The organism is Psychrobacillus sp. NPDC093200 (assembly GCF_050280345.1).
Lineage (GTDB): Bacteria > Bacillota > Bacilli > Bacillales_A > Planococcaceae > Psychrobacillus > Psychrobacillus faecigallinarum.
The window spans coordinates 1-56,994 of the sequence record NZ_JBNNVC010000004.1; the positions used below are offsets into that span (position 1 = coordinate 1).

At 36.5% G+C, this 56,994-nt stretch carries 63 protein-coding genes, 2 pseudogenes and 1 other annotated feature (1 of these 66 only partly in view); of the genes and pseudogenes, 41 read left to right on the forward strand and 24 right to left on the reverse strand.

Translation table 11 applies throughout. From position 1 onward, the window contains the following. The first annotated feature begins 263 nt into the window (after positions 1-263). The 3 genes from ACQKNZ_RS15280 to ACQKNZ_RS15290 all read left to right on the forward strand — a co-directional run bounded on the left by ACQKNZ_RS15280 (position 264) and on the right by ACQKNZ_RS15290 (position 1,972). Positions 264-569 carry a hypothetical protein gene (locus ACQKNZ_RS15280; RefSeq protein ID WP_427660534.1) on the forward strand — a complete coding sequence of 102 codons (306 nt, stop codon included), beginning with the start codon at positions 264-266 and terminating at the stop codon, positions 567-569. Between the two features lie 77 nt (positions 570-646). Next, a complete protein-coding gene (locus ACQKNZ_RS15285; protein ID WP_342577998.1) occupies positions 647-1,135 on the forward strand; it encodes a GNAT family N-acetyltransferase in 489 nt (162 codons plus the stop codon). A 468-nt stretch (positions 1,136-1,603) separates the two neighbouring features. After that, positions 1,604-1,972, forward strand: a complete 369-nt coding sequence (locus ACQKNZ_RS15290) for a PH domain-containing protein (protein ID WP_427660537.1) — start codon at positions 1,604-1,606, stop codon at positions 1,970-1,972. A gap of 475 nt (positions 1,973-2,447) precedes the next feature. Here ACQKNZ_RS15290 and ACQKNZ_RS15295 read toward each other — a convergent pair whose 3' ends face one another. Further along, complete coding sequence (locus tag ACQKNZ_RS15295) at positions 2,448-3,278, reverse strand: hypothetical protein (protein WP_427660541.1); 831 nt, start codon at positions 3,276-3,278, stop codon at positions 2,448-2,450. Positions 3,279-3,589: 311 nt separating this feature from the next. Between ACQKNZ_RS15295 and ACQKNZ_RS15300 the strand changes: the two genes are divergently transcribed. The 3 genes from ACQKNZ_RS15300 to ACQKNZ_RS15310 all read left to right on the forward strand — a co-directional run bounded on the left by ACQKNZ_RS15300 (position 3,590) and on the right by ACQKNZ_RS15310 (position 5,283). Further along, positions 3,590-4,063: a GyrI-like domain-containing protein gene (locus tag ACQKNZ_RS15300; RefSeq protein ID WP_144541132.1), complete on the forward strand. Its 474-nt coding sequence runs from the start codon at positions 3,590-3,592 to the stop codon at positions 4,061-4,063. A 30-nt stretch (positions 4,064-4,093) separates the two neighbouring features. Further along, positions 4,094-4,750: a uridine kinase family protein gene (locus tag ACQKNZ_RS15305; RefSeq protein WP_427660543.1), complete on the forward strand. Its 657-nt coding sequence runs from the start codon at positions 4,094-4,096 to the stop codon at positions 4,748-4,750. 134 nt (positions 4,751-4,884) lie between these two features. Further along, positions 4,885-5,283 (forward strand): cytidine deaminase, encoded by a 399-nt coding sequence (locus ACQKNZ_RS15310; RefSeq protein ID WP_427660545.1) that lies wholly within the window; start codon positions 4,885-4,887, stop codon positions 5,281-5,283. 286 nt (positions 5,284-5,569) lie between these two features. On the opposite strand, the gene ACQKNZ_RS15315 is transcribed toward ACQKNZ_RS15310, so the two are convergent. Then, positions 5,570-6,955 carry a DHA2 family efflux MFS transporter permease subunit gene (locus ACQKNZ_RS15315; protein ID WP_427660547.1) on the reverse strand — a complete coding sequence of 462 codons (1,386 nt, stop codon included), beginning with the start codon at positions 6,953-6,955 and terminating at the stop codon, positions 5,570-5,572. Between the two features lie 139 nt (positions 6,956-7,094). Here ACQKNZ_RS15315 and ACQKNZ_RS15320 point away from each other — a divergent pair, with 139 nt between their 5' ends. From ACQKNZ_RS15320 to ACQKNZ_RS15335, 4 genes are all read left to right on the forward strand, one after another. Beyond that, positions 7,095-7,634, forward strand: coding sequence for a TetR/AcrR family transcriptional regulator (locus tag ACQKNZ_RS15320; protein ID WP_427660549.1), 540 nt, complete (start codon positions 7,095-7,097; stop codon positions 7,632-7,634). 441 nt (positions 7,635-8,075) lie between these two features. Beyond that, positions 8,076-8,192 carry a YjcZ family sporulation protein gene (locus ACQKNZ_RS15325; protein WP_144541142.1) on the forward strand — a complete coding sequence of 39 codons (117 nt, stop codon included), beginning with the start codon at positions 8,076-8,078 and terminating at the stop codon, positions 8,190-8,192. A gap of 389 nt (positions 8,193-8,581) precedes the next feature. Then, positions 8,582-9,358, forward strand: coding sequence for a MerR family transcriptional regulator (locus ACQKNZ_RS15330; protein ID WP_427660552.1), 777 nt, complete (start codon positions 8,582-8,584; stop codon positions 9,356-9,358). Positions 9,359-9,379: 21 nt separating this feature from the next. Further along, on the forward strand, positions 9,380-10,384 hold the full coding sequence (locus ACQKNZ_RS15335; RefSeq protein WP_427660554.1) for a C45 family autoproteolytic acyltransferase/hydolase: 1,005 nt from the start codon (positions 9,380-9,382) through the stop codon (positions 10,382-10,384). A gap of 164 nt (positions 10,385-10,548) precedes the next feature. Here ACQKNZ_RS15335 and ACQKNZ_RS15340 read toward each other — a convergent pair whose 3' ends face one another. Then, the gene (locus ACQKNZ_RS15340; protein ID WP_427660556.1) at positions 10,549-10,899 is read right to left on the reverse strand and encodes a hypothetical protein; all 351 of its coding nucleotides are present in this window, start codon (positions 10,897-10,899) and stop codon (positions 10,549-10,551) included. Positions 10,900-11,228: 329 nt separating this feature from the next. Between ACQKNZ_RS15340 and ACQKNZ_RS15345 the strand changes: the two genes are divergently transcribed. From ACQKNZ_RS15345 to ACQKNZ_RS15380, 8 genes and pseudogenes are all read left to right on the forward strand, one after another. Further along, on the forward strand, positions 11,229-11,729 hold the full coding sequence (locus tag ACQKNZ_RS15345) for a hypothetical protein (RefSeq protein WP_154312094.1): 501 nt from the start codon (positions 11,229-11,231) through the stop codon (positions 11,727-11,729). 389 nt (positions 11,730-12,118) lie between these two features. Beyond that, positions 12,119-13,309: a YhgE/Pip domain-containing protein gene (locus ACQKNZ_RS15350; RefSeq protein ID WP_427660558.1), complete on the forward strand. Its 1,191-nt coding sequence runs from the start codon at positions 12,119-12,121 to the stop codon at positions 13,307-13,309. 44 nt (positions 13,310-13,353) lie between these two features. Further along, on the forward strand, positions 13,354-13,893 hold the full coding sequence (locus ACQKNZ_RS15355; protein WP_151112185.1) for a PadR family transcriptional regulator: 540 nt from the start codon (positions 13,354-13,356) through the stop codon (positions 13,891-13,893). 71 nt (positions 13,894-13,964) lie between these two features. Then, positions 13,965-14,171: pseudogene (locus ACQKNZ_RS15360) on the forward strand (GntR family transcriptional regulator); the annotation flags it as partial. A gap of 258 nt (positions 14,172-14,429) precedes the next feature. Then, the gene (locus tag ACQKNZ_RS15365; RefSeq protein ID WP_427660560.1) at positions 14,430-14,900 is read left to right on the forward strand and encodes a YjdJ family protein; all 471 of its coding nucleotides are present in this window, start codon (positions 14,430-14,432) and stop codon (positions 14,898-14,900) included. 15 nt (positions 14,901-14,915) lie between these two features. Continuing rightward, positions 14,916-15,272 (forward strand): peptide ABC transporter permease, encoded by a 357-nt coding sequence (locus ACQKNZ_RS15370; RefSeq protein ID WP_154312096.1) that lies wholly within the window; start codon positions 14,916-14,918, stop codon positions 15,270-15,272. 264 nt (positions 15,273-15,536) lie between these two features. Continuing rightward, a complete protein-coding gene (locus tag ACQKNZ_RS15375; RefSeq protein ID WP_427660562.1) occupies positions 15,537-16,484 on the forward strand; it encodes a cation diffusion facilitator family transporter in 948 nt (315 codons plus the stop codon). 21 nt (positions 16,485-16,505) lie between these two features. Continuing rightward, a complete protein-coding gene (locus tag ACQKNZ_RS15380; RefSeq protein WP_144541161.1) occupies positions 16,506-16,811 on the forward strand; it encodes an ArsR/SmtB family transcription factor in 306 nt (101 codons plus the stop codon). A 50-nt stretch (positions 16,812-16,861) separates the two neighbouring features. On the opposite strand, the gene ACQKNZ_RS15385 is transcribed toward ACQKNZ_RS15380, so the two are convergent. The 7 genes from ACQKNZ_RS15385 to ACQKNZ_RS15415 form a co-directional block, all read right to left on the reverse strand. Further along, positions 16,862-17,470, reverse strand: a complete 609-nt coding sequence (locus ACQKNZ_RS15385) for a hypothetical protein (protein WP_186318259.1) — start codon at positions 17,468-17,470, stop codon at positions 16,862-16,864. Positions 17,471-17,719: 249 nt separating this feature from the next. Continuing rightward, complete coding sequence (locus ACQKNZ_RS15390) at positions 17,720-19,165, reverse strand: right-handed parallel beta-helix repeat-containing protein (RefSeq protein WP_427660565.1); 1,446 nt, start codon at positions 19,163-19,165, stop codon at positions 17,720-17,722. A gap of 235 nt (positions 19,166-19,400) precedes the next feature. After that, positions 19,401-19,595 (reverse strand): alpha/beta-type small acid-soluble spore protein, encoded by a 195-nt coding sequence (locus ACQKNZ_RS15395; protein WP_144541167.1) that lies wholly within the window; start codon positions 19,593-19,595, stop codon positions 19,401-19,403. A 136-nt stretch (positions 19,596-19,731) separates the two neighbouring features. Next, complete coding sequence (locus ACQKNZ_RS15400) at positions 19,732-20,016, reverse strand: hypothetical protein (RefSeq protein ID WP_144541169.1); 285 nt, start codon at positions 20,014-20,016, stop codon at positions 19,732-19,734. A 224-nt stretch (positions 20,017-20,240) separates the two neighbouring features. Continuing rightward, positions 20,241-21,644: a DHA2 family efflux MFS transporter permease subunit gene (locus ACQKNZ_RS15405; protein WP_144541171.1), complete on the reverse strand. Its 1,404-nt coding sequence runs from the start codon at positions 21,642-21,644 to the stop codon at positions 20,241-20,243. 618 nt (positions 21,645-22,262) lie between these two features. Continuing rightward, complete coding sequence (locus ACQKNZ_RS15410; protein WP_427660568.1) at positions 22,263-23,279, reverse strand: HAAS signaling domain-containing protein; 1,017 nt, start codon at positions 23,277-23,279, stop codon at positions 22,263-22,265. Then, positions 23,257-23,604 (reverse strand): PadR family transcriptional regulator, encoded by a 348-nt coding sequence (locus ACQKNZ_RS15415; protein ID WP_144541174.1) that lies wholly within the window; start codon positions 23,602-23,604, stop codon positions 23,257-23,259. Before ACQKNZ_RS15415 ends, ACQKNZ_RS15410 begins: the two co-directional genes overlap by 23 nt. Before the next feature lie 280 nt (positions 23,605-23,884). Between ACQKNZ_RS15415 and ACQKNZ_RS15420 the strand changes: the two genes are divergently transcribed. From ACQKNZ_RS15420 to ACQKNZ_RS15430, 3 genes are all read left to right on the forward strand, one after another. Beyond that, complete coding sequence (locus tag ACQKNZ_RS15420) at positions 23,885-24,646, forward strand: glucose 1-dehydrogenase (protein ID WP_427660570.1); 762 nt, start codon at positions 23,885-23,887, stop codon at positions 24,644-24,646. 143 nt (positions 24,647-24,789) lie between these two features. After that, on the forward strand, positions 24,790-25,599 hold the full coding sequence (locus ACQKNZ_RS15425; protein WP_144541178.1) for an undecaprenyl-diphosphate phosphatase: 810 nt from the start codon (positions 24,790-24,792) through the stop codon (positions 25,597-25,599). 190 nt (positions 25,600-25,789) lie between these two features. Continuing rightward, positions 25,790-26,176 (forward strand): Hsp20/alpha crystallin family protein, encoded by a 387-nt coding sequence (locus ACQKNZ_RS15430; protein WP_427660573.1) that lies wholly within the window; start codon positions 25,790-25,792, stop codon positions 26,174-26,176. Between the two features lie 94 nt (positions 26,177-26,270). Here the strand turns inward: ACQKNZ_RS15430 and ACQKNZ_RS15435 are convergent, their stop codons facing one another. After that, positions 26,271-26,837, reverse strand: coding sequence for an NADPH-dependent FMN reductase (locus tag ACQKNZ_RS15435; RefSeq protein WP_427660575.1), 567 nt, complete (start codon positions 26,835-26,837; stop codon positions 26,271-26,273). Between the two features lie 12 nt (positions 26,838-26,849). Beyond that, positions 26,850-27,905, reverse strand: a complete 1,056-nt coding sequence (locus tag ACQKNZ_RS15440) for an LLM class flavin-dependent oxidoreductase (RefSeq protein WP_154312104.1) — start codon at positions 27,903-27,905, stop codon at positions 26,850-26,852. Positions 27,906-28,058: 153 nt separating this feature from the next. Here ACQKNZ_RS15440 and ACQKNZ_RS15445 point away from each other — a divergent pair, with 153 nt between their 5' ends. After that, a complete protein-coding gene (locus ACQKNZ_RS15445; RefSeq protein ID WP_144541184.1) occupies positions 28,059-28,409 on the forward strand; it encodes a winged helix-turn-helix transcriptional regulator in 351 nt (116 codons plus the stop codon). A gap of 72 nt (positions 28,410-28,481) precedes the next feature. On the opposite strand, the pseudogene ACQKNZ_RS15450 reads toward ACQKNZ_RS15445, so the two are convergent. Beyond that, positions 28,482-28,600 (reverse strand): annotated as a pseudogene (locus tag ACQKNZ_RS15450) (transposase); the annotation flags it as partial. A 664-nt stretch (positions 28,601-29,264) separates the two neighbouring features. Between ACQKNZ_RS15450 and ACQKNZ_RS15455 the strand changes: the two are divergent. Continuing rightward, the gene (locus ACQKNZ_RS15455) at positions 29,265-30,461 is read left to right on the forward strand and encodes a hypothetical protein (RefSeq protein ID WP_154312105.1); all 1,197 of its coding nucleotides are present in this window, start codon (positions 29,265-29,267) and stop codon (positions 30,459-30,461) included. A 104-nt stretch (positions 30,462-30,565) separates the two neighbouring features. Here the strand turns inward: ACQKNZ_RS15455 and ACQKNZ_RS15460 are convergent, their stop codons facing one another. Continuing rightward, complete coding sequence (locus tag ACQKNZ_RS15460) at positions 30,566-31,294, reverse strand: DsbA family oxidoreductase (protein ID WP_144539188.1); 729 nt, start codon at positions 31,292-31,294, stop codon at positions 30,566-30,568. A gap of 208 nt (positions 31,295-31,502) precedes the next feature. On the opposite strand from ACQKNZ_RS15460, the gene ACQKNZ_RS15465 reads away from it, so the two are divergent. Further along, complete coding sequence (locus ACQKNZ_RS15465) at positions 31,503-33,110, forward strand: thiamine pyrophosphate-binding protein (RefSeq protein WP_427660578.1); 1,608 nt, start codon at positions 31,503-31,505, stop codon at positions 33,108-33,110. 220 nt (positions 33,111-33,330) lie between these two features. On the opposite strand, the gene ACQKNZ_RS15470 is transcribed toward ACQKNZ_RS15465, so the two are convergent. After that, positions 33,331-33,480 (reverse strand): hypothetical protein, encoded by a 150-nt coding sequence (locus ACQKNZ_RS15470; RefSeq protein ID WP_186318196.1) that lies wholly within the window; start codon positions 33,478-33,480, stop codon positions 33,331-33,333. A gap of 158 nt (positions 33,481-33,638) precedes the next feature. On the opposite strand from ACQKNZ_RS15470, the gene ACQKNZ_RS15475 reads away from it, so the two are divergent. The 3 genes from ACQKNZ_RS15475 (at position 33,639) to ACQKNZ_RS15485 (ending at position 36,732) form a co-directional block, all read left to right on the forward strand. Then, entirely contained in the window at positions 33,639-33,983 is a 345-nt protein-coding gene (locus tag ACQKNZ_RS15475) for a zinc ribbon domain-containing protein YjdM (protein WP_191697554.1), read from the forward strand. 171 nt (positions 33,984-34,154) lie between these two features. Beyond that, on the forward strand, positions 34,155-35,846 hold the full coding sequence (locus ACQKNZ_RS15480) for a glycoside hydrolase family 13 protein (RefSeq protein WP_191697553.1): 1,692 nt from the start codon (positions 34,155-34,157) through the stop codon (positions 35,844-35,846). 1 nt (position 35,847) lies between these two features. Next, positions 35,848-36,732 (forward strand): ROK family protein, encoded by an 885-nt coding sequence (locus ACQKNZ_RS15485; protein ID WP_151112225.1) that lies wholly within the window; start codon positions 35,848-35,850, stop codon positions 36,730-36,732. Positions 36,733-36,877: 145 nt separating this feature from the next. On the opposite strand, the gene ACQKNZ_RS15490 is transcribed toward ACQKNZ_RS15485, so the two are convergent. Further along, positions 36,878-38,158, reverse strand: coding sequence for a glucose-6-phosphate isomerase (locus tag ACQKNZ_RS15490; RefSeq protein ID WP_427660582.1), 1,281 nt, complete (start codon positions 38,156-38,158; stop codon positions 36,878-36,880). A gap of 181 nt (positions 38,159-38,339) precedes the next feature. On the opposite strand from ACQKNZ_RS15490, the gene ACQKNZ_RS15495 reads away from it, so the two are divergent. Further along, positions 38,340-38,999, forward strand: coding sequence for a hypothetical protein (locus ACQKNZ_RS15495; protein ID WP_427660584.1), 660 nt, complete (start codon positions 38,340-38,342; stop codon positions 38,997-38,999). 289 nt (positions 39,000-39,288) lie between these two features. Beyond that, a complete protein-coding gene (locus tag ACQKNZ_RS15500) occupies positions 39,289-40,035 on the forward strand; it encodes a creatininase family protein (protein ID WP_191697552.1) in 747 nt (248 codons plus the stop codon). A gap of 97 nt (positions 40,036-40,132) precedes the next feature. On the opposite strand, the gene ACQKNZ_RS15505 is transcribed toward ACQKNZ_RS15500, so the two are convergent. From ACQKNZ_RS15505 to ACQKNZ_RS15530, 6 genes are all read right to left on the reverse strand, one after another. Continuing rightward, a complete protein-coding gene (locus tag ACQKNZ_RS15505) occupies positions 40,133-41,158 on the reverse strand; it encodes a PTS transporter subunit IIC (protein ID WP_144539199.1) in 1,026 nt (341 codons plus the stop codon). A gap of 237 nt (positions 41,159-41,395) precedes the next feature. After that, positions 41,396-42,226: an energy-coupling factor transporter transmembrane component T family protein gene (locus ACQKNZ_RS15510; RefSeq protein ID WP_144539201.1), complete on the reverse strand. Its 831-nt coding sequence runs from the start codon at positions 42,224-42,226 to the stop codon at positions 41,396-41,398. After that, positions 42,198-43,931: an ABC transporter ATP-binding protein gene (locus ACQKNZ_RS15515; RefSeq protein ID WP_144539203.1), complete on the reverse strand. Its 1,734-nt coding sequence runs from the start codon at positions 43,929-43,931 to the stop codon at positions 42,198-42,200. Before ACQKNZ_RS15515 ends, ACQKNZ_RS15510 begins: the two co-directional genes overlap by 29 nt. A gap of 18 nt (positions 43,932-43,949) precedes the next feature. Beyond that, complete coding sequence (locus ACQKNZ_RS15520; RefSeq protein WP_144539205.1) at positions 43,950-44,507, reverse strand: ECF-type riboflavin transporter substrate-binding protein; 558 nt, start codon at positions 44,505-44,507, stop codon at positions 43,950-43,952. 45 nt (positions 44,508-44,552) lie between these two features. Further along, positions 44,553-45,410 carry an SAM hydrolase/SAM-dependent halogenase family protein gene (locus ACQKNZ_RS15525; RefSeq protein WP_154312108.1) on the reverse strand — a complete coding sequence of 286 codons (858 nt, stop codon included), beginning with the start codon at positions 45,408-45,410 and terminating at the stop codon, positions 44,553-44,555. A gap of 73 nt (positions 45,411-45,483) precedes the next feature. Then, positions 45,484-45,756: a binding site (T-box leader), on the reverse strand. Between the two features lie 66 nt (positions 45,757-45,822). Next, positions 45,823-46,371, reverse strand: a complete 549-nt coding sequence (locus tag ACQKNZ_RS15530; RefSeq protein WP_144539209.1) for a GNAT family N-acetyltransferase — start codon at positions 46,369-46,371, stop codon at positions 45,823-45,825. 753 nt (positions 46,372-47,124) lie between these two features. Here ACQKNZ_RS15530 and ACQKNZ_RS15535 point away from each other — a divergent pair. Beyond that, positions 47,125-47,574 carry a GNAT family N-acetyltransferase gene (locus ACQKNZ_RS15535; RefSeq protein WP_154312109.1) on the forward strand — a complete coding sequence of 150 codons (450 nt, stop codon included), beginning with the start codon at positions 47,125-47,127 and terminating at the stop codon, positions 47,572-47,574. A gap of 82 nt (positions 47,575-47,656) precedes the next feature. On the opposite strand, the gene ACQKNZ_RS15540 is transcribed toward ACQKNZ_RS15535, so the two are convergent. Next, the gene (locus tag ACQKNZ_RS15540; RefSeq protein ID WP_154312110.1) at positions 47,657-48,130 is read right to left on the reverse strand and encodes a nucleoside 2-deoxyribosyltransferase; all 474 of its coding nucleotides are present in this window, start codon (positions 48,128-48,130) and stop codon (positions 47,657-47,659) included. A 109-nt stretch (positions 48,131-48,239) separates the two neighbouring features. Here ACQKNZ_RS15540 and ACQKNZ_RS15545 point away from each other — a divergent pair, with 109 nt between their 5' ends. Then, positions 48,240-48,794 (forward strand): histidine phosphatase family protein, encoded by a 555-nt coding sequence (locus tag ACQKNZ_RS15545; protein ID WP_427660589.1) that lies wholly within the window; start codon positions 48,240-48,242, stop codon positions 48,792-48,794. A 28-nt stretch (positions 48,795-48,822) separates the two neighbouring features. Here the strand turns inward: ACQKNZ_RS15545 and ACQKNZ_RS15550 are convergent, their stop codons facing one another. Further along, positions 48,823-49,122, reverse strand: coding sequence for a YiaA/YiaB family inner membrane protein (locus ACQKNZ_RS15550; protein ID WP_144539219.1), 300 nt, complete (start codon positions 49,120-49,122; stop codon positions 48,823-48,825). 302 nt (positions 49,123-49,424) lie between these two features. Between ACQKNZ_RS15550 and ACQKNZ_RS15555 the strand changes: the two genes are divergently transcribed. The 10 genes from ACQKNZ_RS15555 to ACQKNZ_RS15600 all read left to right on the forward strand — a co-directional run. Next, positions 49,425-50,111, forward strand: a complete 687-nt coding sequence (locus tag ACQKNZ_RS15555) for a GNAT family N-acetyltransferase (protein WP_404814910.1) — start codon at positions 49,425-49,427, stop codon at positions 50,109-50,111. Between the two features lie 214 nt (positions 50,112-50,325). Further along, entirely contained in the window at positions 50,326-51,171 is an 846-nt protein-coding gene (locus ACQKNZ_RS15560) for an alpha/beta fold hydrolase (protein ID WP_191697548.1), read from the forward strand. After that, positions 51,164-51,778 (forward strand): kinase, encoded by a 615-nt coding sequence (locus ACQKNZ_RS15565; protein WP_144539225.1) that lies wholly within the window; start codon positions 51,164-51,166, stop codon positions 51,776-51,778. The genes ACQKNZ_RS15560 and ACQKNZ_RS15565 overlap by 8 nt, the downstream gene beginning before the upstream one ends. A 1-nt stretch (position 51,779) precedes the next feature. Then, positions 51,780-52,337, forward strand: a complete 558-nt coding sequence (locus tag ACQKNZ_RS15570) for a cysteine hydrolase family protein (RefSeq protein WP_191697547.1) — start codon at positions 51,780-51,782, stop codon at positions 52,335-52,337. 198 nt (positions 52,338-52,535) lie between these two features. Continuing rightward, on the forward strand, positions 52,536-53,048 hold the full coding sequence (locus ACQKNZ_RS15575) for a GNAT family N-acetyltransferase (protein ID WP_144539229.1): 513 nt from the start codon (positions 52,536-52,538) through the stop codon (positions 53,046-53,048). Positions 53,049-53,483: 435 nt separating this feature from the next. Beyond that, positions 53,484-53,912 (forward strand): hypothetical protein, encoded by a 429-nt coding sequence (locus ACQKNZ_RS15580; RefSeq protein ID WP_144539231.1) that lies wholly within the window; start codon positions 53,484-53,486, stop codon positions 53,910-53,912. 48 nt (positions 53,913-53,960) lie between these two features. Further along, positions 53,961-54,740 (forward strand): hypothetical protein, encoded by a 780-nt coding sequence (locus ACQKNZ_RS15585; RefSeq protein ID WP_154312115.1) that lies wholly within the window; start codon positions 53,961-53,963, stop codon positions 54,738-54,740. A gap of 68 nt (positions 54,741-54,808) precedes the next feature. Then, positions 54,809-55,582 carry a hypothetical protein gene (locus tag ACQKNZ_RS15590; protein ID WP_427660593.1) on the forward strand — a complete coding sequence of 258 codons (774 nt, stop codon included), beginning with the start codon at positions 54,809-54,811 and terminating at the stop codon, positions 55,580-55,582. Positions 55,583-55,642: 60 nt separating this feature from the next. After that, positions 55,643-56,602, forward strand: coding sequence for a hypothetical protein (locus ACQKNZ_RS15595; protein WP_427660595.1), 960 nt, complete (start codon positions 55,643-55,645; stop codon positions 56,600-56,602). Between the two features lie 154 nt (positions 56,603-56,756). Further along, positions 56,757-56,994, forward strand: the 5' portion of a protein-coding gene (locus ACQKNZ_RS15600; protein ID WP_427660597.1) for a hypothetical protein. The gene runs 800 nt beyond the window's last position; only the first 238 of its 1,038 coding nucleotides appear in the window; its start codon is at positions 56,757-56,759; its stop codon lies off the right edge, out of view.

Consider the following 56,994-nt stretch of genomic DNA (forward strand, 5'->3'; position numbering starts at 1 on the left):
AGGTTTTTGGAGGGCTATTTGTCATGCATAAAATAGTATATCATAAGATTAATAATAATTTTAGAGAAAAATATTGACATCCTATTAGCTGGTTTAGCAAAATATGGCCATCCTTTCGATGGTCTATTTTCATGTCCGAAACATTAAGTTGATCCCAGATATGCATTGTGAAATGTTACACTTTAGCTAACGGTGCAGTTTAGTTGAAGAAGAAATCAATATGATAAAGTTAAGTAATAGTTGTTTTAAGGGGGGAACTGCATTTGGGATTTGATGTTGTCTTATATAATCAAGAAGGTAGTGAGATTGGATTTTACGAAATGAGAGAAAGTCTTCATAATGAAATATTTAATTCTAAGAAACTGTGGCGTAGTTATTTGGAACTTAGAAGATTAAGCGATTTTTATCTTACTAATGAAACTTTTTCGGGAGAGAAAATTTCTAATCTAATAACAGACCTTAATAATTACAAAGTATTTATTTCGGTAAATAAATTAAACGAATTTGAAGAATTTATTAAACAATTGTCTAGTTCCAATTTAGACAAGGTCCATATTACTGGTGACTAAACCATATTTTATTGTTTGACTAACGGGGCAGTTTAGTTGAAGAAGAAATTCTGTTTTAAGGAGGGTTTTCATCGCTTATGAGTATCACTATTGAGCAAGTAGATTATGAGAGAAAATTTGTTTTAAGACATTTGATTGAATTGTACAATTATGATTTTAGTGAATTTACGAATGATGATGTAAATGAGATTGGTTTATATGATTATAAGTATTTAGATAATTATTGGAATGAGCCAAACAGATATCCATTTTTTATTAAAGTTAATAGTAAATATGCTGGATTTGCTTTAATAAGAAAGATTACGAATGATAGTAGCAATGATGTTTATAATTCGATGGCTGAATTTTTTGTTATGAAAAAGTATAGAAAAATGGGTGTAGGGAGAATAGCTGCTATAAATTTATTTGGGAAATATAAAGAAAAGTGGGAAGTATCTGTTATAAAAGAAAATAAAGATGCTCAAATATTTTGGAAAAAAGTAATATGTAAATATTCAAATAATAATTATATAGAAAACAAAAATGAAGATGGAGACACTATATTTTCATTCAAAACTACTGATTAGTATCTTCACCTAAAGGGTGCTTTAGTTAAATATTCGCTAGCCGAAATAATTAATAGTATTAATGCGTACTTTAAAGTTAAAACCATAACATTGAGTTACTAACTGTAATGTAAAAACCTTATGGTGCAATTAGATGGGTTACCAACTAAAATTAAATATTACGAAAATCCCGTATTTTGTTGCTGTTATTGAATTTTTGAGATACCAACTATAAAGTAACTGGACATCCAGTTAGATCATAGTTGGCAACTGATATTTAAATCACCTCTCTAGTTTACTGAGTGGTGTTTTTTTATTGGATAGTTATATTAAAATAGCAATTTGCAAAAATTTTCACTTGAACCAACGGAACAGTATGATGAAACCAAGTGGTTATTAAATCGTATGTATTATTAAAATATTTTGACATATTGAGCTTTAAAGATGTGTGGAGAAACGATTCTGACATTGTAAAGGAGGTGATAAAAGGTGAGTGTTCAAATTGAATTTGGTGATACTTCTTTAATATTGAATATATCAGGCAAGACAATGGTTACTACATTAAGAAAAAAGATAGAAATTCCTTACAATTCGGTTGAAGAAGTACAAATTAGTAATTTCAAGTTTCCTTTGACAGCTGTAAAAAGAACAGGTATTACTACAATTGGCTATAAAGCTGGGATTTTCATTATTGATAAAAAGAAATATTTCTTATCCTATCATGACGCAAATAAAGTAGCTATCCTTGGTTTGAAAGGATTTGAATTTGACAAAATAGTGGTTGAAAGCGAGGATCCAGAACAACTAGAGAAAAATATCTTGATGCGTTGCTCTCATATAATTGATCAAACGCCCTAATTATATAGGCTCTATCTTCAGGGTCTTATCGTATTTCCAGTGTGACAAATTGTGAAGCAGACTTCAAAGAGGATGCAGAATCCGTTTGGAATTACTATAACAGCTATAATGTTCCAGAATATTTAGCTGTTAAGGAAATAAATGTAATGGTTAGCCAAGGAAATCACAGCTTCCTTGGCTTTTTTAGTTGTTAGGTGAATATCGGCAATTCAGAAGGTGAAGCACTCTTCAGACATATTAAGAGAGAGAATATTGAATTTTGGAGTTAGCAACTATGTTGTAACTGAACAGGTTTTTTCTAATGAGTGGCTTGTCCTAAAAGAAGGATTAATATTGAGAAGAATGAGTTCTTTTTATTGATGAAAATCGTTGTAATCACTTTCTTCTTCCCCATATAACCCATGCCTTGTGGTGGATTCTAGTGTATTTATACCGAAAAAGTGAATCTTTCAACCAACTAGGATTTCTGTTGTATTTATTCAAAAGTTATAAGCCAATTAAGCGTGTTGTCACCAAAATTTGTTAGCGTATAGACAAATTTTTCTTTTTGCCATGTTGCAAGGCTACCTTGATCATTTGCATCAATATGCAGATGGCCATATTGCTCTGGAATTGGCATCATATGTGTTTCCAAAAATTCCACAGTTTCTTTTGCTATCGTTAAGCTTTCCTCTGATTTTTCTGTTGTTGAACGTGCAATAATGGCCCAGCGCCCTTCATTCCAACTTGTAAATATTGAGCCTGCTCCTGCATCTTGATACCCAGTTATACCATGCCCTAAATCAACAGCTTCCCCATCACTGAAAACCGTTTTATCTATTTCTTCACCTGCGGATTTTGCCGTGGCATGTTTAGTAATTACTAACTGCCCAACTAATTGCCCACTTTCTTTTATCTTCAGATCGTTCATCTCTAGTTGTTTGTCTGTTTGATAAAATTCAAAAGTTACAACATTCTGTTTTGAAGAAGCAATAGCCGTTAAATGTTTTCCTTTTGTCACAGGGAAATCTGTTGGTAACTGAATGTCCCAGTCACTCGGGATAATACTTTCGAAATTTGTATTTCTAGCATTACTATCACTTGTTACGTTTTCATTCGATTTAACAGGTTCTTTATATTCTGTTCCTAGCTCTTCTAGCTGACCATTATTTATTTCAACATCGTCTACTATTTGTTTAGGATCATCCTTTTGTAAAGCTTTATTATCTTCATTTCCACAAGCAGTCATCATTACAAAAATAAAAGGTAGTATTATTAGCTTTTTCAGCGTAATCCCTCTCTCTTCTTTTTTGTTTATCTTCTTCAATTGAATTTACCCTAAAAACCTCTTTCAAAAACTAATCTTAAACTAGGATAGCCGGTAGTATAACTTCAATAGACCTAAAAATATAACTCATAATGAGAACAACTTATAGTTGATAACCTATCCAATCATATTCATTTTGTTTAAGTTATTAGCAAAGATTAAGTTTATAAATTAATGTTTAAATATGGAAATGTTAAACTCGCTTGCTTATAATTCATTTAAGCGAACGATTTTTTTATATTGCCATGCCGTATTAAAACAGTAACAAACAAATAAAAGTAGAGAAAAATAGAAGAAAGGTGATGTGTACGATGGAACAAAATACTATAGACATGGAAGCACTTTGGACAATTCGTACGGAGCAATTCAAAAAAATATTTTTAATTGGACTACAAAAACAATTACCACAGTCTTATGAAGAAGAACAGGAACTCTTTGCAAGAGTTGAAGCGAGAAAAAACGAAATAATGGAACAAACATTGACTAGTAACACCTTTATGGTGATACATGACAATGGATCAAAAATGACTGTAGGATTAATGGTTAATAAAATCGAAGAAGTACCGGAAGGGATGGTATCTTTAAGCCTGTCCGCGGAAGAATATGTAGTTTTTAGATTTGAAGAAAAACATATTTGTTCTTTCTGGCGGTATTTTAGTTCCCAGGATAATCAAAAGAAATACGATCTCGATATAGGAAAAGCTAGGCTCGAAACATTTAATGATTCTTTACAGCCAAAAGGAATGACTGAGATTTACTTTCCTAAGGTGAGTAGATCGTTGTGAAATACAGCTCATTAATAAAAGGAGATAATGATGGATAAGCTATTACAAGAAATTATATATTGGGTTAGAATGACGGATGAACAAATTATTATTGGTGTTTCAGGACATGGTGCTGCGGGAAAAACAACGTTTGCCAATAGATTAGTAAGCCTACTAAATGAAAATGAAGTGAATTATATTAATACAGATCCATATATTATTACCTCAAACATTCGAAAGCATGCCATTATCGACTATACATACCAAAACGAAAATCATCGTTATAAAATGACGGCATGCCATCCATCAGCTCATCATTTAATTTCTTTAGAAAGAGATATTCAAATGGTTAGAGATGGTTTAGATTTATATACGATTGATACAGATTATATGAAAAGCGAGCTAATATCTTCGAAAAACAAAATTACGATTGTAGAAGGAATGAGTGTAGGATTTATTAATCCAGATTTATTTGATTTAAAAATTTACTTCTATACAGATGGTGAAACAGAATTAATGAGAAGGTCGGGCCGTGATATTGTTGAAAGGGGTGCCAATCTGAATTACTTAACACAATCTCATGATGAAAGAAGAATTCAGTACGAAGTGTTTATGCATCCGTACAGTAAGCATTTTGATATCATTATCAAAAATTCTAATGACACAGTTTATATAGAAAAAAATACATTTAAATTTCCAGTTTCATAGATATATGATTACTATAATAACTAACGACATTGACAAAAACATTGTAGAAATATTATATTAGAAGTCCTGCCAACAAACGTTGGCGTAAAGGGGACTGTGAAAAGTTCATTCTTATTTGAAAGAGGATGGATAAAATGGATAAAGAAATGTTAATGGAAAGTGCACGTAACATGAAAGTAAAAGCATATGTACCGTATTCCAAATTCCCGGTTGGAGTAGCATTATTATTAAAAGATGGTACTTTAATTAATGGAGTAAACGTGGAAAACGTTTCATTAGGTGCAACTAATTGTGCTGAGAGAACAGCTATATTTACTGCAGTAGCGAATGGTTATAAAAAAGGTGATTTCCAAGCTATAGCTGTAGCAGGCGATACGGTTGATTTTCTTCCACCATGTAGCATTTGCAGACAAGTTTTAGCTGAATTTTGTTTACCTGAAATGCCAGTATATTTAACTAATGAAAAGAAAGATATATTAGAATTGACCTTAAGAGAATTATTACCTTACGCATTCACAGATTTAGAGATGTAATACTAAGATATAGATGTTATTACACAATAAGTATTAGGAGCCTTTTTTATTGAGTTTTCTCAAAATAGGCTCCTTCTATTTGTTCGGAGCGGAAGACGGCGACTCCTAGGGGACAAGCACGGGGGAGAGACTACAGGCTCGACCCGTGCCCCGTCCGTCATAGCGGAGAACAAAGATTTTGGAGAAGACAAAAAAGCCCCGGTAATTTTATCGTAAAATTACCGGGGCTTTTGGTTTTCTAAGGTGGGTTTTGTCCCAGCCTCTATCGAAGTGTATTAAAATTATTTTAATTTGTCTTTTTCGGGGTAAACCATGTGATAATGAACGCTATCATAGAGATAACAAACATATATAAGTATGTGTTACTTGTTGCACCAATATAACCTGTCGTAGATTCTAAAGAGACATTCAATAATTGAATAGAATAAATTGTCATGATAACTGCTGTACCAATCGCTCCAGCCAGTTGGCGAACTGTATTATTGATCGCAGATCCGTGAGAGGCTAATTCTTTTGGTAATGAATTTAACGCGGCTGTGTTTAATGGCATCGTAATAAACGCCAAACCTATACGTAATAAAATTGTACGAACTAAAATATATGCTGTTGTTGTTTCTGGTGATAAATCAATCACTGCAAGCATGGATAAAGCGATTAAACCTGTTCCTAGAATGAATAAAGGTTTTGCTCCAAATTTATCGAATAGCTTACCGGTTACTGGGGAAAGCATAGCATTGATAATGGCGCCAGGTAATAATAATAATCCTGCTTCAAGTGCTGTAAAACCTCGGCCATCTTGCAAATAAATCGGCAGTAATATTAAATCGGCATACATTAATATTGTAATCGCAATATTGACTATCGACGTCATCGTAAAAATTTTAAATCTGAATACATTTAAATTCAATAAAGGTTCAGTAGCCTTTATTTGTCGATGACAGAATAATATTGTTACAAGCAAACCGGCAATAATTGATGTAATGACGATAAGATCATCCCATCCTTTGCTGCCTGCACTACTAAAGCCAAAAAGTACAAGTCCAAAGCCAACAGTTGAATATATAACACTGATTATGTCGAGCTTTACTTTTGATGTTTCAGCTACATTAATTAAATATTTACTTGCTAGAATAATAATCAATGCTGCGAATGGAACCATGATGATAAATAACCATCGCCAAGATAAGTACTCTAAAATAATGCCTGCTAATGTTGGTGCAATTGCTGGTGCAAAAATAATTGCAAAGCCAATCTTCCCCATCATTGCTCCGCGTTTTTCAGCCGGATATAAATAAACAATTACAGTCATCATTAAAGGAATGATAATTCCAGCACCTACTGCTTGAACCATTCTACCTGTTAATAGTATGCCGAAATTATTTGCACATGCTGAGATAATAGAGCCTATTAGTAAAAATAGCATTGAGCTAATAAATAACTGACGTGTGGAAAAACGTTTCATTAAGTAAGCTGTGATAGGTACTAACACACCATTTACAAGCATAAATCCTGTTGCTAACCATTGAATCGTTGCCGTGCTTACATCAAAAACAACCATTAAATCACTAAATGCAACATTTAACAATGTTTGATTTAATGTAGAAAAAAAGGTTCCAGTTATCATTATAATAATTAGTAACTTTTTAGTACTATTTGATATTTCATTTTGCATATTAATTTCCTTCCCATATAATACATATTATCGACATAGTGTCTGGAAAATATCATAGCAGAAGAATTAAAACGTCCATATACAATCAAGTCATTTCTGTCGATTAGTAGAAATTTAATATATAAAAGGAATGATTTAAATGTCTTTTAAAGAAGATCCTCGTGCCATTCGTACACAGGAAATGCTTAAAGCTACCCTACTTGAACTGTTACAAGAAGGTCACTCTCTACACCAAATTTCTATTCAAGAATTAACGAAGAGAGCAAATTTAAACCGAACCACCTTTTATTTACACTATCAAAATATTAATGAATTAAAGGAACATTTAACATATGACATTTTACAAGTGCTAACTGACAAAATAGAAAATTTGACTGCCGTTTTTGATAGGAATAGAAAAGAGAACTTAATACAGCTATTGGATTATCTGCGTGAGCAAAGAAATCATATACTTGCGTTAGTGCAGTTTGAACAAGTTGAAAAACATTTACTTTTGTTGATGAAGGATTTGATTGTAACCCGGAGAAATCAATCTAAAAATATAGGAAGAAAAACCTTTGTAGACAAAGATATTAAAACTGCTTCTATTGTCGGCGTCATTATGTGGTGGTTAAAATATGGCTTACATTTAGATTCAGCATATATTGCTGATCAAATCAATCTTATGTATAGAACTTAAGTGTTCGCTACTTTTTATATTGTCCTTTCAAATGCAAAATGTTCCCTATCTATGGAAACAAATAGGGAACAAATAATGGCGGCTCCTTCCTTTAAATCAAAAAGTAAAGCAATTGCGCCTCTTGTGGGATGAGTGAGACAGACAAGTCATCACAAATTGATATTGAAAAGGTTAACTGGTTTTACTCCGTTGGATAATTTTATCTAAACGTTGTTTTTTTATTTCCAAAATAAAAAGAAGGAAAAATAAATGTGCATATAAAAAAAGAAAGAGCCAGTTAAAATCCAAGATAGCTTCAAAAGCTTACCTATTGCTAACGGGCAATAAAAAATTTATTATCAGTGCTCAATAAATTATTTATTTGATACGTGTTATATTACCTTATCCACATGCTTACTTTTTCATATTCTGTAAGTATCAGTAGGAAAGGGGGTATATAAGATGTCTGGATATGAAGGTCAAGGTGGCGGCGGTTACGGTAATAGTGGATCGGGCTTCGTTTTGCTTGTAGTACTGTTTATCCTACTTATTATTGTAGGAGCAAGCTTTATTTATTAAGCATGGTGGAGAATAAGGTAGTGTTTCAGCTTTGACTACACGACTTTTGGTCGTGGGTCATTTTATTTGTCAGTTTTCTACACGATCTTTAAAAAGAGAAAGAATCAATTAGGTTATAATGATACATTCCCATTTTGTATCTCTTTTCTAAAAAAGTCGACTTCCTCTTAAGTGAGCTAGTCGATTTTTTTTAGCATCTACAATAAAAGTTAGTGTATGCAAAAATTTAAATACATAAAAATGCGTGTCATCTTTCATTTCTTTTATACTTGAATTAATTAGAAAAATGTAAAGGATTGTAAGATGTGAATTACGAGGAATTCTGTCATTTATTTTACTTGAGGTTCAAGTTACTTTAAGGTTTATGATGTATTTAAGGAGGTAATTATTTGAAGCATTCTATTACTATTAAAGAATTATCTAAAAAGACCGGTATTTCCCCAAGCGCAATCAGATTTTATGAAACAAAAGATTTAATTCGTTCCAATAGAAATATGAGCGGCTACAGAGTATATGAAGATGATCAGATAGAAATGTTAAAGTTAATAGCCAGCTTGCGACTTATAAATGTGCCTCTAAAAGATATTCAAAGATATCTCCTAGAAAAAGATAATTTTCGAAAGCACGAGATGGTAACTGTATGGAAGAGCAATCTTGAGAAGCAAAGAAAATTATTAGATGTTAGCTATCGTTTTTTAGATAGCAATTCCTTAAATGAGCCAATTTATTTAAAGGAAAAATCTGAAGAAGTAATTATTTGGTTTGATAGTGAGGGCGAAGTTGGTGAATTTGGTGAGCATATTAAAGCGAAGGCAAAGCTGTTAAAAAGGAGGAACATTACATTTGAGAATTGTTATTTAAGGTATTTATCTGGAGATCATTTTTTAAAGGTAAGGATTGGTTTTGTAATAGACTCCAAAGTAGATTTAGAGCAAATAGAGAGACCTTTTACAATAGAAATTATGCAGCCTTGTATTGTACTTGCACTTCCATTTAAAGAGTCTATTAAGCTGGTTAAATCTGGATATTTGAAATTATTGGGATACGCAAATGAAAATGAGTGGATTCCAGTTGGTTCTATAATGGAATGCTATTACGGAAATGATTTTATGGAAATGGAAATTATTTTGCCTGTATTTCATTTAGAGGAAGAGGAGAGGAAGTAATTGTCCAATGAAGAGCTAATATTGAAGTTAGTAAAATTGCAAGGAAGCTATTTCGAAATTGGTGTACAGCAAGGTGAGGAATTACTTACTTCGGTAGCATCTGAAAATCAAGAAATGTTAAAGAAGATGACAGCACATTCAAAATACGAGAAAAGTGAAAAATGGCTGGAGCAAATCTCCCCAAGTATTTTAGAAGAAATCAAAGGACTTGCAAAAGGTGCTCGAATGAATATTCCTCATGCAATTCGATTATATAGTGGATATGATATGGAATTCCCAACAATGGGCTGCACTTCTTTTGTTAGTAATGGCATGTATGTCCGGAATTACGATTTTAGTCCAGACTTTTATGACTCAAGATTAGTTTTTATGAAACCAAAAGATGGGTATGCATCCGTTGGTTTTAGTCAACAAATCATTGGTAGGCTCGATGGGATGAATGAAAAAGGTCTAGTTGTAGGATTACATTTTGTAAACAATGAAGAACGTAAAGAAGGTTTTATGGCCACTACAATAGTCCGTATTCTCTTGGATAACTGTAAAAACGTAGAGGAAGCAATTGAACTGATAGAAAAAATTCCTCATGCCTATTGTTATAATTATTCAATGACAGATAGTAGTGGAAAAGGGGTTGTTGTAGAAGCTGCTTCTAACAACATACATATCAATATAGATAAACAAATCACTTGTACTAATCATTTTGAAGCGCATAGATTAAAAGAAAAAAATAGAAAAGATATACAGAGTTCTATTTTGCGTAAAACGTACTTAAATGAACTATTAACAAAAGCACTATCTAAAAATCAGTTGTACCATCAATTTAATGACGGAAAATCTCCACTCTTTTTTAATTATTACAAACAATATTTTGGTACATTACACACAGTTATCTATTCCCCACAAGATTTAAGCATCACGTTTGGAGTAGGTGAAAATTGTAAGCCTTATACAGTAAAATTACTAGATTTTATTAACCAGAACATAAGTCTACCAAGCTCTATTAGAGGAGAAATCAGACAACAGTGAATGTAACGATTGACGCCAAATTAATACGATCTCTGTATTCTCAATCATTTTTAAACTAATCAAATTTTATTGGTTTACTTTACTAGCCTCTCATAATTTTTGCATGGGAGTAGTATTATTAGAAAAAGCCGATGTCCCATATGTAAAAGAACATCGGCTTTTCACTATCTAAACAAACCTATAACAGACCCTAATTGTCTCATCATAGTATAACCATTCCGTATCGTACCTGCATGACCCATAAGTGTGTTGATGTGATTTGGTAGGTTTCCTAAAACACCTGGAGAAGATTGGTTCCCTCTATTATTATAAGGAGGGCCAAACTGCTGTCCTTGATAAGGGGCTCCAAACTGTTGTCCTTGATAAGGAGGGCCAAACTGCTGTCCTTGATAAGGAGGACCAAACTGTTGCCCTTGATAAGGGGGGCCAAATTGTTGTCCCTGATATGGAGGGCCAAATACTTGTCTATTTCTTGGGGGAAAAGATCTTCCCGGAACTGGTGAAAAAAGTGGCATATGCTCACCTCCTAACAGAGTAACCTATCTATAATATATGGCAGTATGCTTTATAGAATTAGACTTTTAATGGAACTATTATAAGAAGAAAGAAAATATACTTTACCATCAACTATTTTATAACTCATATTAACTGAATCATTTAATTTGTTAAAAAAAGGATAAATAGTTCTCCTTAGCTTTAAAAATTGTGTTATAATATAAATATCAGTGTGCAGCAATAAGTAGGGCCATCTGTATGGTCTTGCTTTTTTTGTGCCGTTTTTGCACAAATTTTTTTGTTCGCAGGTATCTGCCATCTGAAATATTACAGTATGGAGATGAAATTTATGCAATACAGAGAGGATCGTCTACCTCAAAATGCAAAAGAAGGTATTTTGTTTTTATTAATCATTTCAATTATTTCCGTCAACACGATTGCTCCAATTATTATGGGGTTGGAACGTGAATTTAGCAAAGAAGTTTATATAGATACACTAAAGATTATTCCTATTATGTGGGTCGTCGTAGTATTATTAGTTAGACTAGTTGCAGGACCACTTGTAGGTAAAATAATGCCAAAGTTTGTTGGACAAACTGATGGCTTTAATGCTCGTATTTTATTGAATACTGTATTAAATGTAACCGTTTTGTCTATCTGTTTATCTATAATCGGCACATGGATTGGTATGGGTGAAGTTACTCTAGATCCTTTTAAAAACTTTCTTCATATTTGGCCGAGAAACTTCGCTATCGCATTTTGGATTGAATTGATTGTTGCACAGCCTATTGCAAGATTTGTTATGAAAAAAATGCATCAAAACAAAGCAAATAAAGTAGTAAGTGCCTAATTAATACGAAAATAGAGAGAGCCCTGCCTGAACAATTTTTGTTCAGGCAGGGCTCTTATTTTTTTATATCTTTGATACACCATTCAGCTATTGGAGGCATAACCCGGAGTTGAGAAACTGGGATCTTACTACTAAGAACGATTATCCTTCAGCTCTTTATATAGTTAATTTAATTTAAGACATTATCTACATTATGCTGTGATATGTTGATTTCGTCTTATTTTGGACAAGTTTATCGCAAGAATATGTAAAAGAGAGCTTTTTCATTTGCCTATCTAAAAATAAAGGATTATACTAACAAAGTTATATAATTAAAGTACTTTAATCAAAGTACTTTATTTGAAGTATATATGAAATTAATTTTATTTGAAAGAAGGAAAATTAAACACATGAAGTTTACACAATTTTTGAAAACAAAGGGAGCTATTGCTTCTATTTTTATGGGGATATTTTATGCAGTTGCAATGCTAGGTATCTTTTTACCTGGGTATACGGCTATTCCAGGAAATATCGATAAACTACCTATAGCGATTGTTAATGATGATGCTGGGGAATACGGTACGATGATTGCCGATCAGCTAAAAGAAAATTTGCCTTTTGAAGAGGTTAAAACAGATCTAACCAATAAAAGAGCATTAGAACAATTAGAGGAGAATGAAATTACTCTAGTAGTGCACATTCCAAAAACATTTTCAGCAGATATGGAAAACGGTGAAGTATCATCCAGTATTGATTTCACAGTAAATGAAGCAGGAGCAACGGTTGTTTCATCCTCTATGACATCTATTATTACGCAAATAAACAATCAGTTAAGCGCTCAGTTTTCGCAGCAAACAGCACAGGGAGTATTAATGAACTTTAATGTGCCGGAGGAGCAAGCTGCTGATATGGCAAAAATGATTGAAACTTCTTATGTTGGAAACGTAGTGACTATAAATGACATTCCAGATGGTATGCATAACAATATGTTACCTATGTTCTTAACGATGGCTGGTTATGTAGGTGCAATGATTGCAGCAATGCAATTAGTAGCTTCCTTTAACGAAAGTCGTGGGAAAGCGAGTAAAACTCGTTTATTCGTATATGTGCAATTGACTGCGTTAATAATCGCAGTATTAGCAGGATTAGCATCAATGGGTATTGCTTATCTAGTAAATGAACCAAGTGGAGAACTATTCTTAAGTCTTTTCGGACAGCAAGTTTTAAACTACATGGTTGCCTTCAACTTTACAGCAATGTTTATATTCCTAGTTGGAGAGGGTGGTATGATTCTCAACATACCAGTGCTTCTTGTACAAACAATTGCTAATGGCGCTACAATTACAAGAGACATGATGTATGGTCCGTATGAATGGGTAAGTTATTTTTCGCCTATGTATTACTCTGTCCAAGCATACTTTGCTAATATGTATAGTAGTATTAGTCCAGCGCCTTTTGTATGGGGTATGGTTGCAGTAGGTTTAGGGGCAATGCTAATTAATATTTTGCTTGTTGCCTTCGTCCATAAAAAAGTTCCATTAGAAGCTACTTTGGTAGAGGATACAAAGGATGTTATAAATAATACTGAAATTACTGTATGATTTTGCTACAATGAATATAATTCTTGCCAAAGGAGCGGTACTATATGGCAATTCAAATATATATTTTGGGTAAATTAATGCAGGATAATAACTATCCATATAAATTAAAAAAAGAGCTTTCAGAGCCTATCCCCTTTGACCAATTAGGCGGAGTTACAGAAAGCAAACTGTACTATCACTTTGAATCGTTAGTAAAGCAAGGGCTAATAGAGCCAGTAGAAATTATTAAGGAAGAACATCGACCAGATAAACAAGTATTTGCTATTACTGATAAAGGTAGAGAAGCCTTACCACAAAAGATTTATCAATTATTTGGGAATGCCGATACAATTAGCGGAATGGTTATAGCGTTAGCGAACATTGAATACGTGGATCGAGAAAAAGTGATTGAGTTACTTTATCAAAAACTAGCTCGAATCAAAGAACATTGGGCTCATATTAAGGATTTGGAAATTAAAGTACAGTTATCGGAAGAAAAAGAGCATTTAGTAAAGTATCTTGGAGAATATTTTTCAAGTAAAAAAGAGCATACTACGTATTGGCTCGAGGAGTTAATTAAAAGAATTGAAAGAAATGAAATATAAAATAAGGGTTATTCAGCTATGGAAATGGCTGAATAACCCTTTTTCTTATGAAATACATTTATGGTTTTTGCATACAAATTATTATTTCAAACAATTCAAAGGAACCAATTTACGAGCAAATTTACTTGCAGATTAAAAAACTAATCCTTACAGGTGAATTAAAGAAAGGGCAGTCCCTACCTTCTATGCGACAGCTTGAAAAGGATTTAGACATTAGCGTTATTACAACTAAGCGGGCGTATGAATTGGAGAAGAATGGCTTTATTTATTCCATAGTGATATTATTTGTAATACTTTAAAGATTTTTCAAGACTCTATTCCAAGGATTACCGAACCAATAACAAATACGGTTGTTCTAGTTGGTTTTGCAATTTTAGCAATTGTGGTTGGTATATCGCAACTAACAAGAAGTAGTGATTAGTAAGCCAAAAATTTTATAATACTTGGATAAAAAGCTGTTTAGACTTATTGGGCAGTTTTTTATTCATTATAAGGGGAATAATGTTAATATAGATTAAAATGGAGGTGAGAAGTTTTTGAAACAATTGATTCAAGCAGGTTTAGCTATAATGGTTTTAGTATTTTCTACAATCGCAGCTTGGTATGAAGGGAGTACGCTTATACACTCTACATGGGAATGGAAGCATACTGCTATTTTTTCGAAGTGGATCAATGGATCTGTAAACCATGCGAATGATATTTGGACAATAGATTATTTTATATATGCTGCTAAATTCGCTCCTGCCTACCCTTTGGCTATGCTTGTAAGTGGAATGTACTTACTTATCCTTATTGGTTTCGTTTTATTTAAGGGTAATACTCGGCCATTTTATTATTTTTTAGCTTGTGTTGGGATTATGTCCTTTGTCCTGTGTAGTTTAGTATCAGGTTCACCAACGACGGGTTTAAAAATGCTTTTTAATACCTCTTTATTATTAGGTATCTTAGCTGTTGTTATTTCACTTACATTCGTTATTAAAAACAATAATAAAGAAATTACAAACTAAATTGGAGATTTCCTTATGAGTATTTCAGAAATACTGATTATTTCTTTAGTTTATGGCGGTTTATTTATATATTTATCGACAGTTTTCAGTACAAAAAATAAGAGACGCAACAACGCTTTAACAAGTATAACCCTTAAGAATACGTTATTATTTGTGCTATACAGCTTTACTATTTCATGTGTATGGTCAATGTTTAAAGCAGAAGAAGCACATAGGAACGAACATAGTGGGTTGAAGGAAGTCAGCCTCAATGCACCTGCCTTATTGTTTATAGCCGGTGTAACCTTATATTCTCTATTACTTTTTTTGCTGAGCAGATATTTGATAACAAAAGGGAGAGGCCAATATAGGCGCAAAATGAAATACCGATAAAGCAAAGGAGCCGATACTTCATTAGTAAAGGTTTCTTTTTTTGGGCAACTCCTTGGTTTTATTTGGCTTCAGCAACGGTGATGGTTTATGGCTTACCCTACGAATGCGTCACTCTAGAAAGGAGATTTATCCCATAATTAAATTTTCTTCTTTGATTAATTCAACCCGTTTACAAAATATTGAAGATAGTATACTATGTATATATGAATATATAATCATATATTAGTTTTATTGTTTATATTAAGGGGAAGGAGAGGATTTATTATGGCCGATCAACATAATCACACACATAGTGCCAACAAAAAGGTATTGCTCATTTCATTCTTTGTTATCTTCACCTATATGATTATTGAGGCAGTAGGAGGATATCTGACCAATAGCTTGGCCCTGCTGTCGGATGCGGGACATATGCTAAGCGATGCAGTTTCTTTGGCTATTGCTTTATTAGCTTTTACTTTTGGAGAAAAAGCAGCAAATATGAACAAAACGTATGGCTATAAGCGTTTTGAGATTTTAGCAGCTGTGTTAAACGGCATTACTCTAATGGCAATCGCATTCTTTATCTTTTACGAGGCAATTGTTAGATTTGCCAATCCTCCGGAGGTAGCTACAACCGGAATGCTAATTATTAGTTGTATTGGATTAGCAGTTAATATTTTTGTAGCATGGTTTATGATGCGAGGCGGTGACACGGAAGACAACTTAAATATGCGAGGAGCATTTCTACATGTTATCAGCGATATGCTAGGCTCGGTCGGTGCTATTATAGCTGCCTTACTTATCATGTTCTTTGGTTGGGGATGGGCTGACCCATTAGCAAGTGTGATTGTAGCAGCACTTGTTTTAAGAAGTGGATACTTTGTAACAAAAGCTTCTCTTCATGTTCTAATGGAAGGAACGCCACAAAACGTAGATATGAATGTTATTGTTCAAACGATTGAGCAAAACTCTGAGATAAAAGGGGTTCATGATTTACACACTTGGTCCATTACTAGTGGACTGAATGCACTTTCTTGCCATGCGGTAGTTAGTGAAGACATGACAGTTGCTGAGGGTGAAAAACTACTGCAGAAAATAGAGCATGATCTAGCCCATCAAAATATACAGCATGTCACTATTCAATTGGAAACAGAATTCCATAAGCATGATTGTTCCATTCTTTGTACAACTAAAGCTGAGGACACAGGTGCACATCACCACCATCATCATTAATCATAAATAGGAGGGTATGAAATGGAGGAAAAATTACAGCATGAGTTAGACGATGAAACGCTATTCGTCGTATCTCAGACTTTTAAAGCATTAAGTGATCCCACTCGTATTCGTATATTAAATTTTTTATGCTGTGAGGAACATTCAGTAAACGAAATCGCAGAGGCATTAAATTTAGGGCAAACAACCGTTTCTCACCAGCTACGATTTTTAAAAAATTTACGCTTAGTAAAATTTAGACGTGAGGGGACTACCTTGTATTATTCAAGTGATGATGATCATGTGATGAATTTACTACACCAGGCAGTGGATCATGCAAAGCATTAATATGTAAAACCTCACTATATCGAATAGTGAGGTTTTTTGTGTGCGATGACTTAATTTTTCACATCGCTGATGATGTCTCTTACTGCTGGAATCGTGCGATGGCTGTACTTTTTCACCAGTTCATAGTACTCGTTTAAGCCGCCGAACTCGGACTGTTTCCAGTTTGCAATTCGTTTCGCAGCGATATGCTCCGCGTGCTTTGCTTCTAGGTCTAAACGAAGTCTGCGCGCCTCTGCATTGGTTTTCATGGCTTGGCTGCCTGATTTGTATGCATTTTTGTACATTTGGTCCTCAACTGCCAGCTCTTTCACGCTAGGGAACAGGCTGAATCGGTTGACTCGTGTACGGTAGTGATCCATCATGATGAATGCTTTGTCATGCTTCGGGTTCGCCGATAGATTGATAATAGCAATTGTCTTCTGGTTGATATTGTAGTGCGTCACCAATGTTTTGACGTTGAAGTATGCCATATGGCACTGATTTTGCGTATAGTGAAGAATAAACAGATGGCGTAGACGGTGAATAGCAATAGAATGCCACCGTTTGGAACCGTGTAACCGTCGATTAACTCTTTCGCAATGCTGTGGATGACGAACAGTAAGCCGTGAAGGAATAGTGCAGGCGTCATGTGCCACACGCTGTTTCGGATGAAAGTCCACACGATCATCAGAATACTTGTTTGAAAATTGACTCCCATTTTGAGTCCCGGACGCGCAACACGTCTATGTTTTGTGTGGCGATTGTTCTTTTTGTTCTCTAATTTGATGTCTCTGATATTTAGGTTAAGCATCATTGTATTCACCTCTTTTATCTTTTAATTTTTGGTTTATTATAGTCCGACGCTATTTGCACTGTGCGTCTCTTGTTCTTCGGTGAAACCTTCATGTATCAATTGGCTATTTGTTTTATTATTTTACATACGTAACATGACTACCAGTTCCACCAGCAATAGGTAGTTTAAAGGTATTTGTATTCGTGCCAATTTTCAGCTTTACATTAATTTTAGTGGATATGTTAATCCCACGGACAGATACATATTTGTTTGATAACTTACCATCACCAGTTAGGACGTTTTGTGAGATGGTTCCTTCGTTATTAGTAGAGCGTATTGCAATAGCAGCAGGTACTACGTACTTCTTGTCCTGTACATCCTGAATTTTATTTTTAGTAATTAAAAACTGATTATTATGGGTGTTGATACTAATACCATTAGCGAAGCTATTCTTCAAGGTATTTTCTTTTATTATTAAATCTTTCGTAAACTTGGCACAGATTGCACCTGAGATACTGCTTCCTTCTTTCCCTGCATTTGTTAATTGGTTACCGCTTATCGTAAAACCACTGGCATAATCTGACGTTGATCCGGCAACAATAATGCCACAACCTTTGCCGATTCCTTCGATTTGGTTACCTTTTGCCGTTGAGCGCTGTGTACCAAATATTCCTTTTTTGCCATCACCTGTCGCATTAACAAACGCTATACCGACTTTCGCGTTTCTTATTTTATTATGGTTAAACGTAATATTTTCTCCACCATGCGTGTCTAACGCTTCCCATAATGGGATATCTTCTATGGTGCTATTTGTTACCGAGCTGTCTTTGCTTCGTGGATATTGTATCAGGTCACTCTTAGAACCTCGCCTAGAAAAGAACACACCATATGCATTTCCGTTGGTTCCCGGAGCAATAGCTTTAACATGGCTCTTATCTACGTTGAAATTACTAACAGAGAATCCGCCAATGCCTGCATAGCCGATGTCCTCAATGTTTGTATTTGTAACAGTCACATTGTCTGCAAATTCGGCTTTAATGCCATAAAAACCGATGTCATGAATAAAGCTATCATGAATAACAATATTTTTAGCATAATTCGCTGAATTCGCGCCATTAATGTTTATTCCGATACCCTTTACACCAGCATCTTTGTTGCCTGCGCCCTGTATTTCTAAACCGTATATCTTCACCCCGCTACCTATCGTTAGCAGTGTCGTGTGCTTTTTATCATTATAAATTTTAGAACCATAACCAATAATAGTTGTATTATCAGGAACTTTTAATCCGCTCACCTTAAACGAACTACCATATGGTAATACAACAATTTTACCGGCTCCGAGTTTCAATGCATCTTGTAGTCTTTCAGTCTCATCCGCAGTTTCTACAAGTACAACTTTGTCTTTATTACTATCTGAAATGCCAAGTTCAAGTCCAAGTTTAGCCTTTTCTGATATTTCTTTTCCTAACGTATTGATATCATGGGATTCCGCGTTCACTTTCACATCTGCACTGACACCAATAGTCAGCACCATAATAATTGCAAAAATACTGATAAATAATACTCTCGATAATCCCATCATTTTCATCGTCCTCATTCATCTTTTAATTTTTGGTTTATTTATATTCATGCCTTTTATCGGACATGGCGGTACAAAGTATCGCATCAGGTCATCTTTAGGTGGGAGAAAAAAACCACTCCACTTTTAAAAAAAGTAGGTCTTAATCACTTGGACACAGACTATGTATCGGATTTTTAAACCACATATTTACATAAAAACAAAAAAAAGCCCCGTCATAAACGGGGCGTGAGTCTTCTTATTTACCGCGTAGTTGCGTTTGTGCTTGACGCACTAAACGTTTCGTTATTTCTCCACCCACAGAGCCGTTTTGACGAGACGATGCGACTGCGCCGAGTGTTACACCGAATTCTGATGCAATTTCTGCCTTCATGCTATCTAGCGCTTGCTTTGCACCGGGAACAACGAGTTGGTTTGAGTTAGAGTTAGCCATTATTTATGTCTCCTTTGTGTGCATCATCAAGATGATTTTTCATCTTGTGCTGTTCAGTATGCTCCTGTTTTTTGCGATTATTCCTTCTCTCCACGTTTATAAAAAAAAGAACCCCACGGCGCTATGCCGAAGCGTTTTATTTTGGGTTAAGTTGGGTGTCAATCAGCGATTCGATGTGTTCGTTGTAGTCGGAATAATCGAAGTCCGATAGCTGTTCGACGATTTTTGCCACATCAATCTGATTGCGCTGTTCATCTGTCAAGTCCGCATAGGCCTCAACAACGACTTGTACGTCCTCGTATCTGTGTTGGTTGTCATGACGGTCTCTTTCGACGACCTCCATTTGTGTGTCCTTTTGAGCAAAGGCAAACGTTTCTGCTGCCTCTTTGGTTTCAAATTGGGCGATAACGTAATACGACATGTGATACGACTAGGTATTCCAAGAACATATTAGACAATCCCGAACGAATGTAGATCTATTAGCTGCGGAGATGAAGGAAGCATCTTACATGGAGCAGAATGGTTTGATGGATGAAAAAGCTCTAATGAAAGACAAAATATATACTTTGATTATCTGTATTTTATATATAAATATTAAAAACTCCCGTAAAAAGTTCATTTTACGGGAGTTTTCAGCTTTTTCTATTAAGCTTTTAGCTTTACTTCTCCTGGCTTTTTCATGAATAGAGAAAGAACAAGATTTACGATTGCTAAGATCAACCCAAGAGTGAATACGAATGATGACCCGGAAGCAGTTGCTTCTGCTAAGTTATCATTAACAGTTGATAAGTAACTGTCTTGTTTTGCTGATAACAGAGAAACCATAATAGCGATACCCATTGCCCCCGCTACCTGCTGAACAGTTTGAGTCAACGCAATGCCGTCTGGATAATATTCTCTTGGTAAAGAATTTAGTGTATTTGTTTGCGTAGAAGCTAGTACCATACCAATACCAAGCATCATGATAATATGTGTGACAACTATTAACCAAGTAGCCGTATCAGTACCAAATGAAGCATAAAGAATATATCCAATGACAACAAAAATAGTACCTGGTGTTATAACAGCTTTTGGACCAAACTTATCAAACATACGTCCAATTGTAGGTGCTAAAATACAATTTAATAAGCTACCCGGCAATAAAACAAGGCCCGTAGTGAAGGCAAGCATTAATAATCCCATTTGCATATACATCGGTAAAACAACTAGTAATGACAGCATATTAAAGAATGTGATAAAACTCATTACTACTCCAAGGATGAAAAGAGGGTATTTAAATGCTTTTAAATTCAGCATTGGATTTTCCATTTTCATTTGACGTATGGAGAAGAGTATTAATGCAATAATCCCGACAATAATCGAGGTAATAACAATTGTACTTGTCCAACCATGCTCTCCAGCGACACTCACTCCATAAACAACTCCACCAAATCCAATAGTTGAAAGAATTACAGATAGAATATCGATAGAAACTTTACGTATTTCGTTAACGTTAGGCAAGAATAGATAGCCGAATACGGCAGAGAACACTAAGAAAGGAAGGGTTACCCAGAAGATCCACTCCCATGATAATGTATCTAAAATAAGTCCAGCGATTGTTGGCCCTAAAGCTGGTCCTGCTAACATAACTAAGCCCATAACACCCATTGCAGCGCCACGTTTGTTAGGAGGGAAGATGGTGAAGATTACATTTTGAGTTAGTGGTAAATTAATCGCTAATCCTGCTGCTTGAATAATACGTCCAACCAATAAAATGCTAAATGTCGGTGATAGAGCGGCTAGAATTGTTCCGATAATTGATAAAGAAATAGAAGTAAGGAACATTTGTCGCGTTGTGAATTTTTGCATCAGAATACCCGTTACTGGCACTAAAATACCTAAAGTTAAAAAGTAGCCCGTGGCTAACCATTGGATGGTTGTTGGTTTAACATCAAATAATGAACTTAAGTCTCCTAAAGCAATATTTAATGCCGTTTCACTAAAAAGCCCGACAAATCCTGCAACTAAAAGAGCAGCCATTATCGGTCCTGTCTTGATCTGTTTATTCATCTTTGTTTGAAACTCCCTCTAAAAATAGATAATCCCCCTAGACATAATCTGTAGGGGAATACTTCTTTGTTTTGTAAACTTAAGTATAATTGACAGGAGCTACATCGAATTCATTCATGAAAATGCAATTCTATTGAAACTCGCTATTTGTACTTTCCGTTCCATTTTAGAGAAATATGTTATTCACCGTTACTGTACAGCTAGCTAGAAACAACACATACTCTTATCTATACGATGTATTAAAAATTTGAAATAATAGTTAGAGAGCTCTATTCATATTCCCTCTTCAAATAAAAAAAGTAATCACTATATGTCGACTATAAGCGATTTTAACATTTCTTTTACCATTTTTCCTTTTGCTTCGACCGGTCTAGTTGTTACTATAACAAAATAATTTCGAGTGGTGTAAGTGTTTTTTTTCTACTAAATTTTATGGCGTTCACATTTAAGACACATTTAAGATTGAATAAGAATGTTCAATGGTGTGCAGAACGAGGGAAATTGGTCTTGTTTGGGAAGGAGAAGAACGTATACTTCTAAAATGGTCAGAAAGTATAAGTGTTCGAGAAAATAGTTAATCCTCCAAACATTATTTGCTTGGAGGAAGAGTATTAATTTTTAAATTTTAGCCTTTTTATAGCTGTCTACTAGCTCCATAATTGTAGAAATGACTACAGATACCACAATGATAATCCATATTATTTCAATTACAGATAGCAACGAGGGGATGTTCATTTCTAAAACTTTTGCCATATAAGGAATCGTAGCCTCGTTATATAAATTAGCATTACTTGTAATGATGATAAAAGTAATAATACTCATCGTATGGATGATTCCATTTACTATAGCAACATTCTTTGTCCATTGACCAACGTTCCACTTGTAAAGAGCCAACCCAATCTCCAGCACAATAAATGCTACTACTAAAGGCCAATAGGATAGTAACATCTGATGGTCAAAAATAGGCATTACTAGCTGTAAGCCGGTACCTTCAGTTGATCTGTAAATTCCAACGAGGTGATCAGCGTTCCAATAAATTACTGCCCAGATTACAGTCCACATGATACTAAAAACTATTTCTCCGGTAGATATAATTTTTTTTGCTGGGATGATTTGAACATTCTTTAAATCCTCAGGAGTCCAAGGTGTACCTTTCTTCGTTAAAGGTAGGTCATTTTTGGATAGACCAACTCGTTCTACAATGACAAATACTATAGTGACCCAGATAAATATTTGTGAAACAACGTATATGACATTGACGATAATGTCTGTAAAAGTATTAATTATTACCGTTAATACTGCATCTTCTCCATTGAACAGTCCAATGCTTGCAACAACACTTACGATGATACATATAAGGATCGCCCAAGGAAAAATCATTTTTAGTGTCTCTATATAAGCATCGTAAACCTTAGGACCGATTAAATACATTGGCTTGTCACGATAGCTTGCCGCTAAAACAGCAGGGTCATCCATTTTAGCTAATGCTTCTTTAACTTCCTTTTCGGTGTAGTTCTCTGGAAGCATATCTTCAATTGAAAATCTAAGCTCCATTGCAATATCATCTCGTGATTTCTTTGGAAGCCTTCGTGTTACCTCATATACATAAGCATCAATCAAATTCACTGCGTTCATCCCCCTCTAGAAGTGACTTCAATTCTAATGTCATTTTCTCCCACTCTCCTTTTAATTGTTCAAAAACTTCTATGCCATAATCACTTAATACATAATACTTTCTTGGTCTGCTTTCTGTTGTATCCCAGCTGCTTGTTAAAAGATTTTGTTTCTCTAAACGACGAAGTAAAGGATATAGTGTACTTTGTTCAATAGAAACCCCTGCACTTTCTAATCCTTGAACTAAAGAATATCCGTACTGGGGCTTTCGCAATTGACTTAGGACGGCTAAAGGAAGAGTTCCTCTTCTAAGCTCAGTCATGTATGAATCCAACAAATTAACCAATTGTACTCACCTCTTTTTCTATACTGTATATCATACACTAATGTATTACAAATTATAACATATATAGTACTTTATTTTTATTTTTTTATATTGTGTAGGCAGTCTACAAAAAACTTTTTTGTATAAATATAAAACAGATTCAGGTTACTGGGTTTAAAGCTAGTTAATGAATGGAGATAATGGAGTAACTGTTTTTGGATATACTACTCACGTGAAATGTAGTAAATTTGTTATCAGGACAACCTGTACCAAAAATGAAATATAGAAAGGAAGATTAAAGATGAATAGATTACAGAACAAAGTTGCCATAATTACAGGAAGCGGAGCAGGAATTGGCAAGGAAATAGCAACTGCTTATGCAAAAGAAGGAGCTAGTGTAGTGATTGCTGACTTCAACGAAGAAGCTCTGCAATCTACTGTAAGTGAATTAACGGAATCGGGTTATTCCGCTTTTGGCGTAAAAGTGAATATTGCTAACGAGGAAGATGTTCAAAAAATGGTTTCCTCTACAATTGAACATTTTGGACGCATTGATATTTTAGTGAATAATGCAGGTGTTGGAGACAATATGCAGGCTGCTGCTAATGTTGAGGACGATGTATGGAATCGAGTGATGAATATTAATGTAACGGGAGTTATGCGTTGTATACGACAAGTACTCCCTCATTTTGAAAAGAACGGGAGCGGTACGATTGTTAATATGGCATCTTTAGCAGGCGTAATGGGAGGACGCGGTGGTCTAACTTATACTGCGGCGAAGCACGCAGTTGTGGGAATGACTAAAAATGTAGCTTCTCATTATGGTCCACTTGGTATTCGTTCTAATGCAATTGCACCAGGTCACGTTGAAACAGGATTCTCAGCTGCTATGAATAATATCGACCCATTCGGTATGAAGCAATCTACACGTGGTGTCGGAATGATGACTAGAGCTGGGCAGGTTACTGATATATCCAATATTGCTCTGTTCCTGGCTTCTGACGAATCTTCACTTATCAACGGTACTGTAGTAACAGCTGATGGTGGCTGGAGCGCTTATTAATCATAAAAACTCTCTAGATAGCTTCTAGAGAGTTTTTTATTTTGTAATCAATATTACTTTCCTTGTGTTACCTAGCATACAATGGAAACAATCTATATTTTAAGGCGTCTGTATAAATTATAAAACGTTTTATAGGGGGTAAAATGGAAGATTTACTATTTACTTTAAAAATGATTGTTATTGGTCTTGTTCAAGGCTTTACAGAGCCAATCCCGGTTTCATCCAGTGGACATGTGATGATTGCAAGTGAGCTATTAGGACTTGGAGAGCAAGGCTTCACCTTTGCAATACTAACGAATACAGCCTCTTTGCTAGCCATTCTAGTAATTTATAGACATGATATTATGAGGCTAGCAACGAACTCAATTTATTATGTAAAAAAGAAAGACACACGTTACAAAAGTGATTTTCGATTTGTACTTTTTATCGTTATAGGAACCATTCCCGCAGGCGTATTAGGAGTTTTATTGAGTGATTGGATAGCTGAAAGTATCAGTATGACGGTAATCGCAATCATGCTTTTCATTACGGGTTTAGCTTTATGGACCATTCGTAATATGAAGGGGACAAAAGGGGAGAAAGATCTAACAACTAAGGATGCTTGGATTGTCGGTCTTGGCCAAGCTGTTGCTTTAACACCAGGTATTAGTAGGTCAGGAGCTACCATTATTTCTTCCATTGCAGTTGGGATGAAACAGGAGACCGCTTTACGATTCTCCTTTATGCTCTATATTCCGATAAGCTTGGGAGGAGTTGTGCTTGGTCTATCAGATTTTATCAATGAACCTAACAAGGCAGATCTGGCAGTTCCTTATCTAGCAGCATTTATAAGTACATTTATCATGTCCTATTTTGCTATGAGATGGTTTATGGGAATTATGAAAAATGGAAGGCTTCATTATTTTACTTATTATTGTTTCATCGTCGGTATACTATTGTTAATATTCTTCTAATGAGAGTTTATGAGAGCTAGGAATTAGGGGAGTGAAGGATGAGGCAAGAATAACTTCTCTTCATTCGATTAGATGGTTCGCCTAGATGGACGTAATGGATTTGCATATACAAATGGTGAGACTTTTTATGGTTATTGTACAAACCAATTGCTCGAAATAATCACCATGAAATAAATAAGGAGGCAAATCAATGTCATTACTGCCATCTGATCCATTTAATCAGCTAACAAATAATATAGTTAAAGAAATAGAACGCTTTTTTGCGGAAATTCCTCTTTTTAAAGAACTGCCAATCGGAAGTTTGCGTATGAATGTCCAAGAAACAGAACATGAAGTGGTCGCCATATGTGATATGCCAGGTCTGGAGAAAAATAGTGATATAAAGATTGATGTCATAAATAATATGTTAACGATTAATGGTGTTATTAACCATTCTGCAGATACAATCGATCGAAATGCACAGTACATGAGCAGTTTCCATCGTTCCGTGTCACTACCGAGCCCTGTTTCTAAGGAAGGCTTGTCAGTGAATTACCAAAATGGCCAACTAGAGGTTAGGATGCCAAAGCTAAAATAAATGGCAGAAAGAGGAGCTCTCAATATGTTGAGATGCTCCTCTTAGACTTTAAACACAACCATTATTCTTCTAGAAGTGTAGTATAGACGATTCGTTAAAAGTCGTATTCTGCCTCCTTCTTCTCTTTGATTGCCTTGTAGGTCTCTGTTAAGACAAGGGTATCTTCTACTAAACGTTGAATCCGAAAAATCACATCATCATTTACAATTTCCTTGCGGTGAAAGTCTTTTTCTTCTATGAAGACATACGTCTGAACTATTTGTGCTTTCATATAAGCCAAGATTGGCTTTAATTGTTGTTCAACTATTAAGTAATGCTTAGCAGAACCAGCAGTAACAATCATGCTCACGACTTTATCTCTAAATGCACTAACAGGGAGTAAGTCAAAGATATTCTTAAGAGTGGCAGGGATAGAAGCCTGAAAGATAGGCGTACCTATAATTATGGCATCTGCCTCCATAATCTTTGTCGTTACGAATCCTGTATCCCCTTCATACTCTAAAAAATTTCGACCATCGCTAAATTGAATATCATAATCTGCTAAATCGATTAAAGTTATCTCTACCTCAGGATACTTCTCTGATATTTCTTTAATTGTATAATTCATAGCCGTTCGGGTTTTAGATCCAACTCTGGATCCAGATAATCCAACAATTTTCATCTTAAGACACTCCTATTTAGAGGTATATTTTTTTATGGCAGGCAGGATTTCATTACCAATTAATTCAATATTTTTCACTAAATACTCATAAGGGACTCCTCCGAAATCCATTTGTGCAATATAGCGCTGATGTCCGAAAACTTCATGCTGATAGAGAATTTTCTCAATAATTTGTTGAGGGCTACCAATATTCATCACATTACGAGGATCGGCGCCTTGTGCAAATTGTTGCTTAGGATACCCATGCCCGTTTATCAACTGTAGCCCCTGATTCAAATATGGATAAATTTCTCGTTGTGCCTGCTGAGTCGTTTCGGCAGCATAAAAGAACCCTGCTGTTGCAACTGGAAGTGTTGCCGGATCATGACCATTTTCCTTAGCGGCATCTCGGTATGCATCTATGGAAATCTTAAAGCTGGTTGCAGGACCGCCTAACGTTGCGATAAACATTGGTACGCCTGCATAACCCGCTTTAATAGCACTTGCTGGTGGTCCGCCAACTGCTCGCCAAATTGGGATGAAGCCGTTATCAGGACGCGGCAGAACCTGGGCGTTCCTTAATGGTGCACGAAATTCACCATTCCAATTCACTATATCTTCTTCATTGATTTTAAGAAGCAGCTCAAATTTTTCCTCAAATAACTCCTCATAATCTCTTACGTTGTAGCCTAATAAATCGAAAAGACCAACTCTAGAAGCTCGTCCAGCAATAATCTCTGCGCGTCCTTTAGATATTAAGTCAATCGTTGCAAAATCCTCATAAACTCGTACTGGATCTGACGTACTTATTATTGTTGAGGAACTAGCGATTTTAATCTTGCTTGTGGCTTGTGCAATTGCAGCCAATACAACAGAATGTGCTTGTGTTGTAAAGTACTCCTGATGACTTTCTCCTACACTAAAAAAGTCTAGCCCAGCTTGCTCTGCTAACTTTGCTATCTCTATTATTTCTTGAATACGTTGAGCAGAGGAAATACGCTCACCGGTATGTGGATTGGGAATGTGGTCACCCAGCGTATAAAGTCCAAATTCTAAGCCTTTGCTTGGGTCTATTCTATAGTTTTGCATGTATCTTCAACCTCTCTTAGTGTTTATTCTTTGTTTTAAAGTTTGAAGTAGAGATGAGCTTATATTATGAGTATGACGCATCTTTTAAATTAGGGTAAGTACGCACTTAAAAGTGGTATAGTATACTTAAAGATACTTAAGGTGGTGTGCAATATGGACTTACAGCCTGAACTATGTAGAGTAGACGATGCACTTGGGATATTGGTAGGAAAATGGAAACCTATCATCTTATTGACGTTATTACAGGAAGGTACTCAGAGATTTAGTGATTTAAAACGAAAAGTACCAGGTATTACACAGAAGATGTTAACCAACCAGTTACGTGAACTAGAGAAAGAGGATATTATTGCGAGAAAGGTATACCCTCAAGTCCCTCCAAAGGTAGAGTATTCCATTACCGAATATGGAAAAAGCTTAGAACCAATTTTAAATGCGATGCATGAATGGGGAACTGCCCATATTCTACATAAGCAAAAAAAACAACAAACCAACAAAATGCTGTAAGAGATACAAGAGTATCTCTCACAGTGTAGACAAAATGGTTGGAAACCATTTCGATTTCCAACCATTTTCCAATTAATCTAGGTTTAATCTGGCTAGTTTCTTAAGATTTAAGTCAGCAAATGTAAGCATCGCCTGCATGGACAATTTTTTTATTCCATTAGGGTTGTCCATCGCATACCATGCTTTTCTATACTCTTTCCATATATTTCTTAAAAGTTGTGTCGCAAGTCCTCAGCTACATTATCCATCCCCTCATTCCTTTAATAGGAAGCACTGGTGATGAGAGCGGAGAGCGGCGACTCCAGCGGGAATAGCGCGAGCTGAAGCCGTGCCCGCGGAAAGCGTCCGCTCGCAGCGGAGATTAGCATTTCTAGCTTTATCTCTTAAAAGAAAAAAAGACTGTAGGCAAAACGCCAAAATTCATGGTGTTTGTCTACAGTCTGAGAGATACAAGAGTATCTCTTTTTTTGAGCAAGAAGATATTTCAATTTAGATATGGTAAATGGGAACAGTCCATGCTCTTATCTTATGTATTTATATTTATAAACAACTTTTCCCCAGTGTAAAGTTTATATTGTATTAAATACATCTAAACTTAGGTGTTCTCCACAAAGTTACTCACATATCCCATGCTAAATATCTTCATCAGAGTAAAATTAACATCTTACTCCAAAAGTTATGCACTTATACACAGATTATCCATTCTTAAACAACAAATATAAAGTTATCCCCATCGCTATAACCTTTCACAAAAACGTGTGACAAATTAGTGTTGTTATTTCTTTTTATCTGTACAACTCCTTCGATCTATGGTTTCCTTATTTGTTAGAGGAAACTAGTGGAGGCAAGACGAAAGTGGAAAATATTGAATATATTAAGAATGAGCATTTTTTACAAAATATTTATTGCTCTACGGTGAAAGAAACGGTTGAGTCAAGTCTGTCAGATGAGCAGTTACTATATGTTAACCAACTGGGTGCTATTAAATTAGAGGTACCTTTTGATCAATACGATGAGGTTGTGGCTCAGCTAACAGTACGTTTGCAAAACTCGGAACTTGCGAAAGATACCGTGAAGCAAGGTGCTTTTACATATAGGCAAGTACGCTATATAGCAGAGGCGGGCTTAATAGAGGGACTAATCTTGGAGGAAAGCGGACGTGTTCAGCTACAGAATGAGTCCTTAGGAATGAGTGCTGCTATCGCTTTTGCACAAAGTGCTTGGAATGGTGCTACGCGTGAGGAAGCAGTAGAAAATGCCGTCTACACAGGCTTAAATATAGTAGGAGAGGCCGTAGTGGATGAGATACTGGCAAATGATATGCAGGATATTGAGCTAGATGATGCCTTTGAATTAGGGGGTGGGGTTAGAGGTGCCATTCAAAAAAATGGCGCGAAGGTTGTAGCAAAGAAAGCTGCGGGGAAGTTCACTCACAAGGCAATGATCAGTTCTCTAGCAGCCAAAAAAACAATTTTGTTGCTCAATGCCAACGTAGTTACGGGAGCGCTTGTAACTGGTGTGCTTTCAACATTAGATATTTCACGTGCTGTTAAGGGCGAAATGTCTAAAACCCAATTATTTAAGAATATAACGAAAACAGCGGCAAATGTAGCGGGTAGTATAGGTGGTATGGCAATCGGTGCCAGCATCGGCGTTCTCGTTCCTTGGGGAAGCACAAGCACGGGCGCTTTGGTCGGTGGTATAGTTGGTTTAATCATTGGTAGTATCCTCACCTCTAAAATTGCCGGTAGAATTTTAGATCGTTTTATTGAAGATGATGCAAAAGAAATGCTAGATATATTTGAAGTAGAGCTGGAGCAGCACGTCTATGATCATTTATTGAATGAGTTGGAGCTACAGAAGCTTTTAGATATATTTAAGTCGAAATACAAAATCCCTAAATTGTTACGTAATATGTTTAAGGCTGAGAATCGAGAGCAATTTGCTGGGGAGATTATTCAAAAGGAACTGATTAATATTTACAGTGAACGAAAATTACTAAAGCTACCAACGATAAGTGAAATCTATAAAGTTCTATTAGAAATAAAATAAAAAAAGGCCATAAGCTGAGTATTACTCAGCTTATGGCCTTTTTGATGGTTTTTCATGTTTTAACGATTTCTATCCTACTATGCTAATACTTGAACTTTCAAGATTTAAGCCTCTTTATTTGTCTCGGTTATTTCACAGCCATCGTCGGTACAAGTTGCTTCCGAATCCGAATGGATATGTTGCAGAGGAGAGGACTGATTCTCTTCTTCCCATACCTTTTTCAGTGTTTGGACAAAAGCTTCATGTGGTTGTGCTCCAGAAATAGCATATTTTCGGTTGAAAACAAAGAAAGGTACACCTTGAACACCAAGCTGTTGGCCTTCCTGTTGATCCATACGGACATCATCTAAATATTCGGAGCCAGAAAGTACTTTGCTTGCTTCCTCACGATTTAAGCCTACATCAGTAGCTAAGCTTAAAAGAGTTTCCTGCTCTCCAAGAAATTGAGATTCCAAGAAATGTGCGCTTAAAAGGCGTTCTGTTAACTCGCTACCTTTTCCTTTTGTTTCCGCATATTTAACTAAACGATGTGCATCTAGCGTATTTGTTTGTTTCATCTCGTCAAATTGGTAAGCTAACCCTACTGTTGCTGCACTAGCAATAATTTGTTGATTCATCGCTTTAGCCTGCTCAGGTGTCGTATTCATCTTTTTGGCAAGCATTTCATGAATAGTTACATTTTTATCACTTGGTAGATGAGGCTGAAGCTCAAAGCTTTTATAGCTAACCTCTACCTTGTTTTTGTGGTCAAATTCCTCTAAAGCTTGCTCTAAACGACGCTTTCCTATATAACAAAATGGACAAACAAAATCAGACCATACTTCAATTTTCATGATCTCACCCAACCTTCCTTTTTATAGAGTTAATATAGCATATTTTCTAGAAAACCCCTCTTTGTCTGCTCAGTAATTGCCAAAGGTTTACTATACAAGAATGTTAATAGTAAGTATTATAATTCCCTCTTCTAAAAGTAATTTGTTTAACCCATTTGTATAAGGGAATTTAATTGGTAACAAACTTTTTTTAAAGGAGAGGATTTCTATGAGTAAAAACGTCGCAGAGGTTATATTAGACCAGCTGTCGCTTCTAGGGGTTAAGCGCATTTATGGTGTGACAGGTGATACCATTATTGGATTGTTAGATGCGATGGCCAAACAGGATAAAATCGAGTTTATCGCAGTAAAGCATGAATCAGTAGCAGCTTTCATGGCTTCGGCGGAAGCAAAATTGACAGGAAGATTGGCAGTATGTACATCCACTATGGGACCAGGAGCGGCAAATCTTTTAAATGGGCTAGGTGACGCATACTCAGACAAGGCTCCTGTCTTAGCCTTAACTGGACAGGCTGCTCAAAAAGATATGGGAACGGACTTTCAGCAGTATGTCGATCAGCAGGAGTTGTTCAAGCCATTCGCGACCTATTCTGCAAATCTAAACAGTGAAAGTGCTATTGTAGATTTGCTTCAGAAGGCAGCTGAAATTTCTCTTCAACAGAGTACCGTTACACATATATCAGTTCCTAAGGATTTATTTGAAAAAGAAACTAAAGCAAGGGCACGACAGCTCCCTCGTATTTTAGAGGGGACAGGCTCCTTTGAACTGAACGATTTAGAAGAGGTATCCAAGGTGATGAAGCAGGCTCGACAGCCAATGATCTTAGCTGGTGCAGGAGCAAGAAAGGCCGCTGGGGATTTAGAAGAGCTTGCTATGACCTGGGGAGCAGGAATTTTAATAAGTCTAGGAGGTAAAGGAATCTTTAAAGATTCTACGCCTCATCTTCTTCAGGGAATTGGGGAAGGTGGAAATCCTCATGCGCCAAAAGTTTTTAAGGAAGCTGATGTTGTTTTAATAGTAGGTGCAACCTGGTGGCCAGAGGGATATGTTCCTGAAAATGCGACTATCATTCACATTGATCTAAATCTAGAGCATGCCAAGAAGAGAGTTGCTGCAGATTTTGGGATAAAGGGAAGAGCCGAGCAAGTTGTTCCTTTACTGCAACAAAGTGTGAATGGACACAAAAAAAATGATGAGTGGCTTAATCGTATAGAGACAATAGAAGAAAAATGGGCAGATCAAAATGAACAGGAAGGCCAAATAGAAGGGGCGCCAGTCCATCCATCTCGAATAGCTAGAGGTCTAGAACAAACGGTGGCAGACGATGCGGTCATCACTTTAGATACAGGAGATGTAACAGTCTGGATGAACAGGAACTTCCGACAAACCAACCAAAAGGTACTCTTTTCAGGCTATTGGCGTTCCATGGGCTTTGGGCTTCCAGCAGCAATGGCTGTAAAGCTGGAGCAACCAGAAAAACAAGTGGTAGCTGTGGTGGGTGATGGCGGTCTTGAAATGACGTTAGCCGACCTATTGACTGCTACTCGCTATGGGCTAGATATCACGGTAGTCGTTTTTAATAATGGAGCACTTCAAATGGAAAGTGATAAAATTCAAGCGTCCGGCAATGAAGAGCTAGGTACACAACTTACCAACCCAAATTTTGTTCAGGTGGCAGAAGCCTGTGGATGGAAAGGGTTTCGAGTTGAGAGTGATGAAAATTTAGAAGAGTTACTAAGTCAAGCCCTTCAAACAAAAGGGCCAACATTGGTGGATATATACACAGAACAAGCATTCTTCCCAGAGACAGAATAACCGTATAAAGAAGTCCTTATTAATAGGGCTTCTTTTTTTATATGAAAGTAAATAACTTTAGCTCCTAAAAATAAAGTGAAGGTGCAGGCAACGTGGAATGTGCAATAGAACTTTTAAGTAAGGCAAATGTAGTTGAAATATAAGAAGGGTGAGAGGTAAAGGGATTTTTAAAAGGGAAAATCCACGTCCGCATGTGGTCAGACGTGGATCTTAATACCAATTAAAACATTGGAAATACGTAAGAGATTAGGAACCAAAGGATACCAAAGAATATTATTAAGTAAGCAGCATACTTGATGAAAGTTGCTCCTACCATCCCAGAATCTGTTCGTTCTTCACGATGTACTTCTACTCGTTTTTCTTCATCCATGTCCATTCCTCCTCTCGCCGTATTTTTGAATATATTTTAATTAGGAAGGTTAATAATTAGTTACCCACAAAGAAATCTGGATAAACCTTCCTCATATTGAAATGTGTTGAATGGCTTAGATTACTATATTAAAATGAAGAGTAAATGGAGGTAATATAATGACGACAGCTTTGCCGAATTGCCCGAAGTGTAGTTCTGAATATACATATGAGGATGGCTCTCTTCTAGTTTGTCCTGAATGTGCATATGAATGGTCATTGATAGAAGAAAGAGCAGAAGTAGTAGACGAGTTAGAAGTAAAGGATGCTAACGGCAATATCCTCCAAGATGGAGATTCTGTAACCGTTATTAAAGATTTAAAAGTAAAAGGAAGCTCCTCTACATTAAAAATTGGTACCAAGGTAAAGAGCATTCGCCTAGTAGACGGAGACCATAATATTGATTGTAAAATTGATGGATTCGGAGCTATGAAGTTAAAATCCGAATTTGTAAAAAAGAGTTGATTTGCACCCTTTCCAAGTGGAAGGGTTTTTTCTTTATAAAATGTTGTTATTAAGAATTTAATAAAAAAGATAGAAAGAATAGATTGAAGTTTTTCAAAAAAGATATCACTTTATGCAAGCGTTTGCATTATAATGAATATATCAAATATTTCTGATGGGGGTCGGAGAAGCATGAAAACAAATAAAGAGCCTTGGTGGAAACGAAGTGTGGTCTACCAAATCTATCCGCGGAGTTTTATGGACTCTAATGGAGATGGGATTGGAGATTTACCAGGGATTATATCTAAATTAGATTATTTACAGAGACTTGGCGTAGATGTTATTTGGTTGAGCCCTGTTTTTGATTCTCCGAATGACGACAATGGCTATGACATTAGAGATTACCGTACTATATTGGATGAGTTTGGAACAATGGAAGACTTTGATAGATTAATACAGGAAGCAGATGCAAGAGGATTACGTATCGTAATGGATCTTGTCGTAAACCATACCTCCGATGAACACGCCTGGTTTGTGGAATCGAAATCCTCGAAGGACTCTAAGTATCGAGACTATTATATTTGGAAAGAGGGAAAAAACGATCAGCCACCAAATAACTGGGGCTCTGTGTTTTCAGGCTCTGCATGGGAAAAGGATGAGGTAACAGAGTCTTATTACTTACATTTATTTTCAAAAAAACAACCAGATTTAAACTGGGAGAATAAGGCTCTTCGTGACGATATATATGAGATGATGACCTATTGGTTGGATAAAGGAATAGGTGGATTCCGAATGGATGTAATTAATTTCATTTCCAAAGTGGAAGGTCTGCCGGATGGAAAAGTGAATCCGGGTCAGGCGTATGGAGACGGAAGTCCATATTTTATAAATGGACCTAAAATTCATACTCATTTAAAAGAAATGAATGAACGAGTACTCCAAAACTATGATGTGCTAACAGTTGGGGAGATGCCAGGAGCTACACCAAAGGATGCGCAGCTCTATACAAATCCAGCGAACAAAGAGGTGAATATGGTATTCACCTTTGAGCACATGGATATCGATAGTGGACCTTTTGAAAAGTGGGACGTGAAGCCACTAGATTTAGTAGCATTGAAGCAAAACTTCCAAAAGTGGCAACATGCACTTCATGAGGTAGGATGGAATAGTTTATATTGGAATAATCATGATCAGCCTCGCATAGTTTCTCGTTTTGGTAACGATCAGGAATTTCGAGTAACTTCTGCAAAAATGTTGGCTATCTGTCTCCATATGCTTCAGGGAACCCCTTATATTTATCAAGGGGAAGAGCTAGGTATGACTAACGTAAAATTTGATAGAATAGAAGATTACAAGGATATTGAAACTATTAATATGTATAACAGTAAAATAGAACAGGGAGTTTTAGAGAAAGATATTATGAGGGGTATTTATGCAAAAGGAAGAGATAACGCTCGTACCCCTATACAGTGGACGAAGGATGGCGGATTTACAACGGGGATTCCCTGGATTCAAATGAACCCAAATACTAACGAGATTAATGTAGATCAGGCATTAGATGATAAAACGTCTGTTTTTTATACGTATCAGAAGCTTATTGAGTTGAGAAAAGAACACGACATCATCACGTATGGTAGCTTCCATTTGCTATTACCCAATAATCCAAGCCTTTTTGTGTATAAGCGAAAAACTGAGAAGGAAGAATGGCTTGTCATCACGAATTTCTCTGATAATACGGAGAAGCTTGAATGGACAAGCTGTGAAGTGGATGGACTAGATGGAAAAGTAATAATAGCTAACTATGACTCTCAAGAATTGGGAGAACAAGGGATGAATGTACGTCCCTATGAGGCATTGGTATTAGCTTTTGAGAGGAGATTATAAAGTGAAGAAGGTACTTGGAGTAGATATTGGTGGAACAAAGATACGGATGGGTGTTGTCAATGAAGCTGGCGAAGTGTTAGCAGATATTACAGTACCAACCGAGCTGCCATTATACCCTTATTTAGAGGAACAAGTTTTAAAGGTCAAGGCTGAGTTTCCAGACATCACAGGGGTTGGTATTGGGACTAGAGGAATTGTAGATGCGGATACTGGGACCGTGACGTTTGAGAAGGAGCTTCCAGGTTGGGAAGGTACACCTGCCAAACCTCTATTAGAAGCTGCTACGGGACTGCGAGTAGAATTGAATAACGATGCTAATTGTGCAGCTCTTGCAGAAGCACGTATTGGCGCAGGACAGGGATTTTCTAGGGTTGTCTGTATTACAGTAGGCACCGGGTTAGGCGGGGGCTTTGTTTTTGATGGACAAGTTATGAATGGTGCAAACGGTGGATCAGGAGAAATCGGTCATTTGATCTTATATCCAAATGGGTTAGTTTGTGGTTGTGGTAGACCGGGCTGCAGTGAACAATATGTGTCGGGAACTGCACTAAAGAGGTTAATCAAAGAAGAAGATGTGGTAGACCCGACAACAGGTGAATTGGCGAAACCACATACTTTATTTAAGTTGGCCTCTCAAAATATAGAAAGTGCGAAGCTTGCAAGAGATCGCTTTTTAGCAGACTTTGCTATTATCATTTCTACCCTTCAAGCGGTTCTAGATATGGATTGTATTGTGATCGGTGGAGGCGTTTCGGAATCAGCTGATGAATGGTGGGACTTGCTTCTAGAAAAAGTTAAGCCATTATTGATAAAACCAGTAGAAATTAAACGAGCAGCCTTCGGTAACGAAGCAGGCATGCTTGGAGCTGCAATGCTTGTAGTATAAAAACGGTTTGCTTTATAGTGAAAAATTGACAAGCGGTCGGTTTTACCCAATAATCGATCGGTATCAATATTCGGGCGGAATAGCGAAAAAAACGCAAAACACGACCCAAAAAATAAAAATGTAGCCCCAAACAGGGGCTACATTTTTAATATCCAGGCTTTTTAAGGATTTTAAAGATATTGCGTTTATAGTCTTCTACACCTGGCTGATCAAAAGGATTAATATCTAGCAAGTAAGCACTATAAGCACAAGCCATCATGTAAAAGTATAATAAGTGACCGATATGCTTTTCGTCCAGTTGTTCCATCATTAACGTTATTTGAGGAACGCCTCCGGCTAAATGAGCAGATGCTGTTGCTTCGTGACATGCTTTGTTGAAGTCGTGTAAAGTCAAGCCGCTTAAGTAATTTAGTTCATCACGATTATCTTCTGCCTCAAAGACAGTCAGGTCATCTGATGCTTTTTCTACCATTAGAAACGTTTCAAACAGCATACGTTTACCATCTTGGATGTATTGTCCTAAGGAATGCAGATCCGTTGAATATAGAACAGAGGCTGGGAAAATACCTTTTCCTTCTTTTCCTTCACTCTCACCAAATAACTGCTTCCACCATTCTTGGACATACGTCAGCTTTTCATCAAAGGTTGCCATGATTTCTACTGGATAACCCTTATCATATAAATGCTTTCGTATTACAGCATATTTAACTGCAGCATTTGATTTAATATCAAATACTTGTAACTCCTCTTCTGCTTTTTTAGCTCCTGCTATCAATCGCTCAATATCATGCCCAGCTGCTGCGATTGGTAGTAGACCAACCGCTGTAAAAACAGAATAGCGGCCACCAATGTCACCTGGTACCACATATCGTTTATAGCCCTTTTCCTTAGCAAGTGATAATAAAGCGCCCTTTTCCTCATCCGTAGTCACAATGATACGAGATGCTGATTCCTCTCCATAACGTTCCTCCATGTATTGGCGGAGAAAACGGAAAGCTATAGCTGGCTCAGTTGTTGTGCCAGACTTAGAAATAACGTTTAGAGTTACTTCCTTAGAGTCTAGGTAGGCAATCAATTGCTTTAAATAAGACCCACTTACCAATTGTCCTGCGAAGATGACCTCTAAATGGTCATCCTTTTGGAAGGGAGTAGAAAGTGCCTCAAGCACTGCCTTTGAACCAAGATAGGATCCTCCGATTCCAATTACAACTAATACCTCAGAGTTTGAGCGTATTCGATCTGCTGTTACTTTAATATCTTGAAGGAACTCTGGAGTTAGGGAGCTTGGCCAATTCACCCAGCCTAGAAAGTCTGATCCCGTACTCGTTTTTGTTTGAATACCCTCATGAATAGCCTGTAATTTTTCATGTAGTTCAGCTGAAACCAGACCCTGATAGTCCTCTGAGTAATTAACGGAAATGTTCATGAAATACCCCCTTATCTTGCATTATTTAATGTGACTTAATTTTACCATATTCAACTAGAAAAAGTTAAAAAGGAGCTATGAGACTATTGATTGAAATTTAACCTATTCATGCTATTGGCCGAGTTGTCTCTTTTACGAATTGTATATATTGATAGTAGAAATTACAGGGAGGAGGATAGAAATGAAGATAATGCAAATTGACTTGTGGATATCTAACTATGAAGAAACAGTCGCTTTTTATCAGCATACATTGGAGCTTCCTTTAAAGTCCTGGAATGAGACAGAGGCTACATTTCAGGTCGGAAATAGTGTACTTAAACTAATAAAGGATTTGAAAGCGAGGAATTATTACTACCACTTTGCATTTAATATCCATGCTAATATGTTTCAAAAGGCCAAATCGTGGCTTCAAGAACGTGTTACTTTATCGACAGAGGATGGGGAGGATGAGGTAGAATTTGCCGGTAGATTTAAAGCGACATCCTGCTATTTTGAGGATCCTGCAGGGAATATAGTAGAATATATAGCAAGAGATGGTATTGCCCCATCATCGGAATCCACACATTTTTCCACACGAAACGTTATTGAAATTAGTGAAATTGGTTTAACAACAAAGAACATCCTTAATAGTGCTGAGCAAATATTACATTTAGGTATACCTCCCCAAGATGGAAAAATAGTAGACGAGGTAGATTATTTGAACTTCATGGGCGAACAAGAAGATGGAGCATATATCCTGCTTGGACCAGTAGGAAGAACGTGGTTTTTTTCACACAAAAAATCAATTGAATCGCCAGTAACGATCTATACGGATAGAGGTATAATCAGTAATCTTTTGTAGATGATACCTGCTAGCAATAGCAAGTGGTAATACAATTAATCTCTAGTTCCTTTTCTAGTTTAAAAAATCGTATAATACGTTTATGTTGTTAAATTTAGTCAACTCAAATAAGTAATGAAATAAAAGGTATGAACATATAGAAAAGAACAAAAATACTTCATAAATTGATTTTCCTATTGGCTTACGTTCAGTGGGGTAATTGATAAGCTATCATTACAGCAATCGTGTCATTTGTCATGGTTTATCAGTTGCTCTGCTTATACATAAAATAGATTAAAAGGAGAAACCCATGTTAAGTTATAAAAATTCAACTAAAGAGATCAAGGACAGCGGTACAGAAACAGCAATCATATCGCTTGGGGCAACGGAGCAGTTTGGCCCATATTTGCCCATGCACTTAGATACATTAATAGCAGAAGTCTATGCTAATTCCTTTGGAGAAGCTTTACAGGCGTATGTGTTGCCAACTATACCTTTTAACACCTCTGAAGAACATGCCAACTGTATAGGAACTGTTACTGTTAGTCCTAACATTTTGACAGCTATGATTGAAGAGATAATTACAAATTTACATAGACAAGGTTTTAAAAAATTTGTGATTTGTAATGGTCATGGAGGAGCCTACTGGGAATCAGCATTCGTAAAGTATATTAATTTTAAATATCCAGAGTTGCTCGTCATTACTACTCATCGACATTTAGCATGGGAAGAGGCCCTGAAGGAAGCGGGGATAGAAGGACTTAATGAGACTCATGGAGGTCTGCTATCTGTTTGTACAGCCATGTGGCTTTGTCCTGAGTTAGTAAAATTAGAATCCATGGGATCGGACGTTCCTACAGAAAACAACAAATTTGCCGATTATATTTTCTGGGACAAGCTAACTGCGGACGGATGTTGGGGGAAATTTGAAAAGGATCATTACACCCCTGAAGAGCTTGCTAATATAGGGGAAAAATTTTGGACAACGTATATTTCTAAAAGAAGTGAAAAGTTAAACTCCGTAATGGAGGAGGCATATAGAAGGAAAATGACTTAAAACGGGAGAAAGAGAGGAGACCACTTTCTAACGAAAATATTTTTCTTTCCTACCATAAATAAAAAAAGTCATGACAAGTGGTCATGACCTTTTTCTATTACTGAACTTCCATATGTAAATCTCCAGTTTTAGCTAATCCTCGTGCTTTTAACAAATGATAAGCGGTCAAAGAAATAACTGCAGGTAAAATTACTCCTAATACTATATACATCAGCAATACTCCAATTCCTTGGTTTGCTAGAACATTTAGTGGAGCAATAAATGAATTTAGCCCGAGTCCAGCTAATGTGTAAGGTACCTCAAAATTAAATAATAAAATAGCAATTGGAGCGCAAATCACAGAGGATAGAAACGGACCTATTACTAAGCATGGATTTTTCACCAAATTTGGAACTTGTACTTTAGGAGTTAGGAATGATTGTGCAATGTTGGCTCCTAAATCATTTTCTTTAAAGGACATAGCTGTCCATCCTGCAAATTGAGCTGTACATCCTATTAATGCTGCAGCACTTGAAACTGGATCCAGCTGTAAGGCAATGGCAATTGCTGCGGAGGAAGCAGGCGACATAAGAAAAATACTCCAAACGAGAGCAATAACAATGGATCCAACCAGAGGTGATCCTGATACAGAGCTTGCTATAAATCGACTTAATTGTTCTAAAAGAGGAGTAGTTACAGCGGCCAAGCCGACCCCGACAACCCCGCCTATAAGAATTGCTGCAAAAGGAATGGCTAGCATATCCAGTTTTGTTTTCCCTGCAATACGTTTTCCGACCCATATAGCAACAATTGCTGCTAATACTGCACTAATCGGTTGCCCTGTTGTCAGAACCCAAATTCCATCTTGGAGTATTAAAGCATTGGCCCCTATAGTACTACAAGCCATAGCACTAAAAATAACTAATGTATTACCACCGAGCTGATAAGCTATACCTGCCCCTATTGCGGGAGCAAGCATCAATTGAGCTGTTTTTCCAATAGCTGTAAAACCATCCCAGCCTGTAAACGTACCAATTGTCTCGATAAGTAGTCCAATTCCTAATGTTACAAGTACGGCATTTGCAAGTCCTTGTGAGCCTTTATACATTCGATTGATTAAGTACGTCTTAGTTGCCTGTTTCATAGTGAATCCCCCTAATTATATAATATATCGCATGAAATATATTGTTGAAAAAGAAAAAATAAAAAGTCCTTAATGGACTACAGCAATACATTATATTTGAATAACAAATAAATGTTATTCTAAACCGTTAAATTGTTATAATATTAATATAATTTTTATATACAGTCAATACTTATTTTCAGATAAAATAATAAAGAAAAGGGCTACCTTTAAGAGGTGGCCCTTTTCAATCGGATTTTATATAAATGGATTATAAAATCGTCCATTATTTATAAAAATAAATAAAACCATTAATAAAAATAGCATGAAAGATAACAGAATAGCTATTAAATCTCTTCTTCTGAACTCTTTTAAACTGAACCATGATCTTGTTTTAAATTTCCCAAAACCTCGCAGATCCATTGTGTTACTGACAGTTTCTATTCGCTCTAGGCTAGAGAAAATAAGCGGCATTATAATAGATCCAGCATTTTTAATACGGGTATATAATCTTTCGTTGCGAGACATGTCCACACCGCGTGCCTGCTTCGAACGAGAAATTGTTTTAAAATCCCTTTGTATATCTGGGATATAGCGAAGGGCAATAGAAACAGAGTAGGCAAGACGATAGCTTACACCAATTCGGTTTAATGAGGCTGCGAACTCACTTGGATGTGTAGTGACTAAGAACAAAAGAGCGGGAGGGATGACGGCAAAATACTTCAATGTAATATTAAGCTGATAAAATAATTGCTCCTGCGTTAGTGAGTAACGTCCCAGAGATCCTGTGAGTGGATGGGAAGTGCCGTAAATAGTTGTCCCATGCTGGGGGGCAAACAAAAATATAGCTATATTGTTTAACAATAAAAAGACTAAGATGAAACCGAGGACAAAGCTGATATCCTTTAATTTAATATCGGATACATAAAACAATATAAAGCTCCCAAGTAGCAACACCATTAACACTCTTGTGTCATAGGTTAACATAGCCGCAGTGGACCAAAGCAGAAAACATATCAGCTTGGTGGAACCTGTCAGGCGATGGATAATAGAATCACGGTCAAGATAGCTTAGCAGTTCGTTGCCCATTAAAGCGCACCTCCCGATCGTATTGTATAAATTGCTCTACAAAATCAGAGGGATGCTCCATCTTGAGCTGTTTTGCAATTTCGTATAAGGAGGATTCTTTTAAGTTTGCCTCCTGGATTAAGGTAGGGTTAGATAAAATATGTGCAGGGGAATCATCGACTAAAATTCTTCCGTTTGAAAGGACAATGGCTCGATCTGTGTATTCCGTCATTAGGTGCATATCATGGGTGATTAGTATAATTGCTGTACCATTTTTCGCTAAATTTTCTAAGAACATCATTAACTCTGTAGTATGCTTGTAATCCTGCCCCGCAGTTGGTTCATCCAATAAAATAATTGGAGGTTCCATTACAAGGATAGAGGCAATGGATAAACGTTTTTTCTGCCCATAGCTTAAAGCAGCAATTGGCCAATTTCTCAATGGGTACAAACCACAAATTTTTAATGTCTCCTCCACACGTCTTCTCGTCTCTTTATCGGATAACTCGAATTGAGCAAGCCCAAATGCAACCTCATCAAGGACATTTTGTTTTGAAAACATATGATTGGGGTTTTGCAGAACAAAGCCTACGCGATGTGCACGTTCCATTATAGAGTCGTTAATCGCATTGAATCCTTCAAAATAAATAGTACCTTCTGTAGGACGTTCAAATCCACAGATAAGAGAGGAGAGTGTAGACTTACCGGTTCCATTTGCTCCAATAAGACTGATCATTTCACCTTTATGTAATTGAAAGGAAACATTTTTAATAATGTCTAGGCCGTTCCCATAGTGGAAGCTAATATTATCTAATGTCAGTACAGGCTCATTTTTAAAACCTAACTGAATAGGCGAGCATCTTGCATCACTAAATGCTTTTAGTTTTTGATGAAAGGAATCATTCACGATGGAGTCTACCTGAGTTAAGTTAATCTGATCATTCAGTTCACAGCCGGCATATTTCAAAGCTTTAATATAGAGTGGCTCTCGTATCCAGTTATCCGTCAATAATGACCCTGTCAGAAGCTCATTAGGGGTACCATCCGCTATAATACGACCGTGATTCATTAATATAATACGGTCGATAGGCTCAGACAAAACATCCTCTAGTCTATGCTCGACAATAATAATTGTTTTATTAGAATCCACTTGAAGCTGGTGAATCAGCTTCATTGCATCCTTTCCAGATGCCGGATCAAGGTTGGCAAGAGGTTCATCAAACAAAAGAATATTAACGTCATTTACTAAAACACCAGCAAGAGCGACGCGCTGTTTTTGCCCGCCGGAAAGTTCATGAATTCGAGAGTTTAAGTGCTCAGACATTTTTACTAGTGCAGCGGCTTTTTGAACACGTTCATGCATCTTTTGCATAGGAACTGAATTATTTTCCAAAGCAAAGGCTATATCCTCTCCAACTGTAAGGCCGATAAACTGTCCATCTGTGTCCTGTAGAACAGTCCCTACTTCCTGCGAGATAGTAAATAGATCAAGTTCCCTTGTTTCTTTTTCTTGAATGGTAAGATTTCCTGTAATTTCACCTTTATAAGCAAAAGGAACAAGCCCGTTCAAGCAATGAACGAGCGTGCTCTTTCCGGAGCCAGATGGTCCAACGATTGCTACTTTTTCTCCTTCATAAATTGTTAAATTAATGTCATGTAAAGTAGGCTCGGATTGACTATTATATTGAAAGTTAAAGTGTTTAAACTCGATGACTGGCTTTTTCATGTGAATCTCCTTATCTACTTATTCCTCGTAGCTCAGGCTTCCTTTTTTGGTTCTTGTCTTTGCATAAGCAGTAAGCAAGAGTGTGCCAAGTATTGCAACAGTACCAATATTAGAAATAGCGGCTACGATTCCTTGTGTAAATACCTTGTTTGCAGGCTCTGCATAAATGATAATATCTAGTAATGGAGCTACTAAAGCCCATGCAATAGCCTGAACTATGATTTGAACGATATTAAATAAAATAATATGCTTTTTACCAAATTCTCCATCCTCAAAAGAAAACCTTTTAAAATATAACCCGATACCTAATCCTACAATTGCGGATGAAATGACCCAGCTCCACCAAATAGAACCGTAAGAAGTAAGGTCGTTTAAAGCATGACCAAATAACCCGACAAATAAACCTGCTATTGGTCCAAAAATAGCTGAAATAAGTGCTAGAAAACCATAGGATGTTTGAATCGTTGTGTTCGGTATTCCTGTAGGGACTGCTGCAAATTTGGCTAGTATCAAGAACACCGCCGTTCCAATACCTATCGCTACAACAGTCTTTGTTGAAAAGATAGACTTTTTCATTCTTCATTTCTCCCCGTATTTATATTTTAAAACCAGTCATCCTTGTTAATTGATTGCAATAGCAGCTTTTCGAATAGTTATTTCTGTGCTAGAACCAGTGAGAACTTGGTAGGTATCGGCAAAGGAACCTTGGTTTAATGCAATTCCGATATTATCCAGAGAATTCACGTACATGAGAGCTTCTCCGATCCCTGCCGCAGCGAAGGAGCGACCATAGGTGACTATTCCCTCATAAACAAGTTCTCCGTCTATGGTGAGAGAGACTTCAAAGGCATCTCCATAGGTAACGTCCAGCTGTTTAAATTGAAGTCGGCGAATATTGGTCCAGAGATTGCCGAACGGTCGATCAATGACGTCAATAACACCCGTAATGCAGTTATCTTCAATAATTGTTTCCTTAAGTGGTAGCTCCACGATAAGAGAAAGGGGGATAGATGGTCCAATATCCTCCAAACTTATTTCTCCTGCTGCTAAACGCGCTCCTGTATAAGCAAATATATCTCTACCATGAAATGTATGTGATTCTCCAGATTTTGGTAGGCGATTCTTGCTTTCATCAATTTCTCTTACTTCTTTAATACCAATAAATCGGTTAACGTGCGTTAATGTCCCATTGTCCGGAGTGACAATATACTGATCCTTCACTGTTTTCACAACTACACTTCTTCGATCTGATCCAACGCCTGGGTCTACTATGGAAACGAACACTGTGTCACTTGGCCAATAGTTGATGGTTTGTAGGAGACGATAGGATGCCTCCCAAATATTGTACTGAGGAATCTGATGAGTTAAATCGAATAACGGCAGCCCACGCTTCACGCTATTGGCTACCCCATGCATAGCGCTTACTGCCCCGTCGTTAATACCAAAATCTGATTGAAATACTAATAATCCCTCTGTCATGTTTAAACACTCTCCTTATTATTTTTGTGGAGGAGAGCGAATTAAAAAACTCGCCCTCCTCAATCATTGGATTGAAAAGGACGAGATACTCGTGTTACCACCTTTGTTCACTGCTTACTCACATAAGCAGCCTCAGCAGTGCAGAATCCTATTAAGATGGATCCTAGACTGTGGTGTGGATAACGGGTACCAATCCCGCTAGCATCTCAGGCGCAGGTAACTAACTGCACGTTCAATGTAGTGCTCAGAGGCCATTGTTCAAATGGTGTTTTCTGCTTCTTTTCAGCTACCGAAGCTCTCTATGGAGAAATCTACCCATTTTACTTTTTCTCTTCATCGCATTAACTTATTATAGAGAATTTACAATTAATTCTGATAACTGTCAAGTGTTTTTTTAGTACTTTATGATGGGCTATAAAATTGTTGCTTGTGTCTTTTCCCATTCTTCTCTTAAAATACCCATTCGAATGGAGTCATAGTAAACACCATTATATAAGCGTACTTTGCGAATTCGCGCCTCCATTGTCATACCAAGCTTTTCTCCAACCCGAATCATCCGTTCATTACCTGACCAGGTGGTATAGCCTACTCGGACAAGTGGCATTGTGGTAAACAGGTGATTCATCCAAAGTTTTAAAGCACGTGTGCCAAGTCCCTTACCCCAGCTTGGTGCCTCATGGAAACCAATACCCATTTCAAGCCATTTAGAAGGTTCATGTTCCCAATAATATGACACGATACCACGTAATATTCCATCTACCTCGATACCCCAGAACCTTTCGCTGTCTACATAGGTATCTGCTTTTTCCATAAATACATCATAAGGAGTTGGTTTATATTCATAGTAAGGAGCATCCCATTCTTTCCACTCTGGCTTCTCGTCCTTACACATTAATTCCCAAAGTCTAGGTAAATCATTGTATTTAATTGGTCGGATCATTAACTCTTGATCTTGATACATTCTGTTTCCTCTTTTCATTTTTAGTTATGTTTTCATCTGTTTGTTTGATAAGAGAATTTATTATTTATCTACTTTTCAATCACCATTAAATTGTTTTTCATTTAAACCACTCCCTTCATTACTAATAAAATATGTTGAGATAATTTCATTATCAATCACGCACGTACAAAGAGAAAGAACATTCGGGATATATATAAAGTATAATAATTTCCGCTTTAGTCGGACGCTTTCCGTGGGGTGAGCGATAAGCCATCACCGGCGCTGTCGCGCACGTTGTGATGTCTTATCTGTCTCACTGATCCCACAGGAGTCGCCGCCTGTCGCTACAATCAGAGGTGGTGTGGAACTAAGAAAGTCAGATGATAATCTAACTTAGCTATTTAAGCTATTAGTTATATTCCATTTATAAAGGCAGGAACTATAGATGCCGATTTCCGCTTTAGTCGGACGCTTTCCGTGGGGTGAGCGATAAGCCATCACCGGCGCTGTCGCGCGCGTTTGTGATGTCTCATCTGTCTCACTGATCCCACAGGAGTCGCCGCCTGTCGCTACAATCAACATAGAGAATAATATTTCATTCGTGTTTTTTGTAATGATTATTTTTTATGTCCAATTCAATTATATGTCAATTTTAGAAAAATGAAAAAATATTTTGTGCTATAATATTGTTACTTTAATGCAGAGAGGGGATAGTTCTATGTTTTGTATATTTACTTTGTTAGAGGTGAAATATCTAAACTAAGGAGAGTCAAAATGAAATTAGAAACTGAGAGATTAGAAATTATCCCCTGTACACAAGAATCTGCTCAAATAGCAGTGGAGCAGAGTTATGACAACGGTCCACAGATTTCCATGTCATTAGAAATGCTAAAAGCAGATGCTACATCATTGGGGTGGGGGACATGGTTGGTAGTAGAGAAAAGAAATGGCAAAGTTATTGGGGATATCGGTTTTAAAGGGAAACCAGATGCAGATAACCAAATTGAGGTAGGCTACGGCTTTTTAAAGGAACATTGGAACAAGGGATATGCAACAGAGGCAGTAGGTGCAATTATGCAGTGGGCTTTTGCAACTGGCTTAGTGGAAGTGATCATCGCGGAAACACTCCTTGATAATTATGGTTCTATGAGAGTGCTAGAGAAGCTGGATATGAAAAAAGTAGGAACTAGTGAAGAAATGGTCAACTGGAAGCTAGTGAAGTAAAATAAAAAATCCTGTGTGGAAGCACAGGATTTTTTATAAAAAGTTCAATCTCATGGAAATGAATATTAGAACTATATATGTATCAGTTTCTCAATACTCTGCCTAGCTCCTCGATCGAGCTTACAATGACCCCATTTTGCTTAATCAATCCGATGACAAACAGATTTCGATACATAAATTGATTTTCTGTTCCATCTGCTATTAAAGCTTCAATTTTTTTCGTGTTCTCTCTACCTTGCTGGCGTGTATCAGTATAAAGAGCATAAATAGGGCGATCTAACATTGAGAACGCTCCAATCTCAGCTGCAACTCCAGAATCTATTTCCACTCCATCAATCACCGCAACTAAAAAGTCACTTTCCTTTAATGCTTCGATATCTGCACTTGCAATAAGCAAGCTATCTGCATAGGCCATTTTGTCATTGATGGCTGCGTTTTCTTGTGGCACATACAAGTCAACGCCCGGTAGTGAGGCACGAATCTCCTTTGCAACAAGTTCGTTCACTAGGCGATCTCCTAGACCAAATAATCCATTTGCTAAGTAACCTTTTTTCATCATTCATCCTCCATTTCCAACTTTCATTGTAGGCAATTTTAGAAGATATGCATAGAGGTAGAGGAAATTAGGATGGTCTAATAGAAATATTAAGGAGGGGGAATGACATATGAATAACAAGAGAATTTATTTTATTAGACATTGTAAGGCAGAGGGGCAGGAGCCGACTGCCGCTTTAACAAAAGATGGGTTGGAAAGTGCAAAAAATCTTGTGGAAATTTTAAAGGCTTTCCAAATTGACTATCTCATTTCTAGCCCTTATGAACGGGCGATACAAACGATACTGCCATTTTCTCAGGATACTGGCTTGCCTCTCCATATTCATGAAGGGTTAAGCGAGCGTGTGCTTAGTAAAGAGCCTATGGATGATTGGCTAGAGAAACTGAAACGTACCTTTTTACATAAAGATCTTAGCTTTCCTAGAGGAGAGTCTAGTGACGAAGCGCTAAATCGTATAAAAGAGGTCATCAATGAGGTGATAGGAAGGGATGACGTGACTAACGTAGGAATTGTATCTCACGGAAATATCCTTGCTCTTCTCTTCAATCATTACGATAATACCTTTGGTTTTGATCAATGGCTTCAAATGAAAAACCCTGACATCTTTTTGATAGAAAACAACATATTACAACAAGTGGAACTAAAAGAAATCCTGTCTAATTAAAGACAGGATTTCTTACGTGTAGTATTTTTTAAGCTTCTTTATTGCTAGAAGAACTAGAAGGAATTCGGATGTTGCTCATTTGACGCTCCTGTTCTTGCTCCGCGATGATATCGTTGTCCTCCGCATTATCGCGCGTTACTTTTTGAGTTAGAATAGCACCAACAGCCACTAAAATCATTACTGCAATATAATATCCTTTTTCATTAAGCTGCAAATTATCTGCATTATAAAGACCAATACTAAACATAACAACCCCTGCAAATAACGTGAAATAAGCTAGCACTGTAAAAGCCATCGTATTTCTTCTTCTATACCTCTTTGTGTTCATGACATACGCCCCTTTGTATTGGTTGTAATTGTTATTATATGAATTATATTCTAGCATTAATGTATAATAGTGTAAAATATTCTAAAGTATAAGATAATTCTTGGAGATAGATATATTAAAGACAATTTTCACTATAATTCTACTTCTATATAAAACAGTTAGAGAGCTTGCAGTATAAATAAAAAATAAAGGAGAAAAAAATGGAATTCAGGATACCAGAATTTTCGGAGATACAGACACTAACATCTAGAATAAATACTATTCAATCGATACCTAGAAATCCTATGGGAGCACGGATATTGATGAGAGGTAATACTCATGCCTTTGCAGTAAAACATATTCCAGGGCCAGCCTTTAACACGGTTAGGGGTATTAATGATCAGGATTTAGATTACTTAGATGAAATTCTTCACTTTTATAGGGAGCATGCTATTTCGTTTCGAATTGAGGTTACTCCACAAAATAGTTCCGAGTCATTGTTTCTCAGGCTTTCAGAAAAAGGGTTTTATCAATCCGGCTTTCACGCTTCTTTTTTTAGGATTGCTGATAATATAGAAAGCTTTAGCAATCCATCTTCTATAGTGGTACGTCCTCTTCAGAAGGATGAATTCGACTTATTTGCTGCGATTTATGTAGAGGCCTTTGGTTTGCCTTCTTCTATACAAGATGGCATAAAGCAAAACAACCAAGTTTTATTTGATGTACCGGGCTGGGAGTTTTACTTAGCGCTTCGACATAATGTTCCGATTGGCATAGGAGTTATGTATGTGGAGGGGGAGCTTGCCACATTGGCAGCAGCTGCTACTCTACCAGATTATCGAAATTTGGGAGTGCAACATGCCTTGCTGCACAAGCGAATAGAGAAAGCTATCGAAAAAGGGGCAAAATACATTACTAGTGAGGCTGCCTTTGGGAGTGTTAGTCATAGGAACATGGAACGGATTGGTTTGAAGCTCGCCTATACAAAGGCTTTCTGGACAAAGCGCTAGGATTATAGAAGTGAAAGTAGAATTTTTGAGGTTCTCGCTTTATATATAACTGCTACTAGGATTATGTAAAATTGAATCAGATGCCTGTTTGGAAGAATTAGAAACGAAAAATTAATCCACAGTGAAGAAAGGCTGACGATTAATGACAGCTGCTGCTTTTATAAGAAATATACTAGGGATAGTTTTATTTCCCTTATCCCTTTGGAATCTATCGATGAACCAAAAAAATAAAATGACTCCTCCGGGGAAAATAGTTAAAACAGAAAACTCAAGTGTGCACATTATTAAATCAGGTGAGGGGCCAGTCACTGTTATTTTGGAGGCGGGATTAGGTTCTCTCTCTATTGATTGGTGCCAAATTCAGCCGGAAATTTCGAAGCGTGCCAAAGTCTTATCCTATGATAGAGGGAGTTACGGATGGAGCCAATCGACTAAAAAGTATCGCACGGCTCTTGATCACGTAGAAGAGTTAAAGGAAATATTAGTAAAGGTAGACCTTGCTCCACCTTATTTGTTAGTAGGTCATTCCTATGGTGGGCTAATCATGAGGTTGTTTGCAAGTATGCACCCTGAACAAGTAAAAGGTTTAATCCTTGTTGATTCCGTACATGAGAACCAATATATGCCTGGCAATCAAAACAAAGGGTTTAAACATAAGGTTACATTCGGATATGTTATTTCCTTAACTGGCTTCCCGAGATTATTAAAACAAAAGGTAGGACGAAAATTTTTAACTGGTGAATACCAGCGTTATTTAAATTACACTGGGTATACTCTAGGTGCGTACCAAACGATATATCAAGAATATAAGGATAGCCCTATTTCAGCGCAACAACTAAAAGACTCAGCAGCTATTCATAAGGATATTCCGGTAGTTGTCATTAGCTCCAACAATTCCACTAAACAATGGAAGGAGCAACAACTTCTATTAGCGAAACTGACATCGAAAACAGAGCATATTCAAACGGATAAGGGGCATTCCATCCACTTGGAGGATCCTACTGTAGTCACGGACACTATTTTCAAGCTGTTGGAAAGAGAGGCTACAAGTCATGTTTGATATAAAAATGGTTATTTCTGAGATAAAGAGCTTAAGCCGCCCTTTTCTTTTGGGCATAGATGGGTTAAGTGGAGCAGGAAAGACTACCTTTACGAACGAGTTAGTAAAGGAGATAGAGAGAGCAGGACATCGAATAGTAGTAATTCATCTAGATGATCTAATAGAAGAACGAATACGTCGATACAATACTGGAAAGCCCGAATGGCATGAATACTATCATTTACAATGGAATGCTTCAGAGATTCAAGAGAAACTGTTTACGGCTGTTCATCAGAAAGAAAAATTACTTCAGCTTAAGTTTTATAATGCGCATGAAGATCGATGCTATTTGAAAGAGGAATCTATAGAGAATTGTACGGTTGTTTTGATAGAAGGAATATTTCTTCAGCGTAAGGAATGGCGTTCCTTTTTAGACTATGTTATTTACTTGGATTGTCCGAGAGAGCTTCGAAATGAACGGATTTTAATAAGAGAATCCTATACTGGTGACTTGAAGGAAAGAATAAATAAATACGAAAGGAGATATTGGAAAGGAGAAGAATATTATTTAAAAGAAGTAAATCCAATAGAACAGGCAAACATTATAATCAAGAATGGGGAGAAATAGTATGAAGCAAGCATTATTAGTGATCGATGCACAGCAAGATTTAATAGAGGGAAATGAGCAGGAGAAAAGTGTTTTTCAAAAGGAACTGCTAATAGAAAACATTAATCTTGTAATATCAAAAGCTTTGGATTCAGATGCTCAAATTATTTTTGTTAGAGACTTGGATATTGCAGAAGGTAAAGGGGCAGGGTTTGAAGTGCACCAAGCAATAGACATACCTACTGAAGTCACTTTTTTTAATAAAAAGGCAACTAATGCATTCTATGGTACTGGACTAAAAGAATACTTAGCGAAAGAGAATATTCAACATGTAGTCATTGCGGGATGTTCAACAGAGCATTGTATAGATACGGCTGTTAGAACTGCAACGGTAAATGGCTTGGACGTTACTTTAGTTGGCGATGGACATTCGACCGCTGACTCTCCTGTTCTTTCGGCAGAGCAAATTATTAAACATCATAATAAAACTCTACATGGACATTATAATGTAGACAATTTTTCTGTTGTAAGAAATGCAGAGGAAGATCTATTTACACCGACACACGATACTTATAGATAAAAAAAGTAGCTCTTCCCAAATAGGGAGGAGTTTTTGATAGGTAAGATAAGATATTTATGGGTAAGTTCCAAATCGGAAAAATAGGTTCTCAAAAGCTGTATCCTCGCTTTTCTTTTCTAAATTTAATAAAAGGGAAAGAAGAGTCTTCTGGAGAATGAGTAAATATCTAAAGATGTATATCTAATTAGGAGGATTGTTATGTTTAATGAGGTGAAAATAGAGCAATTAACATCTACCGAAGAACATATGGAAGAGCTGTCTGAGTTGCTAATACAAGTAGTTGAAGACGGTGCTTCCATTGGCTTTTTACCTCCACTAGAGTTAGCAAATGCAATGGGATATTGGGAGGATGTCTTGAGACCAGATGTACTGTTATTTGTGGCGAAGAGGAACAACCGTATAATAGGTAGTATTCAATTACATCTTTGTAGCAAGCAAAATGGCCAACACCGTGCCGAAATAGCTAAACTTATGACTCACCCACACTACAGACGAAGCGGTATAGGGCGTCAGTTAATGTTTAAGGCTGAAAATAGAGCTCTGAGAGAAGGAAGGACTTTATTGGTGCTGGATACAAGAGAAGGTGACCCATCAAACAAACTATATACATCACTTGATTATATCCAAGCGGGTAAAATTCCTGATTACGCTGAGTCAGCGGGAGGAGAATTCCACGCTACTGTGTTTTATTATAAAAAGATAAATGAATGAAAATACTGGAAGTGATTAAATAAATACCTAGCTATCCCTTGATTATCATTACATTATAGAAGGTAAAAGGTAACGCATGCTATGAAGTAGCATGCGTTTTTTTATACTCCTAATAAAACTTTAGGCTCACATAAAGTGAAAAAAATAAATAAAAATAGAGAAAAAGGGTATCTTTTTACCTGTTTTATAGGTCGTAAAACAACTTAAAATGACTATCTTTGTAGAAAAGTCAGAAGTTTCAGAGAATCTATTGAAACGAAATACAACGAAAGTATAATTATGGTTATCTTCTGTTACGAAATAATTATAAGTTAACTAGAAGTGGTATAAAAAATAATCTTATTACCTATAAGGAAGAGAGATGATAGTTATAAAGAATTATGTAAGAGCAATTTGAATCATGTAGTTAAGCGCTACTAGAAAGGAGTGCCAACTATGAAAAAAAGAGCAATAGGATTTATTTTAATATTTTCTGTATTACTTGGTTCCAGTACTATTTACGCTAGTGGCATTCCAGAGGCTAGCTTCTCAAAATGGTATGGACATGCTTTCAAGAAGGAAAGTGAGATTTTTAAAGAAGTTACCATTTCTGGTCTCAAAGAGATTGGGAGAGAAGTTAATAATTTCTTACAAGAAACGAAAGAGAATGTTACTAGTTCAATCACTTTCTTTGTAAATGAAGAAATAGATAAAACCAACTCTCGATTGGCAGAGCAAGAAAAATCAATACAAGAAGAATTGCAAGCAAGTGTTGTTGATCTGGAAAATGCAAACTTTGATAATTATCCTGATGAACAGAAAATGAAAGAAGAAATTAATGCAGAAGTAGAAGTTATTTTAGAAGACCTACTAAATGAATTGTAAGTATTGTATAAAACAAAAAATAGTATCTATAGAAAAGGAAGTCTATCAATGAAAAAAACAATAAAACGAAAAGTAGTAGCAGGAGCGGTTGCAGTAGCATTCTTATCAAGTACTGGGGTAGCTTTTGGGGCAACAGACGCTGGAGCTGGTATTAAAAGCTGGTATGATTCGCAATTTAGAAAAGCCACTACTGAGGTTGCTTTCGAGACAGCGAAGCATTCTATAAATAAGTTCGGAGAATTAAAGAGTGCTACTACAGGCTTGAAGCAAGAAGCCAGCACAGATATAAATTCTACGAGAGATATCGCTACTACTAATGCAACGGATGGGATTAAAGCAGAAAGTAAAAAATATATTGACTCCGTGAATGCTAAAAAAGTAGAAATACAAAATAATATAGATAGCCAATTTATGGAAATTGAAAAAGACGCTAATGCAGCTTTAAAAATTACAAGTCTTGGGGCAAAGAATTTGGCTGAATATGATTTGAAAAGTCATACAGGAAAAGAGGGCCAAGCAGCGTTAGCATATGTAAATAAAGAAATTGATAAAACTACAAATGCTGCAATAACGGATTTGGAAACAGAAATTCGTGCTACTAAATCCTATTTACAAGGTCTGCTAGATTCGAAGAGTGATGCAACAGTTGAGAAAATTAATAAAGCAGTAGACGATGAGATTACAAGGATAATTGGTTTGATTACTGCTAAAACAGAGCAATTAGTTGCAACTCATCAAGCAGCTATTAACAATAAAGCGGCAGAACTAGAGGTGGCTTCTAAATTGAAGTTAGAAGCGCGTGTAAAAGAGCTAATTAACGAAAAGTAAGCAGATTGACATAATCCTGTTAATTTATATATTCACAAAAAACTATAAAAACTAAAGGAGATATTAAAATGAAATTATTGAAATCAGTTAAAGGTAAAGTAATGGTAGGAACAATCGCAGTAACATTATTTGCAGGAGCAGGAGCAGCATTTGGAGCTTCAGATGCTGGAACTAAACTAGGTGGTTGGTTTACAGGGCAATTTAACCAATCAAAAGCTGATTTAAGTACTAATGTAAATGGCTATGTAGGAACTAAGGTAGCTGAAACATTACCAAAATATAATGCGATGAAGGCTGGAACTACCACTAAAATTGAGAACGAGCGTAAAACTTCAACTGCTACAGCGAATGCTAATATTGATAAAGACTTAAAAGAGCACAAAGATGCTTTAGAAAAGAAAAAAACAGAATTAGTAACTTACACTAACACAGAATTCAATAAAATTTTTGAAGCGGAAAAGAAAAAACTACATGATCTTGGTGTAGAGGCAGCAAGACAAGCGCAGGCTGATATGGACAAACACACATCAGAAAAGGGACAAGTAGCTTTAGCTACGTTAAATACGGAACTCCAAGCTACTACAGACAGAGCAATTGACGATTTAGAAGCGGCCATTGAAGCAGCTAAAACAAACTTACAGGGAAATTTGAATAGAAATGTAGAGGTTAAAACTGCTGATCTTAAGAAAATAGTAGATAAAGAAGTTCAAGATTTCCTTCTTTGGGCTCAAGGGATGGCCAACTTTTCAGCGCAAACACAAACAGACTTAATTAAAGCCACTGCAAAGCAATTTGAAGATGAGGCTAAAGCTGATATGGCAGCTCTAGTTGACGGAATTTGATGGAAATTATAGGAACCTCTTTCTCAAGAGGTTCTTATTCTTCAAAATGGAGGCATCAATATGGTGAGTAGAGTAGAGAAGTATAAGAAAAAGAGACGAATTAGAAAAAGTATTTTTATAGTAGCAGTTTTATTTTTAGTTCTTACATTTGGAACAGGGCTAAATAAAGCTTTAGCGGATTTAGATGTACAAACGTTATTAACCAATTGGTTCAATGAGAAGCAAAGTGTGTCTGTAAAAGACATTGAAGGTGCTGTCGCTTCTGAAACAGATCGACTGATGAGAGGACTTGGAGAAGATTTAGAGCAAGAAATGACTAAAGCTCAACAAGACTTAGTAAATTTCACCAAAACTCAAAAAGAGAGCCGTATTGCTGCATTGCAGTCATACGCACAAGATTTAAAATCTAGTTTGAAAATAGACAATTCGGAACAGGAAGCTGCTATCCTAGCAAATATCGACACAATCGTTGCTCAAGCCAAGGCTCAAATGGATGGTCAGGCTTCGGAGTTAAAGTTGTTGCCAGTTCCAGTTATACATCCAGTAGAAGCTTCTAGTCCAATTCAAACAACACCAGCTCCAAGTAACGAAGGTAAAGAAAATTTATCGCAACCCACTCCTCCTGATGTAACCCCTGAGAAGGACGGTACCGATGAGGCTATATCAGAAAAAACGGAACAGCCTAAAGCTGAAGTTAAGGCTAAAGAGGCAGAGCCAGTGATTGTGGATGTTTATACTATCACGGATTGGTTTGCAATGCCGAGTGTACAAAATGTTACAGTGGAAGAGGTAGAAATCCCAAATGGTGTGTTTTCGATAAATAGTACATTTTCCGATATATTAATGAATCCAAAGGCAGCAGATGCCATGAGAAGTATTCTTCGTGGAATTGAAAAGCATCCACATTTCGCTGAAATCCAATATAAGACAATAGATGAAATGTCTCGTATTTGTCCTTCGCTCTTTAATGAGACCATTTTATATATACTAAACAAATCGCTTGTTCAAATACAAATATAATGAGATAGCGAGTACCAGGTTGATCAACAACTGAATTTGTTGATGAATCTGGTACTCATTTTATTTTGGAGTAAAAATAATTACTTTTAAAAATAAAATATTTGCTTTTAAGAGTAATTTAGTTTACCATATAAAGTAACTGAGGAGGGATGATATGGAAGAGATACGACTGAATGTCGCTTTGCTTAGAAGAAAAGTGCCTAACTTAACGACAGCCGCTAAATCCATTGGGATTCGCCCGGCTACTGTTTCTAATTTATGTACAGGGAAGATTGATTTGGGGAAGGCGGAGGTTAAAACACTTGTTGGTTTAGCTTCATTGGCTAATTGCACGGTAGATGAATTGATCATTCGGGGGGAGAAGAAACATATGATTGAGACACAAATTAAAG

Coding starts and splice junctions, on each gene's coding strand:
- ACQKNZ_RS15285 (WP_342577998.1), top strand. CDS start 647: ATGAGTATCACTATTGAGCAAGTAGATTATGAGAGAAAATTTGTTTTA.
- ACQKNZ_RS15300 (WP_144541132.1), top strand. CDS start 3,590: ATGGAACAAAATACTATAGACATGGAAGCACTTTGGACAATTCGTACG.
- ACQKNZ_RS15305 (WP_427660543.1), top strand. CDS start 4,094: ATGGATAAGCTATTACAAGAAATTATATATTGGGTTAGAATGACGGAT.
- ACQKNZ_RS15310 (WP_427660545.1), top strand. CDS start 4,885: ATGGATAAAGAAATGTTAATGGAAAGTGCACGTAACATGAAAGTAAAA.
- ACQKNZ_RS15315 (WP_427660547.1), bottom strand. CDS start 6,955: ATGCAAAATGAAATATCAAATAGTACTAAAAAGTTACTAATTATTATA.
- ACQKNZ_RS15320 (WP_427660549.1), top strand. CDS start 7,095: ATGTCTTTTAAAGAAGATCCTCGTGCCATTCGTACACAGGAAATGCTT.
- ACQKNZ_RS15325 (WP_144541142.1), top strand. CDS start 8,076: ATGTCTGGATATGAAGGTCAAGGTGGCGGCGGTTACGGTAATAGTGGA.
- ACQKNZ_RS15340 (WP_427660556.1), bottom strand. CDS start 10,899: ATGCCACTTTTTTCACCAGTTCCGGGAAGATCTTTTCCCCCAAGAAAT.
- ACQKNZ_RS15345 (WP_154312094.1), top strand. CDS start 11,229: ATGCAATACAGAGAGGATCGTCTACCTCAAAATGCAAAAGAAGGTATT.
- ACQKNZ_RS15350 (WP_427660558.1), top strand. CDS start 12,119: ATGAAGTTTACACAATTTTTGAAAACAAAGGGAGCTATTGCTTCTATT.
- ACQKNZ_RS15355 (WP_151112185.1), top strand. CDS start 13,354: ATGGCAATTCAAATATATATTTTGGGTAAATTAATGCAGGATAATAAC.
- ACQKNZ_RS15370 (WP_154312096.1), top strand. CDS start 14,916: ATGAGTATTTCAGAAATACTGATTATTTCTTTAGTTTATGGCGGTTTA.
- ACQKNZ_RS15375 (WP_427660562.1), top strand. CDS start 15,537: ATGGCCGATCAACATAATCACACACATAGTGCCAACAAAAAGGTATTG.
- ACQKNZ_RS15380 (WP_144541161.1), top strand. CDS start 16,506: ATGGAGGAAAAATTACAGCATGAGTTAGACGATGAAACGCTATTCGTC.
- ACQKNZ_RS15390 (WP_427660565.1), bottom strand. CDS start 19,165: ATGATGGGATTATCGAGAGTATTATTTATCAGTATTTTTGCAATTATT.
- ACQKNZ_RS15395 (WP_144541167.1), bottom strand. CDS start 19,595: ATGGCTAACTCTAACTCAAACCAACTCGTTGTTCCCGGTGCAAAGCAA.
- ACQKNZ_RS15400 (WP_144541169.1), bottom strand. CDS start 20,016: ATGTCGTATTACGTTATCGCCCAATTTGAAACCAAAGAGGCAGCAGAA.
- ACQKNZ_RS15405 (WP_144541171.1), bottom strand. CDS start 21,644: ATGAATAAACAGATCAAGACAGGACCGATAATGGCTGCTCTTTTAGTT.
- ACQKNZ_RS15410 (WP_427660568.1), bottom strand. CDS start 23,279: ATGAACGCAGTGAATTTGATTGATGCTTATGTATATGAGGTAACACGA.
- ACQKNZ_RS15420 (WP_427660570.1), top strand. CDS start 23,885: ATGAATAGATTACAGAACAAAGTTGCCATAATTACAGGAAGCGGAGCA.
- ACQKNZ_RS15425 (WP_144541178.1), top strand. CDS start 24,790: ATGGAAGATTTACTATTTACTTTAAAAATGATTGTTATTGGTCTTGTT.
- ACQKNZ_RS15430 (WP_427660573.1), top strand. CDS start 25,790: ATGTCATTACTGCCATCTGATCCATTTAATCAGCTAACAAATAATATA.
- ACQKNZ_RS15435 (WP_427660575.1), bottom strand. CDS start 26,837: ATGAAAATTGTTGGATTATCTGGATCCAGAGTTGGATCTAAAACCCGA.
- ACQKNZ_RS15440 (WP_154312104.1), bottom strand. CDS start 27,905: ATGCAAAACTATAGAATAGACCCAAGCAAAGGCTTAGAATTTGGACTT.
- ACQKNZ_RS15445 (WP_144541184.1), top strand. CDS start 28,059: ATGGACTTACAGCCTGAACTATGTAGAGTAGACGATGCACTTGGGATA.
- ACQKNZ_RS15460 (WP_144539188.1), bottom strand. CDS start 31,294: ATGAAAATTGAAGTATGGTCTGATTTTGTTTGTCCATTTTGTTATATA.
- ACQKNZ_RS15465 (WP_427660578.1), top strand. CDS start 31,503: ATGAGTAAAAACGTCGCAGAGGTTATATTAGACCAGCTGTCGCTTCTA.
- ACQKNZ_RS15470 (WP_186318196.1), bottom strand. CDS start 33,480: ATGGATGAAGAAAAACGAGTAGAAGTACATCGTGAAGAACGAACAGAT.
- ACQKNZ_RS15475 (WP_191697554.1), top strand. CDS start 33,639: ATGACGACAGCTTTGCCGAATTGCCCGAAGTGTAGTTCTGAATATACA.
- ACQKNZ_RS15480 (WP_191697553.1), top strand. CDS start 34,155: ATGAAAACAAATAAAGAGCCTTGGTGGAAACGAAGTGTGGTCTACCAA.
- ACQKNZ_RS15490 (WP_427660582.1), bottom strand. CDS start 38,158: ATGAACATTTCCGTTAATTACTCAGAGGACTATCAGGGTCTGGTTTCA.
- ACQKNZ_RS15495 (WP_427660584.1), top strand. CDS start 38,340: ATGAAGATAATGCAAATTGACTTGTGGATATCTAACTATGAAGAAACA.
- ACQKNZ_RS15500 (WP_191697552.1), top strand. CDS start 39,289: ATGTTAAGTTATAAAAATTCAACTAAAGAGATCAAGGACAGCGGTACA.
- ACQKNZ_RS15505 (WP_144539199.1), bottom strand. CDS start 41,158: ATGAAACAGGCAACTAAGACGTACTTAATCAATCGAATGTATAAAGGC.
- ACQKNZ_RS15510 (WP_144539201.1), bottom strand. CDS start 42,226: ATGGGCAACGAACTGCTAAGCTATCTTGACCGTGATTCTATTATCCAT.
- ACQKNZ_RS15515 (WP_144539203.1), bottom strand. CDS start 43,931: ATGAAAAAGCCAGTCATCGAGTTTAAACACTTTAACTTTCAATATAAT.
- ACQKNZ_RS15520 (WP_144539205.1), bottom strand. CDS start 44,507: ATGAAAAAGTCTATCTTTTCAACAAAGACTGTTGTAGCGATAGGTATT.
- ACQKNZ_RS15525 (WP_154312108.1), bottom strand. CDS start 45,410: ATGACAGAGGGATTATTAGTATTTCAATCAGATTTTGGTATTAACGAC.
- ACQKNZ_RS15530 (WP_144539209.1), bottom strand. CDS start 46,371: ATGTATCAAGATCAAGAGTTAATGATCCGACCAATTAAATACAATGAT.
- ACQKNZ_RS15535 (WP_154312109.1), top strand. CDS start 47,125: ATGAAATTAGAAACTGAGAGATTAGAAATTATCCCCTGTACACAAGAA.
- ACQKNZ_RS15540 (WP_154312110.1), bottom strand. CDS start 48,130: ATGAAAAAAGGTTACTTAGCAAATGGATTATTTGGTCTAGGAGATCGC.
- ACQKNZ_RS15545 (WP_427660589.1), top strand. CDS start 48,240: ATGAATAACAAGAGAATTTATTTTATTAGACATTGTAAGGCAGAGGGG.
- ACQKNZ_RS15550 (WP_144539219.1), bottom strand. CDS start 49,122: ATGAACACAAAGAGGTATAGAAGAAGAAATACGATGGCTTTTACAGTG.
- ACQKNZ_RS15555 (WP_404814910.1), top strand. CDS start 49,425: ATGAGAGGTAATACTCATGCCTTTGCAGTAAAACATATTCCAGGGCCA.
- ACQKNZ_RS15560 (WP_191697548.1), top strand. CDS start 50,326: ATGAACCAAAAAAATAAAATGACTCCTCCGGGGAAAATAGTTAAAACA.
- ACQKNZ_RS15565 (WP_144539225.1), top strand. CDS start 51,164: ATGTTTGATATAAAAATGGTTATTTCTGAGATAAAGAGCTTAAGCCGC.
- ACQKNZ_RS15570 (WP_191697547.1), top strand. CDS start 51,780: ATGAAGCAAGCATTATTAGTGATCGATGCACAGCAAGATTTAATAGAG.
- ACQKNZ_RS15575 (WP_144539229.1), top strand. CDS start 52,536: ATGTTTAATGAGGTGAAAATAGAGCAATTAACATCTACCGAAGAACAT.
- ACQKNZ_RS15580 (WP_144539231.1), top strand. CDS start 53,484: ATGAAAAAAAGAGCAATAGGATTTATTTTAATATTTTCTGTATTACTT.
- ACQKNZ_RS15585 (WP_154312115.1), top strand. CDS start 53,961: ATGAAAAAAACAATAAAACGAAAAGTAGTAGCAGGAGCGGTTGCAGTA.
- ACQKNZ_RS15590 (WP_427660593.1), top strand. CDS start 54,809: ATGAAATTATTGAAATCAGTTAAAGGTAAAGTAATGGTAGGAACAATC.
- ACQKNZ_RS15595 (WP_427660595.1), top strand. CDS start 55,643: ATGGTGAGTAGAGTAGAGAAGTATAAGAAAAAGAGACGAATTAGAAAA.